The organism is Flavobacterium aurantiibacter, from assembly GCF_002251775.1.
Classification (GTDB): domain Bacteria; phylum Bacteroidota; class Bacteroidia; order Flavobacteriales; family Flavobacteriaceae; genus Flavobacterium; species Flavobacterium aurantiibacter.
This window is the reverse complement of sequence record NZ_NOXX01000199.1, coordinates 1-52448: the sequence shown is the minus strand read 5'-3', so window position 1 is coordinate 52448 and position 52448 is coordinate 1. Positions and strand designations below refer to the sequence as shown.

At 41.4% G+C, this 52448-nt stretch carries 47 protein-coding genes; 18 read left to right on the top strand and 29 right to left on the bottom strand.

Features of this window, described 5'->3' with window-relative positions; all coding sequences use genetic code 11:
- Positions 1-94 precede the first annotated feature (94 nt).
- Positions 95-424, bottom strand: a complete 330-nt coding sequence (locus CHX27_RS09205) for a hypothetical protein (protein WP_094486479.1) — start codon at positions 422-424, stop codon at positions 95-97.
- 61 nt (positions 425-485) lie between these two features.
- Between CHX27_RS09205 and CHX27_RS09200 the strand changes: the two genes are divergently transcribed.
- The 4 genes from CHX27_RS09200 (at position 486) to CHX27_RS09185 (ending at position 5274) form a co-directional block, all read left to right on the top strand.
- Positions 486-671, top strand: coding sequence for a DUF5522 domain-containing protein (locus CHX27_RS09200; protein ID WP_094486478.1), 186 nt, complete (start codon positions 486-488; stop codon positions 669-671).
- A gap of 4 nt (positions 672-675) precedes the next feature.
- Positions 676-2655 (top strand): urocanate hydratase, encoded by a 1980-nt coding sequence (locus CHX27_RS09195; RefSeq protein ID WP_094486477.1) that lies wholly within the window; start codon positions 676-678, stop codon positions 2653-2655.
- Positions 2656-2819: 164 nt separating this feature from the next.
- Positions 2820-3353 (top strand): DUF4136 domain-containing protein, encoded by a 534-nt coding sequence (locus CHX27_RS09190; protein ID WP_094486476.1) that lies wholly within the window; start codon positions 2820-2822, stop codon positions 3351-3353.
- Positions 3354-3519: 166 nt separating this feature from the next.
- Positions 3520-5274: an aromatic amino acid hydroxylase gene (locus CHX27_RS09185; protein ID WP_094486475.1), complete on the top strand. Its 1755-nt coding sequence runs from the start codon at positions 3520-3522 to the stop codon at positions 5272-5274.
- A 79-nt stretch (positions 5275-5353) separates the two neighbouring features.
- Here the strand turns inward: CHX27_RS09185 and CHX27_RS09180 are convergent, their stop codons facing one another.
- The 14 genes from CHX27_RS09180 to alaS all read right to left on the bottom strand — a co-directional run bounded on the left by CHX27_RS09180 (position 5354) and on the right by alaS (position 21378).
- A complete protein-coding gene (locus CHX27_RS09180; RefSeq protein ID WP_094486474.1) occupies positions 5354-5803 on the bottom strand; it encodes a hypothetical protein in 450 nt (149 codons plus the stop codon).
- A gap of 120 nt (positions 5804-5923) precedes the next feature.
- Positions 5924-6574 (bottom strand): response regulator, encoded by a 651-nt coding sequence (locus CHX27_RS09175; protein WP_094486483.1) that lies wholly within the window; start codon positions 6572-6574, stop codon positions 5924-5926.
- Positions 6568-8415 (bottom strand): tetratricopeptide repeat-containing sensor histidine kinase, encoded by a 1848-nt coding sequence (locus CHX27_RS09170; RefSeq protein ID WP_165764480.1) that lies wholly within the window; start codon positions 8413-8415, stop codon positions 6568-6570. The genes CHX27_RS09175 and CHX27_RS09170 overlap by 7 nt, the downstream gene beginning before the upstream one ends.
- 209 nt (positions 8416-8624) lie before the next feature.
- Positions 8625-9107 carry a DUF6252 family protein gene (locus CHX27_RS09165; protein ID WP_133063448.1) on the bottom strand — a complete coding sequence of 161 codons (483 nt, stop codon included), beginning with the start codon at positions 9105-9107 and terminating at the stop codon, positions 8625-8627.
- Positions 9108-9333: 226 nt separating this feature from the next.
- On the bottom strand, positions 9334-9984 hold the full coding sequence (locus CHX27_RS09160) for a response regulator (protein WP_094486471.1): 651 nt from the start codon (positions 9982-9984) through the stop codon (positions 9334-9336).
- Positions 9985-9986: 2 nt separating this feature from the next.
- A complete protein-coding gene (locus CHX27_RS09155; RefSeq protein WP_094486470.1) occupies positions 9987-11798 on the bottom strand; it encodes a tetratricopeptide repeat-containing sensor histidine kinase in 1812 nt (603 codons plus the stop codon).
- A 168-nt stretch (positions 11799-11966) separates the two neighbouring features.
- The gene (locus tag CHX27_RS09150) at positions 11967-12251 is read right to left on the bottom strand and encodes a hypothetical protein (RefSeq protein WP_094486469.1); all 285 of its coding nucleotides are present in this window, start codon (positions 12249-12251) and stop codon (positions 11967-11969) included.
- A 163-nt stretch (positions 12252-12414) separates the two neighbouring features.
- On the bottom strand, positions 12415-13815 hold the full coding sequence (locus CHX27_RS09145; protein WP_165764479.1) for a PD40 domain-containing protein: 1401 nt from the start codon (positions 13813-13815) through the stop codon (positions 12415-12417).
- A gap of 70 nt (positions 13816-13885) precedes the next feature.
- Positions 13886-15721, bottom strand: coding sequence for an outer membrane protein assembly factor BamB family protein (locus tag CHX27_RS09140; protein ID WP_094486467.1), 1836 nt, complete (start codon positions 15719-15721; stop codon positions 13886-13888).
- Positions 15722-15749: 28 nt separating this feature from the next.
- On the bottom strand, positions 15750-16004 hold the full coding sequence (locus CHX27_RS09135; RefSeq protein WP_094486466.1) for a hypothetical protein: 255 nt from the start codon (positions 16002-16004) through the stop codon (positions 15750-15752).
- A gap of 259 nt (positions 16005-16263) precedes the next feature.
- Entirely contained in the window at positions 16264-16779 is a 516-nt protein-coding gene (locus CHX27_RS09130) for a DUF6252 family protein (RefSeq protein ID WP_094486465.1), read from the bottom strand.
- A 283-nt stretch (positions 16780-17062) separates the two neighbouring features.
- Positions 17063-17575, bottom strand: a complete 513-nt coding sequence (locus CHX27_RS09125; protein WP_094486464.1) for a DUF6252 family protein — start codon at positions 17573-17575, stop codon at positions 17063-17065.
- A 238-nt stretch (positions 17576-17813) separates the two neighbouring features.
- A complete protein-coding gene (locus CHX27_RS09120) occupies positions 17814-18749 on the bottom strand; it encodes a GSCFA domain-containing protein (RefSeq protein ID WP_094486463.1) in 936 nt (311 codons plus the stop codon).
- A gap of 1 nt (position 18750) precedes the next feature.
- Positions 18751-21378, bottom strand: coding sequence for an alanine--tRNA ligase (gene alaS, locus CHX27_RS09115; protein ID WP_094486462.1), 2628 nt, complete (start codon positions 21376-21378; stop codon positions 18751-18753).
- 313 nt (positions 21379-21691) lie between these two features.
- Here alaS and CHX27_RS09110 point away from each other — a divergent pair, with 313 nt between their 5' ends.
- The 4 genes from CHX27_RS09110 to CHX27_RS09095 are packed head-to-tail and all read left to right on the top strand — an operon-like array spanning position 21692 to position 23839.
- Complete coding sequence (locus CHX27_RS09110; RefSeq protein ID WP_094486482.1) at positions 21692-22024, top strand: MerR family transcriptional regulator; 333 nt, start codon at positions 21692-21694, stop codon at positions 22022-22024.
- Positions 22025-22033: 9 nt separating this feature from the next.
- Positions 22034-22615 carry a LemA family protein gene (locus CHX27_RS09105; protein WP_094486461.1) on the top strand — a complete coding sequence of 194 codons (582 nt, stop codon included), beginning with the start codon at positions 22034-22036 and terminating at the stop codon, positions 22613-22615.
- A 4-nt stretch (positions 22616-22619) separates the two neighbouring features.
- The gene (locus CHX27_RS09100) at positions 22620-23057 is read left to right on the top strand and encodes a TPM domain-containing protein (RefSeq protein WP_094486460.1); all 438 of its coding nucleotides are present in this window, start codon (positions 22620-22622) and stop codon (positions 23055-23057) included.
- Positions 23057-23839 (top strand): TPM domain-containing protein, encoded by a 783-nt coding sequence (locus tag CHX27_RS09095; protein WP_094486459.1) that lies wholly within the window; start codon positions 23057-23059, stop codon positions 23837-23839. Before CHX27_RS09100 ends, CHX27_RS09095 begins: the two co-directional genes overlap by 1 nt.
- Positions 23840-24422: 583 nt before the next feature.
- On the opposite strand, the gene CHX27_RS09090 is transcribed toward CHX27_RS09095, so the two are convergent.
- From CHX27_RS09090 to CHX27_RS09055, 8 genes are all read right to left on the bottom strand, one after another.
- On the bottom strand, positions 24423-25268 hold the full coding sequence (locus tag CHX27_RS09090) for a hypothetical protein (RefSeq protein ID WP_133063447.1): 846 nt from the start codon (positions 25266-25268) through the stop codon (positions 24423-24425).
- Between the two features lie 162 nt (positions 25269-25430).
- Positions 25431-26255 (bottom strand): thymidylate synthase, encoded by an 825-nt coding sequence (locus CHX27_RS09085; protein ID WP_094486457.1) that lies wholly within the window; start codon positions 26253-26255, stop codon positions 25431-25433.
- 89 nt (positions 26256-26344) lie between these two features.
- Positions 26345-26575, bottom strand: a complete 231-nt coding sequence (locus tag CHX27_RS09080) for a hypothetical protein (RefSeq protein WP_094486456.1) — start codon at positions 26573-26575, stop codon at positions 26345-26347.
- A gap of 544 nt (positions 26576-27119) precedes the next feature.
- On the bottom strand, positions 27120-27566 hold the full coding sequence (locus CHX27_RS09075) for a hypothetical protein (RefSeq protein ID WP_094486455.1): 447 nt from the start codon (positions 27564-27566) through the stop codon (positions 27120-27122).
- 1 nt (position 27567) lies between these two features.
- Positions 27568-28038, bottom strand: a complete 471-nt coding sequence (locus CHX27_RS09070; protein WP_133063446.1) for a hypothetical protein — start codon at positions 28036-28038, stop codon at positions 27568-27570.
- 21 nt (positions 28039-28059) lie between these two features.
- On the bottom strand, positions 28060-28683 hold the full coding sequence (locus tag CHX27_RS09065) for a bifunctional nuclease family protein (RefSeq protein WP_094486453.1): 624 nt from the start codon (positions 28681-28683) through the stop codon (positions 28060-28062).
- Positions 28684-28789: 106 nt separating this feature from the next.
- A complete protein-coding gene (locus tag CHX27_RS09060) occupies positions 28790-29755 on the bottom strand; it encodes an electron transfer flavoprotein subunit alpha/FixB family protein (RefSeq protein ID WP_094486452.1) in 966 nt (321 codons plus the stop codon).
- Between the two features lie 162 nt (positions 29756-29917).
- On the bottom strand, positions 29918-30664 hold the full coding sequence (locus tag CHX27_RS09055) for an electron transfer flavoprotein subunit beta/FixA family protein (RefSeq protein ID WP_094486451.1): 747 nt from the start codon (positions 30662-30664) through the stop codon (positions 29918-29920).
- Positions 30665-30826: 162 nt separating this feature from the next.
- Here CHX27_RS09055 and era point away from each other — a divergent pair, with 162 nt between their 5' ends.
- Both era and der read left to right on the top strand, forming a co-directional pair.
- On the top strand, positions 30827-31705 hold the full coding sequence (gene era, locus CHX27_RS09050; protein WP_094486450.1) for a GTPase Era: 879 nt from the start codon (positions 30827-30829) through the stop codon (positions 31703-31705).
- Positions 31706-31780: 75 nt separating this feature from the next.
- Entirely contained in the window at positions 31781-33091 is a 1311-nt protein-coding gene (gene der / locus CHX27_RS09045) for a ribosome biogenesis GTPase Der (RefSeq protein ID WP_094486449.1), read from the top strand.
- Positions 33092-33349: 258 nt separating this feature from the next.
- On the opposite strand, the gene CHX27_RS09035 is transcribed toward der, so the two are convergent.
- From CHX27_RS09035 to CHX27_RS09020, 4 genes are all read right to left on the bottom strand, one after another.
- Positions 33350-33889 (bottom strand): tail fiber domain-containing protein, encoded by a 540-nt coding sequence (locus tag CHX27_RS09035; RefSeq protein WP_165764478.1) that lies wholly within the window; start codon positions 33887-33889, stop codon positions 33350-33352.
- Positions 33865-37506, bottom strand: coding sequence for a beta strand repeat-containing protein (locus tag CHX27_RS15345; RefSeq protein WP_133063445.1), 3642 nt, complete (start codon positions 37504-37506; stop codon positions 33865-33867). The genes CHX27_RS09035 and CHX27_RS15345 overlap by 25 nt, the downstream gene beginning before the upstream one ends.
- Before the next feature lie 393 nt (positions 37507-37899).
- Positions 37900-38670, bottom strand: coding sequence for a response regulator transcription factor (locus tag CHX27_RS09030; RefSeq protein ID WP_094486446.1), 771 nt, complete (start codon positions 38668-38670; stop codon positions 37900-37902).
- Between the two features lie 704 nt (positions 38671-39374).
- The gene (locus CHX27_RS09020; protein ID WP_094486444.1) at positions 39375-42347 is read right to left on the bottom strand and encodes a sensor histidine kinase; all 2973 of its coding nucleotides are present in this window, start codon (positions 42345-42347) and stop codon (positions 39375-39377) included.
- Positions 42348-42837: 490 nt separating this feature from the next.
- On the opposite strand from CHX27_RS09020, the gene CHX27_RS09015 reads away from it, so the two are divergent.
- The 3 genes from CHX27_RS09015 (at position 42838) to CHX27_RS09005 (ending at position 46100) form a co-directional block, all read left to right on the top strand.
- Positions 42838-44265 (top strand): SDR family oxidoreductase, encoded by a 1428-nt coding sequence (locus CHX27_RS09015; RefSeq protein WP_094486443.1) that lies wholly within the window; start codon positions 42838-42840, stop codon positions 44263-44265.
- A 15-nt stretch (positions 44266-44280) separates the two neighbouring features.
- Complete coding sequence (locus CHX27_RS09010) at positions 44281-45651, top strand: alpha/beta hydrolase-fold protein (RefSeq protein WP_094486442.1); 1371 nt, start codon at positions 44281-44283, stop codon at positions 45649-45651.
- 125 nt (positions 45652-45776) lie between these two features.
- The gene (locus CHX27_RS09005; RefSeq protein ID WP_094486441.1) at positions 45777-46100 is read left to right on the top strand and encodes a hypothetical protein; all 324 of its coding nucleotides are present in this window, start codon (positions 45777-45779) and stop codon (positions 46098-46100) included.
- A 41-nt stretch (positions 46101-46141) separates the two neighbouring features.
- On the opposite strand, the gene CHX27_RS09000 is transcribed toward CHX27_RS09005, so the two are convergent.
- A complete protein-coding gene (locus CHX27_RS09000) occupies positions 46142-46438 on the bottom strand; it encodes an isoamylase early set domain-containing protein (RefSeq protein WP_094486440.1) in 297 nt (98 codons plus the stop codon).
- 239 nt (positions 46439-46677) lie between these two features.
- Here CHX27_RS09000 and CHX27_RS08995 point away from each other — a divergent pair, with 239 nt between their 5' ends.
- From CHX27_RS08995 to porT, 4 genes are read left to right on the top strand one after another with little or no spacing between them, the layout of a single operon-like run.
- A complete protein-coding gene (locus CHX27_RS08995; protein ID WP_094486481.1) occupies positions 46678-47007 on the top strand; it encodes a 2TM domain-containing protein in 330 nt (109 codons plus the stop codon).
- A complete protein-coding gene (locus CHX27_RS08990) occupies positions 47007-47501 on the top strand; it encodes a dihydrofolate reductase (RefSeq protein ID WP_094486439.1) in 495 nt (164 codons plus the stop codon). Before CHX27_RS08995 ends, CHX27_RS08990 begins: the two co-directional genes overlap by 1 nt.
- Before the next feature lie 51 nt (positions 47502-47552).
- Complete coding sequence (gene ubiE / locus CHX27_RS08985; protein WP_094486438.1) at positions 47553-48284, top strand: bifunctional demethylmenaquinone methyltransferase/2-methoxy-6-polyprenyl-1,4-benzoquinol methylase UbiE; 732 nt, start codon at positions 47553-47555, stop codon at positions 48282-48284.
- Between the two features lies 1 nt (position 48285).
- A complete protein-coding gene (gene porT, locus CHX27_RS08980; protein ID WP_094486437.1) occupies positions 48286-48984 on the top strand; it encodes a type IX secretion/gliding motility protein PorT/SprT in 699 nt (232 codons plus the stop codon).
- Here porT and CHX27_RS08975 read toward each other — a convergent pair.
- Positions 48971-49702 carry a TrmH family RNA methyltransferase gene (locus tag CHX27_RS08975; protein ID WP_094486436.1) on the bottom strand — a complete coding sequence of 244 codons (732 nt, stop codon included), beginning with the start codon at positions 49700-49702 and terminating at the stop codon, positions 48971-48973. The two genes, porT and CHX27_RS08975, sit on opposite strands and share 14 nt — an antisense overlap.
- Before the next feature lie 36 nt (positions 49703-49738).
- Between CHX27_RS08975 and tamL the strand changes: the two genes are divergently transcribed.
- Positions 49739-52291: a translocation and assembly module lipoprotein TamL gene (gene tamL / locus CHX27_RS08970; protein WP_094486480.1), complete on the top strand. Its 2553-nt coding sequence runs from the start codon at positions 49739-49741 to the stop codon at positions 52289-52291.
- Positions 52292-52448: the final 157 nt, after the last annotated feature.

Genomic DNA, 52448 nt, shown 5'->3' with positions numbered 1-52448 from the left:
TCCACTAAATTCGGCGGCAGGATGGGCACGGAAAATAGAAAGAATAGAAAAAAATGAAAAAGGAAAAAAAGTGTTAGATGTTAACAGCTAACAGCTATCCCAAAAATTTCCACCAAGCAAATAGCTTGCGCGCACTGAGGTAATTAGCGTCGTGTTCGAAAGTGTAGGCTTCTTGTTCAAAACAAATGTAGCGGTACGCTTTATGGGCATTTCCGAGATAAACGAACATATTTCGCAGGAAATCGAGGGCGTAAAACAGATAGAAAAATACGAAGAGTAGCTCTTTTTGTTGCCTAAAATGAATGCGCTCGTGCTGCACCAAAACCGCATCGCGCGCATCGGCAGCCGTTGCCACAAAAATAAACGGATACACCGCCAGCGCGCGAAAACGTTTCGAAAACAAAAATGGAGCTACAACAATCATTTGCTAAATGTTAAATCGGTTTACAAAGATGAGATTAAACGCGTAATTTTGTTAAGTCGTTATGCAACCAAATAAATTCCAAGAAGAAAAGCCCAAAGAAGGAGATGATTACTATCTGACTCCCGAAGGCTATCGTTGTTTTACCGAAAAGTGGCACTTAAAGCGCGGTTATTGCTGCAAGAGCGGCTGTCGCCACTGCCCGTACGGATTCGACAAAAAAACAAACACCATCAGAAAAAAGAAATAAAAGCATGACTTTTAAAGAAGAAATTCTAGCGGGCATTCCCGATTATTTACCCGAGTTAAAAGCTTACGATCCGAAAGTAAATCACGCACCGAAACGAAAGGCTATTTTGAGCGAGGCTGAAACTAAATTAGCTTTACAAAATGCCTTGCGCTATTTTAAAACGGAACTGCACGCTGCTTTACTTCCCGAATTTAAAGCGGAACTCGAAACCTACGGACGTATTTACATGTATCGTTACCGACCCGATTACGCCATTTACGCCCGACCTATTTCCGAGTATCCCGGACAATCCGAGCAAGCCAAAGCCATTATGTTAATGATTCAAAACAATTTGGATCATGCTGTGGCGCAACATCCGCACGAGCTAATTACGTATGGCGGAAACGGCGGCGTGTTTAGCAATTGGGCGCAATACCGCCTTACCATGCAGTATTTGGCAACCATGACCGATGAACAAACTTTAGTGATGTACAGCGGACATCCGATGGGTTTATTTCCGTCGCATAAAAACGCACCTCGTGTGGTTGTGACCAACGGCATGATGATACCAAACTACTCAGAACCCGACGATTGGGAACGATTCAACGCATTAGGAGTTACGCAATACGGACAAATGACCGCCGGATCGTATATGTATATCGGTCCGCAAGGTATAGTTCACGGAACCACGATTACCGTTTTAAACGCCTTTCGAAAAATTGGCAAGAATCCGAGCGGCGGCTTGTTTGTTACCTCGGGCTTAGGCGGCATGAGCGGCGCACAACCTAAAGCTGGTAACATTGCGGGTTGCGTAACGGTTTGTGCGGAAGTAAATCCGAAAATCACGCAGATCAGACACGAACAAAAATGGGTAGACGAAATTTACAGCGATCTAAATGCACTCGTTGCACGCGTTAAAGATGCAAAAGCGGCCAAAGAAGCAGTATCGCTTGCCTTCTTAGGAAATGTTGTTGAAGTTTGGGAACGTTTCGATGCGGAAGGCATTATGATCGATATTGGTTCCGACCAAACTTCGTTGCACAATCCGTGGGCAGGTGGCTATTATCCCGTAGGTTTAAGTTTTGAAGCTGCAAACGATTTGATGGCTAATGATCCGGAAACATTTAAGGATCAGGTGCGCCAAAGTTTGAAGCGACACGCAGCGGCCATAAACAAACACACAGCACACGGCACGTACTTTTTTGATTACGGAAACGCATTTTTACTGGAAGCCAGTAGAAGCGGCGCCGATATTATGGCAGAAAACGGCATCGATTTTAAGTATCCGAGTTACGTGCAAGATATCATGGGTCCGATGTGCTTTGATTTTGGATTCGGTCCGTTTCGTTGGGTTTGTGCCAGCGGAAAAATGGAAGATCTCGACACCACCGACCAAATAGCCTTGGATGTTTTACAGCGCTTAGCGAAGAAAGCTCCGGTAGAAATTGCACAGCAAATGATGGATAACATCAAATGGATTGAAAGTGCTAAAGCAAATAATTTGGTAGTAGGATCGAAAGCCCGCATTTTATATGCTGATTCGGAAGGCCGTGTTGAAATAGCCGCAGCGTTTAACCAAGCTATTGCCGAAGGAAAACTCGGACCAGTTATTTTGGGTCGCGATCATCACGACGTTTCCGGCACCGATTCGCCGTACCGCGAAACTTCAAACATATACGACGGTTCCCGATTTACGGCCGATATGGCGATTCATAACGTAATAGGCGACAGTTTTAGAGGTGCCACTTGGGTATCAATACACAACGGCGGCGGTGTTGGCTGGGGCGAGGTGATAAACGGCGGCTTCGGTATGGTTCTTGATGGTACAGAAGAAGCAGCTAAACGATTGGAATCGATGCTGTTTTGGGACGTTAACAACGGTATTGCACGACGAAACTGGGCGCGAAATGAAAACGCTGTTTTTGCTATAAAACGCGCCATGGAAGCGCAACCCTTACTAAAAGTTACCATCCCAAATCTGGTAGATGAGCAGTTGCTAAAGTAAACAGTGGAAAAAGTTGGAAGCTTAAAAATCTTTCTATTCGCAAATGTACTTCTGGCTTTAGGTTGGCTAATCGATAGTCTGTACATTAAATACAGTTTACTGTTTACTTCGATATTGCTTAATGTAGTTGCCGCGTACACGAGTATTAAAGAAAAGAGAAGAAAATGAAAAAGGCTGTTTTTTTACTGATGGTGCTGATGCTTACGGTGGGATGCCGTAGCGTGCACGTTTCGGCAGATTTCGACAATAAAGTTGATTTTACTGCCTACAAAACCTACAATTTAATGACTGCTGAGATTGCTAAAGTTGCTATTTCAGACTTAGACAAACGACGCATAACATCCGCTATTGAAGAATCGTTGCAAAGCAAAGGTTTTACAAAATCGGATAATCCGGATGTATTGGTAAACATTTTCACCAAAGAGCGCAAAGAAGTGAACGTCAACAACTGGAACGCCGGCTGGGGCTGGGGTTGGGGCTGGGGCTGGGGAGGTCCTTGGGGTTGGAATAATTATTCTGTAACTACAGACACCTACGGCACACTCTACATCGATGTGGTTGACGCTCGCAAACAAGAACTCGTTTGGCAAGGACAGGGCGACGGGCTGCTCGACTTGCACCCAAAACGAAAAGAAGCGAAAATCCGCGAATTTGTATCCGAAATCCTGGCGCAATATCCGCCACAACCAAAAAAATAAAAACATCTTTCTCTGAAATTGTAGAAGAATTCGTTTGTTCCACGGACGTATATTAACTTTTTAAAGCGCTATTTTAATTTCAGTTTAACGCAATCAACGACGCATTTACAACGTTTTCGCTGTGGTGCGTCGTTGTACTTTTTGTACTTTAGCTAAAAAATTACCTATGTCTGAGCATTTTGTTAGCAATCCGTTGATCGACCGCTTACCGCAACATCTCAAACAATTCATTAAGCCACAGAATTACGACGACTACACACCTATAAACCAAGCAGTTTGGCGCTACGTAATGCGTAAAAACGTGGATTACCTCTCGAAAGTTGCGCATCATTCGTATGTCGATGGATTAACGAAAACCGGTCTCAGTGTTGATGAAATTCCAAATATGTATGGGATGAATCGGATTCTGAAAGAAATCGGTTGGGCAGCCGTTGCTGTCGACGGTTTTATTCCGCCAAATGCTTTTATGGAATTTCAGGCATACAATGTTTTGGTAATTGCCTCCGACATCCGACAATTAGAACACATCGAATATACTCCGGCACCCGATATCATTCACGAAGGCGCTGGTCATGCACCGATCATTGCAAATCCGGAATATGCTGAGTATTTGCGCCGATTTGGCGAAATTGGTTGTAAAGCCATTTCATCGCACAAGGATTACGAAATGTACGAGGCGATACGTTTGCTATCGATTTTGAAAGAAGCTGAAGATGCCTCGCCGGAAGATATCGCTGCCGCGGAAAAACGTGTCGATGAACTTCAAAACAATATGGGCGAACTTTCGGAAATGGCTCAAATTCGTAACTTACATTGGTGGACTGTGGAATACGGATTGATTGGCAGCTTAGACGATCCGAAGATTTACGGTGCGGGATTATTGTCGTCGATTGGCGAAAGTAGTTGGTGCATGACCGATGCCGTACAAAAGCTCCCCTACTCCATTGCCGCTGCACAACAAAGTTTCGACATCACTAAACCACAACCTCAGCTTTTTGTAACACCCGATTTTGCACATTTGAGTTTAGTTTTAGAAGAATTTGCTAATAGCATGTCGCTTCGAACAGGTGGTTTAAGCGGTGTTAAAAAATTAGTAAGCAGCAAAGCCTTGGGAACAGTTGAATTATCTACCGGACTTCAAGTTTCGGGCGTTTTCACTAATGTAATCTCTCACGAAGGCAAGCCAATTTATATTCAAACAACGGGTAAAACCGCTTTAGCATACCGCGAGAAAGAATTAGTAGGTCACGGAACCGAAACGCACAAAGACGGCTTTGGTAGTCCGATTGGAAAACTAAAAGGCATCAATTTAGCCATCGAAGATATGTCGCCACGGGATTTACGTGCCTACGACATTTACGAAGGCGAGCGCGTGGAATTGGTTTTTGAAGGCGATTTAACTGTGGAAGGTGAAATAATCACAGGCAGCAGGAATTTACAAGGTGAAATCATAATCATAAGCTTCCGCGATTGTACAGTAAAGCACGGAGATACCGTATTGTTCCGACCAGAATGGGGCGTTTACGATATGGCGGTGGGCAAAAAAATTGTTTCGACATTCTCAGGACCAGCCGACGTACGTAGCTTCGATTTAATTACGCACGTTCCATCTTCCACAACTATAAAAGCTAAAAAATCAGACGAGCGTTCGGCTTTAGAAGCACTGTATGCGGCAGTTCGCAAACATCGAAACGGCACTGAAACAGCTAATTTGTCTGAGATTTTACAAACCTTAGAAACACGTTTTCCCGAAGATTGGCTTTTGGCAGTCGAAATTCTTGAATTAGCACATGCAGACGAAAACGAAGCACTACAAAATGCTGCACTACAATTACTTGAAACTCGGAAGGAAAGTCGTAAAGAAATTGCGCACTTGATCCAAAATGGTATTGAGTTAGTCTTAAAATTAGAACAGGTATAATTTAATATACATGCAAGTAAAGAGCGGACCAAAAATCCGCTCTTTTCATGCTGTTTGTATACGGGAACTACTCTAATTTCTAATTCACGGGAACATCTGTAAAAGTTCCGTAAAGGCGTGTCAAGCCATTTCCGGTTCGAAACGCCTCATATGTTCCTGTGATTTTATTGTTGGAGTTCGAAGTAATCGTAACTGTTCCGCCTTCAGCAACAAAAAACGGATTTTCGCCGGTGTAGGTAAACATGTTTGCACCTGAACTCGACAAAGTATATGCGGCCGCAGCACTCCCCGATAAATTGATTTCAAATAAAGTTGTTCCGTCGGCCGCAGTGGCAATTAGTGTATTGAATTGCGTGTTAAATGTTGCAGCAGCTGCTTGATTAACCGCGCCATTCGGATCGTTTTCGCGCCAAGTAAAACCAGCAGTATTATTGTTCCCTCCGCCGTTGTTTGAATTGTCGTCGTCGCTACAGGAGCTCGTTGAAATGAAGCTGATAACAGCCATGCATAATAAAAGTACTTTCTTCATGATGTTTGATTTTTTACATCACGAAGTTGTAAAACTATTGACTAGTAGACCATCCGAAAAAAATCGTATTTGGCGATTGCTTTCAATCAGTGCGGAGCTCGAACAAAAAACTAGTAGGTTTCAAATCAAGTTATTTCTCCTTGCTTTTTCAACGGCTTCTAGCTTACTGTGCACACGTAGTTTTCCGTAGATGTTTTCGATATGTTTGCGAACGGTACTGGGCGATAAAAACAAATTTTCGGCTATATTGATGTAATTCAGACCTTTGCTGATTTGCTCCAAAACCTCGGTTTCTCGAGCGCTTAACGCAATTTCTTCTCTTGATTCAAAACTGTCGGCAACGGTCGGATTTCGGAGTAATTTCAACGTTTTAAAGGCAATCGATGGATGCATAGCAGCGCCACCGTTACAAGTTTCCAGAATTTTCTTGTGCAACTCTTCCGGATCAATTTCCTTCAACAAATATCCGTCGGCACCGGCTTTAATTGCGTTAAAAATATTTTCGTCGTTATCAAAAACGGTCAGCATAATGATTTTAATTTGTGGAAACCCTTGTTTAATGGCGTGAGCGGCTTCAATACCGTCGGTTCCCGGCATTTCAATGTCCATTAAAATGACATCAATATTCGGATTATCGGCAACTTTCTTTACAATTTCGAGGCCGTCTTTCGCGGTAAATTTTACCGTAAAATCTTCGAAAAATTGCAACTTCTCAACTGTCGATTTTACCAAAAATACATTGTCGTCGGCTATAGCGATTCGTATCATAATAACTGAGCTTTGGGAAAGCGAACACAAAGTTGCGTTCCGAGATTTTTGTTGGAAATTTCAAATGTGCCCGACAATTCTCTTGCACGTTTTTCCATGTTTAACAAACCATTTCCGAGTATAATTTCTTCCATATCAAAACCTCTACCATCGTCGGAAATACAAATTGTGAGCTGTGTTTCGTCCTGATAAACCAAAACGGCAATGGATTTTGCCTCGGCATATTTCAAACTATTATTTACTGCTTCCTGAATAATTCGATACAGATTCATTCCTTGGATGGCGGTAAAAGTTCGTGCGTTCAAATCTTCGTCGATCGAAAACGTAAATGCTACTTGCGACATTTCGCTGGCTTTTTCCACAAAATTCAAAATCCGCAATTTGAGTTGATCGAATGAGATATGGCTTTCGTTCATCGCCCAAATGGTGTCGCGCAATTCTACAATTGTACTTTTAGTGAAATCGGCCACCGACTTTAGCTTTCGCAGAATTTTATCGTCGCTGTTTTTAAATGCAAAACCGATGTTGTTTACAGAAGAAATGATAAATGTGAGTTGAGCGCCGATATTATCGTGCAAATTTCTGGAAATACTCTCGCGCTGTTCCTGAAGTCGCTTTTGAGTTTCTATTTGCTGCAATGCTGTTTGAAGTTCAAAACTTTGCAATTGTTGTCGGTTTTTTATCTTTTGCTGTCTGTAAAATAAAAATCCGAGTGCAACAGAAAGTGCGGCGATTGCGCTCAAAGCAACTATTGTAATGTTTCGACGTTCTGTTTTTGCCTGCTGTGCCAGCAATTCGCGTTCTTTCTTTGCGGTTTCGTATACGGTTTCTAATTCAAAACTGGCTTTGGTTTTCTCGTATTCAAATAAATGATCGCGTCCGGAAGCGTACTTTTCTGCGTAAAGCGACGCATTTTTATAATCGGCACTTTTTCGATAAGCTTTGGCAAGTATTTCATAAGCTCTAACAACTAATAAAAACTGTTCGGCTTCGGTGGCAACTTGCTCGGCACGCTTGGCCCAAAAAACGGCTTCGGTTAATTTGTTTTGTTTGTACAAGCAATTAGCAAAAGCGCAGCTAATGTTGGCAATTTCAAACGTATTCTCGAACTTCTGATGCAATTTTATGCTATTGCGGTAAGCTTTTTCTGCTTCTTCAAAAACGTGTAAACTATCGTAAACCACGGCAATATTCGACAGCGGATATGCCGTATACGTTTCATAACCAAGTTTTTGATAGCCCGCAAAAGCTTGTTTTGAGTATGAAAGCGATTCTTTATATCGATTAAAATTTATCAGGATCGATCCCATATTTCCTGCCGAAACAGTTTTGCCAAAATCATCGGTAGTTTTTTGATAAAGCAAATACGCTTTGTTGTAGTACTTCAAAGCTTTTGTATAGTCTTTCATTTCCTTATACACAATTCCAATATTGGTACAGGTCATCGCTACTTGCGGTGTGGCTGCTAAATCTTCAAAAATTTTTAATGCCGCAAAATAGTAACTCAGCGCTTGTCGGTATTTGCCAGAAGTATCGTAAGCTACGCCTAAGTTGTTGTACGAGTCGGCTATTTCCTTCTTTGCACCAATGGCTTTTCTTGCTTCCAGCGATTTTTGATGATAAATCAATGCCGAATCGAGTTTTCCATGAAACTGAAAACCGTTGGCCAATACGTTATACGCTTCTCCTTCAAAATTTTTGTCGCTCACTTTCTGCGCGTACTCAACGGCAGCTCGTGCGTACTGAATGCTTTTATTATAGTCGGTTTGCGTGTATGCATCGCTTATTTTTACTAGGTTCTTGAAGCGTTCTTTGACCGTTCCGGTGTTTAACTTCCGCAACATACTATCGATCTGTCGATTTTGAGCGAAACTACAGAGCGCGACAAGACTGAAAAGCAGACTACAAAATAGGCGCTTGTTCATGAGTGGGTTTGGTTGGTTAATCTCTGTAAGATACTAAATTTTAGGAAATAAACTATCGTATTGAAGTAGAAAACCCCCGACACAATAACTGACGCCGAGGGAAATCAAACAAACGCTACTACTACATTTTATTGTAACTCGGCTCTAAAGCTGCCTTCAGTAATAGAAACTTGGTTTGTGGCACCTGGCACGTTCTCTGGCGCTGTCGCAGAAAAAGTTCCGGATATCGAAGTTTCGGTAACTTCGGTTATTTCCACTGTTCCTGTTCCACGAACCGACGTAAAAGTTTGAAAACTCGTTGGCGTATCGCCTAAAAGGAGATAGTTGATGTATCCGGCTGTTAAGTCGTTGTTGCCCGATGTGTAGGTACCAACGCCGTCATAATTCGCAATTTGAATTTGAATGGAATTTCCTGAACTCGCACTACTTTGAATCATCAGCATTCCTGCAACCGATACTGCTGTCGGGGAAACGAAACTGCTGTAATTTTGTCCGTTGACTTTCGCCCGTAAGAAAAACCCCGAATTTGATCCCGAACCATTGTCGTCGTTACTGCAGGAAAATATTCCGAACAGTATTACCAAAAAGAAAAATTTAGAAACTGATTTCATAACTTGAAGAATTAGAATTTGAACTGAATCAAAATTCGTCTTCCCGTATTGGTGTTGCAATAAGGCAGTTGCCCTATTTTTTTTATAAGTCAGATGTAAAATCAAATAGGGAAATCACTGAAAAAGTTGATAACAAAAACGATACATGACCCTTTCGATAAGATTATAAGCGAGTAGCATTCTAAAAAATATAGCTCCCATTTTACCTTGACCAGAGGTTGTTTCATTACAGCAAAAAATTGTCTTTTGCCTTCTGAATGGCTTCGAGTTTATTGTGAACTTGCAATTTGGTATAAATATTCTCGACGTGTTTTCGGATAGTACCTAAGCTAAGAAACAAGTTTTCGGCGATGACCTGATACTTCAAACCTTTGCTGAGTTGTTCCAAAACTTCGATTTCTCGCGGCGTAAGCGACACTTCCTCACGGCTTACTTGGGTATCTTCAAATGCTATCGGATTGCGAAATAACTTCAGCGTTTTAAGAGCAATAGAAGGTGTCATGGTGGCTCCGCCCTGCATGGTATCGCAAATACCTTGGTACAAATCTTCCGGATTCACTTCTTTCAATAAATAGCCGTCGGCGCCAGCTTTAATCGATTTAAAAATGTTCTCGTCGTTATCAAAAACAGTTAACATAATGATCTTAATCTGCGGAAACCTATTTTTTACCGCTTCAGTAGCTTGAATTCCGTTCATTACTGGCATCTCTATATCCATAAGAATCAAATCTACATGGCGATCTTTTTCTAATTTGGCGATTAGTTCTGCTCCGTTCTTCGCAGTGAATCTGCAAGTTGTGTCTGGAAATAAGGCTAATTTCTCTATTATTGCTTTTTGAAGAAAAATATTATCGTCGACAATGGCAAACCTAATCATAGCTATGTATTTAAAAGATTCTTATAAAGGCGGAATTGCACGCGTGTGCCGTTTTCCGATTGAGAAATAATTTGAAAACTTCCGCCAATTTCTTCGATGCGTTTTTCCATATTGTAGAGTCCGGAACCAAAGTTTTGTACCTCTTGATTAAAACCAATTCCATTATCAGAAACAATCACTTTTATAGCCGCATCATCACTGTTTACCAGTACGTTTACTTCCGAAGCTTTGGCGTGTTTGATGGCATTATTCACCGCTTCTTGTATGGTTCGATACACATTCATCCCAACTACTGAACTCAGCGTTAGCGCTTTCAACTCATTATCGACTTCAAAGCCAAACGAAACGTCGCTGACATTCGATTGTGCTTTTTCGATAAAATTCAACAAACGAACGCGTAAATCTTCGAACTTAATAACATTGGAATTCATCGCCCAAATCGTATCGCGCAATTCCAAGATCGTCGACTTTGTAAAGGCACTTATATCTTGTAATTTGGTATCTAACGAAGTGTCGTTTATTTCGAAACTACTTCGGGTAGTATCGACGGATGAAATAATAAAGGTAAGTTGTGCACCGATGTTATCGTGTAAATCGCGAGAAATCTCCAAGCGTTGTTCTTGCAGTTTATTTTGCGTTTCTACCACGGCAAGAGCTTCTTTAAGTTGAAATTCTTTCTCTTTTTGAAGCACTTTTAAGCGTTGTTGTTTATAGAAGAGAAAACCAATGATTGCCATTAGCGCGGCAACTAAAAGCAAGATAACAATTACTGCCGTTTTCCGATTTGAGGCCGCTTTACTTTCAGCTAATTGCAATCGTTGTTTGGAAAGTGCATCTTCTTTTTTTCCGGTTTCGTAAAGAATATGATAGGCTGCAAGCGCATCTTCTTTGCGTTCGTTAATCATTTCTCGATACGACTTATCATAGACCTCAGTAACTTCCAAAGCTTTTTTGAAATCGCCTTCGGCTTTATGAATTTCAATAAGAATTTGTAGCGACTTAGCCACATTAAACTTATTGCTTGCCGATTGCAATAAGTTCATACTGCTATCGATGTATTTTTTTGCTTGTGAAAGCTCTTTTTTATACAAAGCTACAACGGCCAAATTGCTATATGAATCGGCTATTTGCTTCTGATTTCCGACTTGAAAATCCACTTTTAAACATTCCCTAAAGTAATGCGCAGCACTGTCGAGTTTGCCGGTGTACAACATACAATTGGCTTTGTTATCGAGAAAAGTAACTTTTAGATGCGGAATATCTTCTGCAAGCTGCAAGCCTTCTCGGTCGAGAGCAAGCGCCTTATCGATTTTTCCTTGCATACCGTAAAAATTTGCCAAATGATGTGTAGTGAAAAGATAGCGCTCTAGGGGCTTTTTATCTTTTAAAACAGCTTTTGCCTTAAGTAAGTATTTTTCGGCCGAAAGTAAATCTTCTTTCTGTAAATAAATTTGACCTAAGGTTCCGTAAACGCGCGCAATTCCTTGTGAAAAGCCCATTTTTTCATACTTTTTTAGGGCTTGAAAAACATAGCGAAACGCCAAGGAATAATCGCCGCGACTTTTATGACAAATTGCCGTCCACATTAACCAATCGGTTTGCAACGTGTCGTTATCAATACGTTTCAAATTTTCTTTTGCAGATTCTAACTGCTGTAATGCCTCGGAATACGCGCCCTTTGTAGATTTGTGAATTCCGAAGGAAACTGCATACTTAAACGAATCGACTGCGGTACTTTTTGCGTTGAGCCCTTTCTTGAGCAGATCCAAAGCTTTAGCATTCGAATCGGCGCCTGCCCCGTTGCTTTTGAGCATTTGTTCGTAGTATTTCGCAATAGCTTTGTTGTTTTTCGCAGTCGTTTCTGGACGAGCTGTGCGTTGATCTTGGCAAGCGACAAGGGCAAAAAGAAAAAAATCAGGTAATATTTTTGCATGCGTTAGTGCGAGTTGGAATCCTCTAATTTAACAAAATTTGGTTTTCGCTTATTTTTCTTGACAGTTGACAATTTTTGAAACGAGTTCGTTTGTAAGTTCAAATCGCTTTTGTTCTAGTGAAGTAGCTGCTGAAAAATACGACTTTTGAAATTCCTTTGCTAAATGCACCTTCGTTTGTAATTGCTCGTTTCGCTGTTGCTGAAGTTGCATTTGATCTTCGAGTAACTTAATTGCGCTATCATTAGCTTTACGGCTGCTCAGACGCTTTTGTTTCCAAAAACGAACAGCCAACATCGCGCCGAAAACAAATAAAAACAGAATTGACCAAATCATAAAATCTTCAAATTATCATTACACGTCGAATAATGGCTGAATCAAAAACGAATTTTATTTAGATTACCGAAATTCTTAACTGCTTCGACTAAAATCTTGAATTTTGTTGTTCTAATACATACGATGATTTTCGTATCTCGTGTACGATTCAAAAACAGCGATTTTACTTGTCTTCAAAATCGCTATTTTTGAGTTTAAGACGGAAAATAGCCGAGCCATCTTCGGTTTGTTTGTTAACCAAAAGCTGATTTTTTGCCGTAATCGCAGCACCCACTTCATTTGCATCTGAGTTAACAAGGTTTCCCAGATTTTTGGGTTCACTCCAATTTAGAAAAGTATCATCGAGTCGCTTGGAAACAAAAATGTCCATACCGCCGTATCCTGAAAAACCATTAGAAGCAAAAAGCAGGGTTTTATTATCGGCGCAGAGAAATGGCGCAAGCTCATCAGCAGCAGTATTGAGTTGTTTTCCTAAATTTTCTAAATACGTATAAGTTCCGTCGTCTTTTCGGCGCGCCAGGTATAAATCGGAACCACCTTGAGTTAGATCGCTTTCCACAGCCAAAATCACGATTTTTCCATCGCTCGTAATCGTGGCATCCGCCGTTTCTCCGTAATTACTGTAAGCAGCGATTCGAAGTTTTCCCAGGTTTTGGAAATTGCCGTTTTTATATTCCAGCAAATTCCAGCCGGTTTCTCCTTGGCTCGCCGAATACGTTGCTCCTCCGTGTAAAAATAGGTTCCCGTTGCCTCCTTGAAGGTAATTGTAGGAGAGATTGGCGCTACAGACGTTTACTTGCGACACCTCGGACAGTTTTGTAAAATTACTACTGTACACAACTTGTTTACCCTCAAGATCGCGCGTGAAAAACAACTGATTTCCGTCTTCGGTACACGTAAACGAATAGCAGTTGTTTACTAAAAGTTCGGGAGCGCTCTCAATTAAATTGTTAGAAATGCTATTTATTTCGGCTTCAATCGGAATATTGCTGTCTGAAATTCCGATGGCATCGATTTGTTTTTGCCCGGGAAGTATCGAGAAGTCAAATTTGATTCGAACGCTCTTGACGTTAGCAACCGGTTCGACTAATAGCACACGGTGAATTCCTGGAAAACCGTCGACAGGTGGTGCGGGCTCTACTTTTCGACGTTTGCGGTTGAAATAGTAAGAGCGATCAGTCTTCAGATTACGCTTAAAAGGCTGATTACGCCAATCGGTGGTCCAGCGCCAAACTTCTTTGTATTTATTATCGGATCCAGCAACCGAAATTACTTTCACACAACCCGAATTTAGGTTTTCAAAAATGGCAATTTGCTGCACAGTCTGTTCTTTCTCAAACGCCACTTCAAGTACTTGTGCGCCGCTTAAAGCCGACTTAGGCATCCATGCGGTGGGAGAACTTTCGCATTGTGGAAACGCATTTGGCTTCCCTAAAATTTGCTTAATTCCGAACTGCTTTCCTCCTAAATCAGAACTGTAACTAACTACTTTAGATGCCCATTGCACTTGTTGTGCCTGCAACTGCATGGCAAGTAGTATCCAAAAAAACGTTCCTAGTTTCATAACTTTAATCATTAAAAAACCGGCAAACGAGAATACGTAAACCGGTTTCTATCGCAAAACTCAAGTAACTCTAATTGTTGACTTTAATTTTCTCCACTTTTTTTCCTTTGAAGGCAAAAATATACTCGCCATCGGCAGTGATATCAATACCATCACCGTATTGCGGACTTCCGCCTTTTCCTTTAGATTGTACCGAGCCTTTCGTTTCGCCGTTTGTCATATCAATTCCGTAGATAATGTTTTTATTATTGCGCTGATCGCGAAGGAAGTAGTTATCGCCAACCAGATAAAAATAATCGACACCTTTGATTTTCTCCGAGGCGTAAGCACGTGTTCCGTCGGCTTTTCGGTAAGCGGCAAGTCCTTTTTCTGAAAGTACGACTACTTTATCGTCAAAATCAATTACATCAGTAGCTTTCCCGACCTTCGCATCGTTGTGCTTTACATCAAACAGTTGTTTTCCGGAAGGAATATCGTAGCTGTAAAATTCGTCGCCATCTCCAACAAAGACCGTTTTGTCTTCGTTTACGATAAAATCGGTAATTCGTTTATCAAATCGCTCTGAACGCCAAGCTGTTTGCCCTGTTTTGTCGTCGATTGCCAAAAGTCCGTTCTTTTGATTTCTGTATTCCCAGTAAATGTAGGGCACCCAACTTTTCATCGAGCCACCACCAAATCCGCTCAGACCGCCGCCAAGACCACTGCTCACTTCTTCTAAACGCAATTCCTGAACTTGAACTTTTCCTCCAATTTGAAGAATAACGCGATCACCAGCTTTATAAATATTTGGCATAGAAAGCGCTCCCATAATTTTCTCCGAAGCCCAAATAAGCTTTCCCGTGTTCAGATCGTGCTTTTCAATGTATTTCGTTCTGTCGCGGTTGCCAAAAACAACGAGGTAAACGGCATCTTCGGTAAAAATCGGATCGGCGGTGGTTCGATAGATTTTTTTCCTGCTCTTATTTCCTAGAAGTCCGCCGGAAGTACCTTTATCCATGTCGTTTTCATAAATTACCTCCCAGAGTTTCTGACCGTTATTGTAATCGTAAACGCGGATGCCGTCGAGATACATGAAAATTTTATCGTCTTTAATCCACAAATCAATGATGGCGCGTCGGGTTACCAATTCTTTTTCGATAGTTCCAACGAAAGTAGCATCCCATAAAACCTCACCATTTGCTGCATTAATTCGAACCATTTGATTCTTGAAACCGGTTAGTAAGGCTCCTAAACCCGTAGGTTTGAAGTTTACCATAATGATTTCGTTCTTCTGTTTGTTGTACACATACTTTCCAACTCCACCTTTAAAGCGATTGGTTTCCCAAATCTTTTCACCTGTACTTGCATTGACTAAAATTACTGAAGCTTTTTGCGAGATTAAAAAGGCGTCGAGTTCGTCTAAATATTTCACGGTATCGAGTTCACCTTGATCGGCACCGTCTTCAGATTTAGTTCCTTTTGGAAGCAGATTCTGGTATTCTTCTGAACTCCAAAGCTCTTTACCGGAATAGAGATCCAAGACTGCAACGCGATCGGTACCCATTTTTCGTTCGTCGAAAAGGAATAAGTAACCTCCACCGCCGTTTTTCCATTGTACGTATTGGTATTCTGATTTGTTGGTTTTGTTGGTAGTCATTTTTTTGTAATCGCCGCTCCAGATTGGTTTTCCGTCTTTATCTAGCGCCGAAGCTGAATTATCATCGGTTCCAAGAATAATATCTCCATTGGAACTCGACACGGCTAAACGTGTTGCTTTGTTATCGAATGTGCCTTCCCAAACGGTTGCAAATTGTCCGGATTTTTTGCCGGCACCGCCTTTACTTTTAAGAAGTTTTCCGAATTGTGCATGGGCTGCAACCCCAAAAATAAGCGCAAGAAAAAGCGCGCAAGACTTATTGGTTTTCATAATAGTTGGTTTTTAGTTTATAGAATTTTTAATTGAAAACGATGCGGCAACGAACTTTATAGCGTTGTTGTTTTTCTAATTTGAAGAAGAATTTCTCGTCGATCAGGTACGTAGAGATAAAATTGATGAACAGCGGATTTTTGATATCAGAATCCACCTTAAAGCACGTGGATACTTTACCGTTTCCGACAATCGATAAATCGTAAACGATAAAACCTTTAACATCAGGAAACTTCTTCTTTTTGACTTTTAGGAACTTTTCAGATTCAAATAAGGCTACCACTTCGGTGTTTACAGCTTATTGTACTTCTTCTTCGGTGGTAAGCAGTTGTCGGTTTTGAGCTGCACACGGAAGCTGCAGAAATAATACCACAACCAGTAAGCATAATGCTTTCATAATGAATAATTTGTTGGGTAAAGTTCCCGTTTGATTGTTTGTGAATCAATACGTAATTTGCCTTATTCTGCTGTGTTTTTTCTCTTTCAGAAATGGCAAAAAAAAATCGCTCACTAGGAGCGATTTGCGAAAAAGTCTACTTGATTTAGAAAGTCCCACGAAATTGACCTTCGGTAACAACTCTTTGTTGGCTGCAATTGTCGTCGTTCTTTCCGGTAAATGAAAAAGTCCCTTCAATCTTTGTATCGTTGATAGTCGTTACGGTTATGGTTCCCGTTGCGCCTGCACAAACATTGGTGCTAAAAGCACTAAAAGAAGCTCCTTCAACATACGAAATCGAATTATCGCTATTTGGACCTACTTGGTAAGTACCTGGTGCTGTAACTCCAAACAAGGATATAGCAAGTGTTTTCGTATCGGTAGCTGTTGCACTTACCATAGACGTTGCCGTTACTTGAATCAGATCGGCTGAACGAATCGCTGTTGAAGCGGCAACTCCACCAGCAGAGAAAGTGGTAAAGGTTTGCCCATCGACTTTGGCACTGATGTATGTATCTAAATTGCTGCCTCCGCCCGACCCGCCGTCGTCTGAACTACATGAGGTTGCAATAAAACTGGCTGTTGCTAATACCGCCGCAAATGTCATTCTAATTTTCTTCATAATTACGTTGATTTAAGTTGTTAGTGATTACGAAGCAAAAATGCACAGTAGTACCTTTTGAGAAAATACGTATAAAAACGTATTCGACAGTATAAAGAAATTGAATGCCTTTTAAACAAATCAACGCCGCACAGACTTAATTACAAAAAGACTAATTTTTGAAAATGAAAATTTCATTATTTACATAGTAATATCTTCGATATCGTAATGCTACACACGTGCGCTACTATAAAAAAAAGCATCCCGTTTAGGATGCTTGTAAGATGCGAATAAAAAACTTTTATTAGAAAGTACCTTTAAACATTCCGCTAGTTACCACTTTCTGTTCTGAACATTCAAAAGATTCTTTACCTGTAAAAGTAAAGGTACCTTCAATTTTTTGATCATTCAATAACGTTACAGTAATGGTACCTGTAGATCCCTCGCAATCATCAGTCGAAAAAATCTTTTGTGAAGCGCCGTCCACATAGGCAAGGTAGCTATCTGATGTAGAATTAAGCTGGTATGTACCTGTAGCAGTTATTCCAGATAAATTGATAACTATAGTGTTGGCATTTTGAAAAGTTGTGCCTTCCACTGAAGTAGCTGATATATTGATTTCGCCTCCGAATCTTGTCGCTATTCCGGTTGATTCACCAGCAAGGCTATAAGTTCTGAAATTCTGACCTGCAACGCTGGCACTGATGTAAGTATCCAAATTGCTAGCTCCCGAATTGTTATCATCCGAACTACAAGATGAAAATAAAACAGACAATGATAAAATTAACGCAGTCCCCAATAATTTAATTGATTTCATAAAAAATGTTTTAGTTGGTTTTTTAACTGAGGCAAATCTAAAAAAAAACTTAAAATATAAAAATTTAACACAATATTTTTAGTGAATAAATTATCACATGTTAGCCATTTAATATATTCTATAGTTTACAATTAAGAATTTACTTACAACTGTTGTGGTAAATTTCTTGAGAAGTGAAAATCAGGAACTAAAATCCAGTGGAATACGATCTGCCTTATCTTTGATTTGAAGCTTTAGACTAGCTGATAGTTATGAAAGGAAAATCCAGCAACAAGGCCGTTTTTATTTCTTCTGCTTTTAAATTTTGTTTGTCTGTATTTCGATTAGACTTATGCAATGAGAACGAACGATACTTCCCTATGCGATCACAAATTTTTTGTGTCTCTAATGAAAAAAATGATTTAACTAAGATATTCCAGATATATTCGACTGCAATTTGGTTGGGATGAATTAAATCACTTTCGTAGAAGCGATAATCGCGTAACTCGTCGGTCATGATTTCGTAGGACGGAAAGTACACAACCGTTTCCTTATTCGATAGTTTATCCGTTGCAAGCAACAACTGTGCTTTGCTGCGCTGGTTTTCGATGAGTCCGTCGCGGGTATGACGAACCGGCGAAACCGTTAAAACGATTTTTATCTTCGGATTGTACTGGCGAAGCAAATCGAAACTCGCTTGCAAGTCGTTCGTTATTTCATCGGCGGTAAGCAGCACTTTTTCAAACTGATTTGCAGGCACTTTCTGACAATTAGCCACAAACTCGCCTGTACGCAAATACCGATAAACAAAAGCCGTTCCTAAGGTTAAAAACAAAACATCCGCTTCGAGTAAAGCTGTTCTAAGCTTTTGGCTTGCGTCGTCTAAACGTTTTTGCAAGGCTGCTGTGGTCGATCCGAATATTTCAGAATGTGCGTCGAGACTAAAAAAGTGGTCGTCTCGTTTTACAAAGTGCTTTTCTGACAGCGGTTTTTCCGACAGCGCGCTAGAAATAAGATTCGCACAGGCAATTGGTGAAAAAAGTACACCAAACGGATTGTACACTTGGTTGAAACCGAAATAGGAAAACTTACTCGAAATATGTGTCGCGAAGCACGAACCCAAAAACACCTGCTTCTGACGGTGATTGACGTCGAACGTGTATTTGGGTACGTTAACTTCGGTGACCCATTTCATCCTAGAATTGCGCTTTAAACGCGTCTATGGCTTGTTGAATTCCCTGCGGATTTTTCCCTCCGGCTGTCGCAAAAAACGGTTGCCCACCGCCGCCGCCTTGAATGAATTTTCCTAATTCGCGCACCATGGTCGAAGCATTTAATTGCTTTTCGGCTACGAGCTCTTTGGAGATGTAGATCGACAAGCCCGGCTTCCCATCGGTATTAGTAGCCAGTAAAATCGCTGCATGATTGTGGTTGGCACCGATAGCAAAAGCAACGTCTTTAGCTTGATTTGCATCGGCGTCGATTTCGAACGCAAATACTTCGATACCGTTTTGAAGCGAACCTTGTGTGCGCAGTTGCGTTGCTAGTGCCTCGAACTTAGCTTTATTGAGTTTTTCAAGCTGGTCTTGCGCTTTTTGTAAATCGTCTTGCAACTGCTTGATTGATTTTTGAATGTCTTGCGGATTTTTCAAAATTGCTTTGATTTCCTTCAATTCGGTTTCTTGCTCTGCAAAATAATTTGCAACGGCTTCGCCGGTAATGGCTTCGATTCGGCGAATTCCGGCTGCTACAGCCGATTCGCTGCTGATTTTGAAATGCCAAATAGCGGCAGTGGATGGTACGTGAATACCGCCACACAATTCAACGCTATCGCCAAATTTAATGGCGCGAACTTTATCGCCGTATTTTTCACCGAATAAAGCCATAGCACCTTCGGCTACTGCGTCGGCAAAGGCAATGGCACGGCGTTCTACCAAAGGTAAATTTTCGTTGATACGCGCGTTTACAAACGATTCAACTTGTTGTAATTCTTCGGCGGTTACTTTTGAAAAATGCGAAAAGTCGAAACGCAAATAACCCGGCGCTACTAACGAACCTTTTTGCTCGACATGCGTACCTAAAATATGGCGTAATGCTTGATGCAATAAGTGCGTAGCCGAGTGGTTTGCCGAAATATGTTTGCGCCAAACGGCATCTACTGTTGCTTGAACGCGGGAAGTAAGTTGCTCGGGAAGTTTGGCAACGATGTGCATGATTAAGTTGTTCTCTTTCTTTGTGTCGAGAACTTCGATTACTTCATTTCCGAAGGTAAGCGTTCCGCGATCGCCTAATTGGCCTCCTCCTTCTGGGTAGAATGGCGTACTTTCTAAGACCAATTGATAACGAATTCCGTCCTTTTTGGAATCGATTTTACGGTAGCGAACCAAAGTAGTTTCGTTGGTAAGCGAATCGTAGCCTACAAACGGATTATCGAGCTCGCGATCGTTTACTTGCACCCAATCGGCGGTGGTAACTTCGCCTGCGGCACGCGAACGTGTTTTTTGTTCCAGCATGGCGGCTTCGAAACCGGCTTCGTCGAGTTTGAGGTTGCGTTCACGAAGAATTAGTGCTGTTAAATCGATTGGAAAACCGAATGTATCGTACAGTTCAAAGGCTTTTTGTCCGCTTACTGTATCGCCTTTGGTTTGAGCAATAACTTGGTCGAGCAATTGTAAACCTTGGTCGAGTGTGCGCAAAAACGCTTGTTCTTCTTCGCGAATTACGTTGGTAACCAATTGTTGTTGCGCAACGATTTCGGGAAACGATTCGCCCATTTGCGCAGCAAGCGTAGCCACTAACTCGCACACAAAAGGTTTTTTCGCATCGAGAAAAGTAAATCCGTAGCGAACGGCGCGACGCAAAATACGACGGATCACGTAACCTGCTCCTGTATTTGACGGCAACTGACCGTCGGCGATGGCAAAAGCAACGGCACGAACGTGATCGGCTATTACACGAATGGCGATATTGATTTTTTCTTGCTCGACATTCGGATTGTTTTTTGTGTACGAAGCGCCCGTAATTGTTTCAACTTTTTGAATCAATGGTGTAAAAACGTCGGTGTCGTAGTTGGATTTTACACCTTGCATGGCCATAGACAAACGTTCGAAGCCCATACCGGTATCGACGTGCTTTTCGGGAAGTTTTTCCAAAGAACCGTCGGCTTTTCGGTTAAATTCCATGAAAACGAGGTTCCAAATTTCGACAACGTGCGGATGATCGGCGTTAACGAGTTCGCGTCCGGGTGTTTGTGCACGCTCTTCGGCAGAACGCAAATCGACGTGAATTTCGGAGCACGGACCACACGGACCTTGATCGCCCATTTCCCAGAAATTGTCTTTTTTGTTTCCGAGGATAATTCGGTCTTCGGCTACGTAGCGTTTCCATAGATCGAAGGCTTCTTGATCGAAAGGTACGTTTTCGGCTGCATTGCCTTCGAATACCGATACGTATAAAAGTGATTTATCGAGTTTCAATTCTTCGGTTAAGAATTCCCATGCCCAATCGATGGCATCTTTTTTAAAGTAATCGCCAAACGACCAGTTTCCGAGCATTTCGAACATGGTGTGGTGGTAAGTATCGATACCTACTTCTTCGAGATCGTTGTGTTTTCCAGAAACGCGGAGGCATTTTTGGGTATCGGCGATTCGTTTTGAAGGAGGCGTTCCGTTGCCGAGGAAGAATTCTTTGAACTGTGCCATCCCCGAGTTGTTGAACATCAGCGTTGGATCGTCTTTAAGAACGATTGGTGCTGAGGGAACAATCAGGTGTTGTTTGGATTGGAAGAAGTTGAGAAACTTTTTACGGATGAGTTCGGATTTCATAATCGACAAAGGTTAGTATCGTATTTTGGGTCTGACAGCCCTGCCCCGGATGGCACGGAAAGCCTGAACGTGCAGTGGCGTGTGCGTGTGGGCGGCGAGCGGCGACCGAAGGAAGCCCGCACGCTGCACTACACAAACCGCCGATGCAGGTTTAGCTTGCAGTAACAGCCGGAAATGGCAGCCAAAACAAAGTTTTAAAAAATTGACTGCAAAAGTAAAATTTTTAAAGACTTAATGAGATTTAAAAATACGTTTTCGCAGCATGACAGAAAGTCGAATTTTGCTACCTTGGCAGATGAAATTCATTTTTGGTATGCAAATTGATTTAGTTCCGGGGAAATTGTATTACTCGATTGGCGAAGTGGCGAAGGCATTTGACGTAAACGCTTCATTGATACGTTTTTGGGATAAAGAATTTGAAATTCTGAAACCTAAGAAGAATGCGAAAGGCAATCGGATGTTTACGCCAGACGACGTTAAAAATTTACAATTGATTTATCATTTGGTGAAAGAGCGCGGTTTTACGTTGGAAGGAGCGAAAACGCATTTGAAGGAAGGGAAGAAAAAATCGCTCGACACCTTTGAAATTATTGCAAAGCTTGAAACAATTAAACAACAATTGATACAAATTAAACAACAATTATAAACAAACATCATGAGAAAGTTCATACCGATTGCGGTTATTGTAGGGATTATTTTAATAGGAATTTTTTGGGTTGTAGGCATGCAAAACACTGCCTTAGGCTACGACCAGGCCGTTAAGAAAGAATGGGGAAATGTGGAAACGGCGTATCAGCGCAGAAACGACTTGATTGGCAATTTGGTAAATACCGTTAAAGGTGCCGCCGACTTTGAGAAATCGACTTTAACAGCGGTTATTGAGGCGCGTGCGAAAGCTACTTCGGTAACGATCGACCCGAGCAACGTAACACCGGAGCAGTTGCAAGCTTTTAACGCGGCACAAAGCGGTGTTAGCAGCAGTTTATCGCGATTATTGGTGAGTGTGGAGCAGTATCCGACTTTGAAAGCCAACGAAAATTTCTTGAAATTACAAGATGAATTGGCTAGTACCGAGAACCAGATTTTAACGGCGCGCACGCGTTTTAACGAGCAGGCACAGATTTACAACGGTTATGTCTTGAAAATTCCACAGAAATGGTTTTTGAGCGGTTACCCGGAAAAACCGTATTTCAAATCGGTTGAAGGTGCTGACAAGCCTGTAGAAGTTAAATTTTAATCGGATGTCGGCCGTAGAAAGTTTTTTAACTCCCGCTGAAGAATCGGCGATAGTAGCTGCTATCGCTTCGGCAGAGCGCGCGACGTCGGGCGAGATACGTTTACATATTGAACGTTTGTGTTCGGGCGACCCTTTGGAACGTGCGAAACAGGTTTTTGAATTGCTTGAAATGCATAAAACCGAGCAGAAGAACGGCGTGCTGTTTTACTTGGCGGTCGACGATCATAAATTTGCTATTTGCGGGGACCGTGGTATTGATGCCGTGGTTCCCGCTGATTTTTGGAACTCGACCAAAGATTTGCTGGCATCGCATTTTAAGCGAGCTGAATTTGCAGCCGGTTTGATTGCTGGAATTGAGCTTGCTGGCGAGCAACTGAAAAAATATTTTCCGTACGCGAAAGACGATCAAAACGAATTATCTAACGAAATATCGAAAGGCTAATGCGGCAACGTATCCTACTTTTCTTGTGGCTTTTACTTGCCGGAACGGCTTTTGGGCAACTAAAAATTCCGGAAATTCCGAACCCACCGCGTTTGGTGAACGATTATGCCAACTTGCTTTCGGCTAACGACAAAGCGTTGTTGGAACAAAAGTTAGTTAACTATGCCGACAGTACCTCGACACAAATAGCGGTAGTAATTATCGAATCGCTTCAAGGCGAGGATATCGGTTTACTTACGCCCCGCTGGGGACAAGAATGGGGAATTGGCGGAACAAAAGACAAAGACAACGGTGTTCTAATGCTGATGGCGGTTAAGGAGCGTAAAATTCGGATCTCGGCAGGCTACGGATTGGAAGACGTACTTACCGCAGGTATTGGTGGTACAATAACCCGAAACGACATTGTTCCTTACTTCAAAAAAGGAGATTATGTAGGCGGTTTGAATTCGGGCGTTGATGCCATGATTAAGCTGTTTGCTGGTAAATACGATGCGGAACCCAAGGAAAAGTCGGGCGGTTTTCCATTGCCACTATTGTTTGTTATCGTAGTTGTGGTGCTGGTGTTGGTTAGCAAATTTGGCAAAGGCGGTGGTGGCAAAGGAAGTGGTAATCATCGCGGTGGCGGTTTCGATTTAGCAGATATCATCATTTTAAGCAGTCTAGGCAGAAGCGGCGGAGGCGGTAGTTTCGGCGGTGGAGGCAGCTTTGGTGGTGGCGGAGGCGGCTTTGGTGGCTTTGGCGGCGGTGGTTTCTCTGGCGGCGGCAGCGGCGGAAGCTGGTAGTGGAAGGTTGGTTCTGATAGCTATCGAGGTCGCGACGTTCACTATGTAACGTATCGTTTTAGGGGAAGCTAGACCCGATAGCTATTGGGTTAGAAGCTAGAGGCTAGACTTCGATTAATTCACCATTTTACGTTTCATATCCCCAACCTGACCTACAATTTGTTGGTGCCTGAGCTTGTCGAAGGCAACCGCAAAGAAGGCAAAGATTTACGCAGAGTGCGCAAAGAGATTTTTTGTAGTATTGAGATGGGAGTATTAAGTATTAAGACTTCTTGACGTTCACCATTTTGCGTGTCGTTTTAGGGGAAGCTAGTCCCGATAGCTGTCGGGGTCGCGACGTTCACCACTCAACGTATCGTTTTCCCCGACCAAACCAAGTATCGTCGGTGCCTGAGCCTGTCGAAGGCGGATTTTTTTAGAAGTTAGAAAATAGAAGCGAGTCTCGATGGCTATCGGGAGAGAAACGAGAGACTTCGTGTTGGCTTTAATTAAAATAATTTCTGGGAGAGGTTTGGTTTTTCCATCTCAAAAAGTTGAAATCTTACATTTGATTAAACAATCGTAACGCTTCAACGGCTTAGCGTCAGAAAGGGATAATCGTAGCACCTATTCTGAGGTTGTGGTGATTTCCTTTTGAATCGGTGAAAAATCCGTTTGTGAATGAGTGAATAAAAACTGACTTTCTTGGAGTGACTATTGTTCTATTTGGCTGATTTTCTCGAGATTTAACAGTGACAGTTAAGCTGTAGTTTTTTTGGTTATTGACTTCTTCAAGAAGAACAAGTACTTGATTTTTTTCGACAATTATTCGATTTTCGGAAACGTCAATCACATAAGCTTTCTTCTTTTGATTCCATACTCCTACTGCTTCGATTTCAGCAACTTGAGAATCCATTTTTTGAGAGAACTCGTCAATCGTCCAAATACTGGCTTTGAATTTTAAGTAATTAGCTTGTTTGGGAGTTCCGAAAAACATTTTTTTAAATAGAAACTTACTGCCTGTTGGAATATCTAATATGACTCCTGCTCGGGCCGTTTCAGCTACCTGCATTGTCGCTAGCCTTCTTCTGCTTTTTAATGAGATGTAGCCGATTTCAATCTCGGCTGCGGCTGCAACTGGATCTATAAAGACTTCTCGGAGTTTTACAGGTTCAGGGACAAGATAAATGGTACTTGCTGAAGACGTGTTTAGATATTCAAACTCTTGAAAACCTTCTGTCTTGAATGAAAGCGGACCGCTTGGTAACTCCTTTACGGCTAATTCGCCCTCATTGCTGGTATATCGCTTAATAGTATCGTTTACCAGAATTAGGCGATTGGCCAAAACTTCGCCGTTAACTTTGTCTTTAAATGAAACCTGACTAAAAGTACTTGTTGAAATTACACTAAAAACTAAACCGTAAAATACATATTTGTTGCTCCCAAACATATACCAAAGAATTTGCATTTTAATGAAGGGCATGCAAAACTAATAACAACTAGGCGCTTTGTAAAAAAAGCCTATATTAAATTCTTCCCAATTTTTTAGCTGAATTTTCTTTCTACTTTTTTGAATTTATCTCATTGATAACCCTCATTTTAGAAGATTTCATCACACTGCAACGGCACCTTTAATTGCCGGATGTGGGTCGTAACCTTCCAAGACAAAATCATCGTAGGTAAACTCGAAGATGTTTTTTACTTCGGGATTGAGTTTCATGACTGGCAACGGCCGTGGCTCGCGACTGAGTTGTAATGCAATTTGTTCGCGGTGGTTGTGATAAATGTGTGCATCACCGAAGGTATGAACGAAGTCGCCGTAACCTAAACCACAAACTTGTGCAATCATCATGGTTAGTAAGGCATAACTGGCAATATTGAACGGCACGCCAAGAAATACATCGGCGCTGCGTTGATAGAGTTGGCAAGAGAGTTTACCGTTGGCCACGTAAAATTGAAAAAAGGCGTGACAAGGCGGAAGTGCTACTTTTCCGTTGGCGACATTTTCGGAGAAAGAGACAGAAGTATCGGGTAACACTGAAGGATTCCAGGCAGAGACTAGGAGTCGGCGGCTGTCGGGTGATTTTTTTATGAGTTCAATAACTTCCGAGATTTGGTCGATTTGTTCGTTGTTCCAGTTTCGCCATTGAAAACCGTACACCGGACCCAGATCGCCGTTTTCATCGGCCCATTCATCCCATATTTTTACGCCATTCTCTTTGAGATAACCAATATTTGTTTCGCCTTTCAAAAACCAAAGCAATTCATAGATGATCGATTTGAGATGCACTTTTTTGGTGGTCACTAACGGAAATCCTTCGTTTAAATCGAAACGCATTTGATAGCCAAAAACGCTGGTGGTTCCGGTTCCGGTGCGGTCGCCCTTTTCTACGCCGTGTTCCAAAATGTGGTTTAGTAAATCGTGATATTGCTTCATGTTTTGTCCTAAATTCTATGGCTAAAAGTAAAGAAATAGTGAAAACGAAAAAGCAGTTGTTAATGACTTTTGATAAGTTGCTAGTTGCTTTATCGAAGTCGTTTAATAACGATACTCGATGTTTGATTGGCATCGAAAGTTATCGTTGCATTTGAACCATCGCGAACGCAATTAATTCGCAAAACGTCGCTTGCATTTAGAATAATATACTGCGTAAAGTTTACAGAAAAGGAGTTGTTGCTGCTGCCGCCATCTTCGGGCGCCATGGCCTTAACTGGCTCGTTTACATCGGTTCCGTTTACATTTAAGCGTATATTCATGTAGCGCTCTACAGTATTGCAACGCAAATAAAAATTACAGGTGATTTCGTACAAACTATACTGTTATACGCAGTTGAAAAAAAATGTAATAAATTTGAAAATAACTACCTAAGAACAGACTCAAAAAGTAGCTTACATTCCTCACAACTACATCGTATTTAAAAACACCTAGAGTTAACGGCACAAAATTATTACTTTACCTCACGACATTATTTTGCATTAGAAAATTTACTATAATTTAAGTAGGCTGAGCGCAACAAAGAGAATAAGTCGTAAATTGTTAGAATTACTCAGTGGTAACTTACTGTTTTCATTTTGTTTAATGAAATGTGCTTTACATCTTGAAATTTTTAAAACAACAGGTAAAATTATATCTTTGTAGACCATGTTGATTGCATGATTCATTTAAACTGAAATGAGTAAAAAAAGTCTCATTCGGAAAAGATTAGACAAACTCTTCTCAAGCCTAATCCCTCAAAAACAAATGGAAAAGCCGTTTCTCAATTCCCCGAGAAACGGCTAATTTTTTTGGTTAAAGCCCGTTTTAGATTTTTTGAAAAGTAAGGTAGCGAACAACTCCCGAAGAAACATCTTTACGATAAAGGGTGAATTGTTCCTCTAAAAAAATATCGATACTCCAATCTCCATTCAAGCGCTCCAAAAGCGCATCGTTACCAAAATTCATTTGAAACGTAAAGGCCGAATCAGCATCCAAATAAAATAACCACGGAGCTTCATTGGAAAAAGACAAAGCGGTAACTGTCACCTTATCATCTACAGAATCGAAACTAAATACGAAATTAGTATACGAATCGGTTAGATCTAATTCATTTTCGGTAAAATCGACGATTCGAAAGGAAGACTGACCTATCTGCTCCGTGTATTGTTGCAAATATTCTTCGTTCGACTTCGTTTCATAATCATCGATGGAGCAAGATAAACATGAAAGTACAGTTAAGAACAGCAGAAGTCTTCGTTGAAAAGAACGCATCTTACGGAATTCTCGTAAAAGTTAGTAAATCAGTACCGCCGTTTCCACCGCTCACATCGATCAAATTTACTTCGTTATTATTGTAAGATAAGATGTCCCAATCATCAGACAATTCTATTAAGGATGCAGGAGCAGGTAGAGAAAAATTCAAATTAAAATCAGCATCTAGTGAAATAGAATCATCGTTGCTAGCCGAGTCAACTACTGAAAAAGTTCCCGATGCAGTAATATTACCGCCTGTTACACTTACTGAATTAACTGCAGGATTGAATCTAAAAACAAAATTCTGATAATTTGATGTCTCGTTCACATCATCGAAATAGTTACTAACCCGCCAATTTCCCGACGCCATTAAGGTTTTCACTTCATTTACTAACTGCGAGTTGGAGCCGCTTGAGTTATCATCCGATTCAGAACAACTCATAACAGAAAATGCTGCCACAAAGGGCAAAATTAAACGACCTAATTTCATAATATATGGTTTTGGTTATAGCTACGACTCGCGGCGCGAAATCTCATCTCGAATTTTTGCAGCACGTTCGTAATCTTCATTTTGAACGGCGTTTTCGAGCATTTCGTGCAATTCGCTCAAACTTTTTTGTGTGTAGGTAGCATCGCCCGACTTAGGATTCGAACTCAAACCAAACGAATCGGTTGTAGCTAGTGGCTGCTCAGGTTCGGCAGGTTCTGGATCGAGCGGATTCCCTTTCAGATAAATTCCCGCCTTGTCGAGTATGTTTTTGTAGGTAAATATCGGCGCACTAAATCGCAGCGCCAGTGCTATCGCGTCTGAAGTGCGCGCATCGATGATCTCCTCAATCTTATCGCGCTCACAAATTATCGAACTGTAAAATACGCCGTCAACCAATTTGTGAATAATCACTTGCTTAACCACGATATCAAAACGATCGGCAAAATTCTTAAACAAATCGTGTGTTAACGGGCGTGGTGGCTTGATTTCCTTCTCTAAAGCAATCGCAATCGACTGCGCCTCAAACGCTCCAATAACTATCGGAAGCTTTCGGTCGCCGTCAACCTCATTCAAAATCAACGCATAAGCGCCGTTTTGGGTCTGACTGTACGAAATTCCTTTGATGGTTAACTTTACAAGACTCATAGCTGCAAAAGTAGAAACTTAAGCGAAATATTAAAATGCAATAGGTACAAAAAAGAAATCGGACCCAAAAGTCGTTACTCCGAGTCCGATTTATCTATTTTATGAATTAATTATTGGCCTTAAACGCTTTTAATTTTTCATTCAATTTTGGTAAGATTTCAAAAGCATCGCCAACAACTCCGTAATCGGCCACTTTAAAAAACGGCGCTTCCGGATCGCTGTTGATAACCACTTTTACTTTCGAGGAGTTAATTCCCGCAATGTGCTGAATAGCTCCCGAAATGCCTACCGCGATATACAAATTCGTGGCAACAGGCTTTCCTGTCTGACCCACGTGCTCGCTATGCGGACGCCAGCCCAAATCCGAAACCGGCTTCGAACAAGCGGTAGCTGCTCCCAAAGTTGTTGCCAAATCTTCCAACATACCCCAGTTTTCTGGTCCTTTTAACCCACGACCACCCGAAACAACAATATCAGCATCGGCAATAGAAACTTTTCCATTTCCTGCTTCGATCGACTCAATTTTCACTGAAAAATCGCCGTCGTGTAAAGTTGGTGCAAACGCTTCAGCATTGCCGCTAACGCTATTGGCTTTCAATCCAAACGAATTTTTAGCAATCGACAATACTTTCACGTCCTGAGAAATTTCAGTAATCGAAAATGCTTTGTTCGAAAATGCCGTACGCTTTACCTGAAAGGGTGCGTAACTCGCGGGCAATGCCACTACATTCGAAGCAAATCCGCCTTGTAGATGAACCGTAACCAACGGCGCTAAATACAAACTATCTGTGGTCGACGACAAGACAACTACCGAAGCCGATTCTTGTTTTGCCGCTTGTACAACCACATCTGCATACGCTTTTGCGTTAAAATCGTTCAAACGCGCATCGCTCACTTGCAACACTTTGTGCACGCCGTAGTTGTATAATTCAGAAACATCGCCAGCATTAACAGTAACAGCCGTAACCGATGTACCTGTTGCTGCAGCTACTTCCGAAGCGTACGACGCCAATTCAAAAGCCACTTTCTTAAACTTTCCGTCCGATGACTCGGCATAAATTAAAACTGCCATATTTTTTTCTTTTTATTTATTATTTGGGCGTGCCGGCGCAACGTTCTTTGCCCCCAGATGGAAGTGCAGCGCCGTCGGGCTTTCCGCTGTACTCCTCGCCCCGCTTTTCAACGGGCCTGCGGGGTGCCGCTGCAATCCCTCACGCAGAAAATCGTTACCGTATTAAATTACCTTCGCTTCGTTGTGCAACAAATTGATTAACTCATCCAAATTGTCGGCACTAACCAACTTTACTGCTTGCTTCGCGGCCGGCTTCTCAAATTTCACCGATTTCGATGCCTGATCTGCAGCTACCGGTTCTAAAACAGTAAGCGTTTTGGTACGAGCTGTCATGATACCGCGCATGTTCGGAATACGTAAATCTTTCTCTTCAACTAAACCTTTTTGTCCGCCAATTACTAAAGGCAATTGTGCCGACATCGTTTCTTTTCCACCGTCCATTTCGCGAACCGCTTTGGCTGTTGTGCCTTCCACAGTTAAGCCAATACACGAATTCACAAAATTGATGTTCAGCAAAGCCGCCAACATACCCGGAACCATTCCGCCGTTGTAATCCAACGATTCTTTTCCAGCGATAATTAAATCGTAATTGCCCGCTTTGGCAACCTCAGCCAATTGTTTCGCTACAAAAAAACCATCGGTTGGCTCAGCATTTACGCGAATGGCGTCGTTTGCACCAATCGCCAAAGCCTTACGCAAGGTTGGCTCACTGTCTGCTCCACCCACATTTACCACCGTTACACTTGCACCTTGTTGTTCCTGAAACCAAATCGCACGCGTTAATCCAAACTCATCATTCGGGTTAATCACAAACTGAACACCATTCGTGTCGAACTTCGTGTCGCCATCTGTAAAATTAATCTTCGACGTCGTATCCGGAACATGACTGATACAAACCAATATTTTCATTTCTCTATGATTAAGATTTATTGTGTGCGAAGTTAAGAAAAATTACCTTTAAAAAACTATGCGTGCATAATAAATTTCCCATTTATATCGTTTTCGTAAGCAATTGTAAGGCAATTCTTGCTTCGAGAAAAATCGGCTTATCTTTGCAGAAATTTTTCACGAATGACACATAAAGCCGGATTTGTAAACATTATCGGAAATCCAAACGTTGGCAAATCCACGCTCATGAATGCGTTTGTTGGCGAACGCCTTTCCATCATCACATCGAAAGCGCAAACTACCAGACACCGCATTTTGGGTATTGTAAACGGCGACGATTTTCAGGTAGTTTTATCCGACACGCCTGGAATCATTAAACCGGCATACGAAATGCAGGAGTCGATGATGCAATTCGTGAAATCGGCTTTTGAAGACGCCGACGTGCTTATTTACATGGTCGAAATTGGTGAAAAAGAACTCAAAGACGAGGCATTTTTCAATCGGATTATTCATTCTAAAATTCCGGTTTTATTGCTTTTAAATAAAATCGATAAGTCGTCGCAAGAAGAGCTTGAAGCACAAGTACAATTGTGGAAAACGCAAGTTCCAAACGCCGAGATTTATCCCATTTCAGCACTCAACAACTTTCAAGTAACCGAAGTTTTTAATCGGATTTTAGAGTTACTGCCCGAATGTCCGCCCTATTATCCAAAAGATGCTTTAACCGACAAGCCCGAACGTTTTTTTGTAAACGAGATTATCCGCGAGAAAATTCTCCTGAATTACGACAAGGAAATTCCGTACGCCGTAGAGGTTGAAACCGAGGAATTTCTGGAAGACGACAACATTATCCGAATTCGAGCGGTAATTATGGTAGAGCGTGACACCCAAAAAGGAATTATCATTGGCCATAAAGGCGCAGCGTTGAAAAAAGTGGGTATAGAAGCGCGTGCCACGATGGAACAATTCTTCGGCAAGCAAATTCATATTGAATTATTTGTGAAAGTCAACAAAGACTGGCGCCGAAACATCCGACAGCTGAAGCGTTTTGGCTATCAGTAAATCAAAATAACGGCACAATTTACGCCGGTTTTCCATTCGTTTTTGATTGCTTACCTTTGCGCCAAATTTTAGGCCATGAACCAGATTGTTGCAATAGTAGGAAGACCAAACGTTGGCAAATCAACCTTATTTAACCGACTGATACAGCGCAGAGAAGCGATTGTAGATTCGGTTGCCGGCGTAACGCGCGACCGCAATTACGGCAAGAGTGAATGGAACGGCCGAACTTTTTCGGTGATCGATACCGGCGGTTACATTAAAGGTTCCGACGATATTTTTGAAGGCGAAATTCGCAAGCAAGTAGAACTAGCCATCGACGAAGCCGACGCCATCATCTTTGTTACCGATGTGGAAGAAGGCATTACACCAATGGACGAAACAGTAGCGAGTTTATTGCGAAAAGTTCAGAAGCCGGTTTTATTGGCTGTGAATAAAGTAGATAATTCGATGCGCGAAAAAGACGCGATTGAATTTTACAATCTCGGTTTGGGCGAATACTACACCTTGTCGAGTACGTCGGGTAGCGGAACGGGCGATTTACTCGACGCCTTAATGCAAGCACTTCCTGAACCCGAAGTAGAAACTGCAACCGAAGACGAACTACCGCGCTTTGCCGTAGTGGGCCGACCAAACGCTGGAAAATCGAGCTTTATCAATGCGCTTATCGGCGAAGATCGCTACATTGTAACCGACATTGCTGGAACCACGCGCGATTCGATTGATACGCGTTTTGAAAAATTTGGTTTCAAGTTCAATTTGGTCGATACGGCTGGAATTCGCCGTAAAGCAAAAGTCAAGGAAGATCTCGAATTTTACTCGGTGATGCGCTCGGTGCGTGCCATTGAACATTCGGATATTTGTATATTAGTTATCGATGCAACACGCGGATTCGAAGGTCAAGATCAAAGCATTTTTTGGTTGGCAGAGAAAAACCGAAAAGGCGTTGTGATTTTGGTAAACAAATGGGATTTGGTGGAAAAAGACACCATGTCGTCTAAACAATACGCCGATCGAATTCGCGAAGAAATTAGTCCGTTTACCGATGTACCTATTTTGTTTGTGTCGGCTTTAAACAAACAACGCTTACTCAAGGCGCTTGAAACGGCTGTAAAAGTGTACGAGAACAAAACGCAGCGCATACCCACTTCGAAATTCAACGACCATATGTTGAAGTTGATCGAAGCATTTCCACCACCGGCTTTAAAAGGCAAGTACGTAAAGATTAAATATTGCATGCAATTGCCAACGCCAACGCCTCAGTTTGTATTTTTTGCGAATTTGCCGCAATATGTAAAAGATCCGTACAAGCGTTTTCTGGAAAATAAAATCCGCGAGCAATGGGATTTTGAAGGCGTTCCGATTGATATTTACATTCGAGAGAAGTAATTTTTGGAACGATTTTTTTCAGCCCCGATTGCAGCAAAATAGCTGCCGCAGAAAAAAAGCATACAAAACCAAAAGTTTGGTTGGCGACCCAAGAAGCCGACGAAACTTTTAGGTTTTGTTGCGTTTTGAGGCGGCACTATTGCGGAAAGCGGGAATAGCTGCATCAGAAAAGAGAAAACAGTGTGCTGGGCAGTAAATACACGTCTTCACAAAATCAGAATTCACAGAAACACGCCAGCACGCAGCTTAGTTCAGGTACTATTTGTTTTCTAAATTGCTCAAACGTTGCAGGATGGTATCGATTTGTTTTTGTTGCTGATCGAGTTTTGCTTTGAGGTTGGCGTTTTCAGATTCGAGCGCTTTAGCTTTGTTTTCAAGATCTATCTTACTGTTATTTAACTCCTTAAGAGCATTAACGGATGCGATTAGAATGCTGTGAATGTTAAAATTAAGGAACCCATCGCGATCGGTTCCGACCGTTTCTGGGAAAATGGTTTGAACTTCTTGTGCTAAAAATCCGGCGTATTCGGTTTGAAGGACTTCGGGATCGAACGTACGTTTGCCGTTATTTTTGTAGCGATAAGTCACTGGATTAAGCTTTACGATATCGCTTAAGCCTTTGCTATAAGTTCCTGTAACGTTTTTTAATCGTTGGTCGGAAGTAACGGTCCAAGTACTGGTACCTGGTTTTCTACCTTCATCTACGCCGAGTTCAAATCGGCCGTTAGGTGTTGTGGTTCCGATACCTACATTTACGTTTGCTGTTGCACCGTTTACTCCGTTGATGCTGCCGAGCACGATGGTGTTATTGGCGCCTGCAAGAGCGCGCGTTCCAATTGCCGTAGCGTTTGATAAATTACTAGCAGCAACATTAGGGCATAACCTAATGCTACATTTCCTGAACCCGTGACGTTATTATTCAACGTCCTAGCCCCTACAGCTACATTAAACGTGCCGGTAGTTGTTTCATACAAACTGTTGAATCCGCACGCGGTATTTTCAAAACCTGTTGAATTTTTATACATGGAGTTTACACCAGCGGCCGCGTTATAATAACCTGTTGTATTTGAGTATAAAGATGCTACGCCTACAGCAAGATTTTCCGAACCAGTAGTGTTTGATACCAACGATTGGCTCCCAACGGCAGTATTAGCGGTTGCCGCCGTACTATTTAGCAGAGCTCCATTGCCAACAGCTGTATTGTCACTTCCAGTTGTGTTGTTGTATAATGCGAAAACTCCTCCAGCAAAATTAAAACTCCCCACTGTATTTCTTTCCAAAGCAGCAATTCCCACAGCAACGTTTCTGTAACCCGTGGTATTCGTTAAGAGCGAATTTGTGCCAACGGCTGTATTTTCATAGCCAGTGGTGTTGTTTAATAAGGTGCTGGTTCCGAAAGCCGAATTGTTAAACCCAGTGGTATTGTTGCGCAACGACTGAGCTCCTACCGCCGTTACTCCTGCACCGGTTGTATTATTCAAAAGCGATTCGCGACCTAATGAGAGATTAGAAAAACCTAATCGGCCTGATATGAGCGAATTTCTTCTGAAAACCACATCCTGATTATCTGAAGTACCGATAAAATTCGTTGCGGGATTCGTTCCACTATTTCCCAGTAGCCCCCAAGCGCTGGCAGTAACATTTTGCCAAGAGGCTGTCCCGTTAGCATTACTGGTTAGTACGCGACCTGCAGCTTGGTTGCCATCGACCATTCGGATGTTACCCACCACGTGCAGGCGATCAAGAGGTGCTATAGTACCTATACCTACATTTACGCTTGCTGTTGCGCCGTTAATTCCGTTGATGCTACCGAGAACCATAGCGTTGCTAGCTCCGACTTGGGCTCGCGCTCCAATGGCTGTAGCATTCGTTAAATTAGTGGAATTCACATTAGTTAGAAAACCAATAGCCGAATTTTCTGTTCCCGTCTCATTTGACAATAAGGAAAAAGTACCTATCCCCGTGTTTGAATTCCCTGTATTTGAAAAAAGTGCGCCAGACCCGACAGCTATATTATCGGTCGCAGATACATTAGAAAGTAAGCTACTCGATCCGATACTTACATTGCGGCTGCCTGAATTATTAGATCTGGAAGCTTCTGTACCAATTGCCACATTACTCTGACCAATTGTGTTTTGTTGTAAAGCCCAACACCCAAGCGCTGTATTATTAGTGCCAGAGGAGTTAAATAGCAATGCTTCAGTTCCAAAAGCCGAATTTTGATTTCCATCAGTATTATATAAGAGAGCACTATTGCCAAATGCTGCATTCCTAGAACCAATCGTATTAGATGACAATGTATTGACGCCAATCGACGTGTTATTTTCTGCAATTCTGCCCGAAACAATGCCATTTCGCTTAAAAAGCACATCTTGATTGTCGGATGTTCCGATAAAATTTACCGAAGGATCGGTCCCCGCGTTGCCTGTTAACCCCCAGCCGCTGCCGGCAGGTATTTGCCAAGTGGCGGTTCCATTGGCATCACTGGTAAGTACGCGACCTGCGGCTTGGTTGCCATCGACCATACGGATGTTACCAACCACGTGCAGGCGATCTAGGGGTGAAGTAGTTCCAATACCTACATTGACATTGGTACTTGCACCATTGACGCCCGAAACGCTTCCAAGAACGATACTGTTGCTGGTGTCTACCTGTGCATTGGCTCCAATTGCAGTTGCGTTTGTAAGGTTATTGGCCCCTACATTTGCCTGAATTCCCAAGGCACTGTTGTTGCTTCCTGTAGTGTTGCTTGAGAGTGAATTATGCCCTACAGTAGTATTACCTGAACCGGTAGTAGTATTTTGCAAGGCGTAGGCTCCGGCGGCAGTATTGTTAGAAGCTGTGGTATTTCGCAGCGCTGCGGTACCCATTGCCGTGTTTTGCTCGCCAGTTGTATTGTTTTCCATGGCATAAAAGCCTGTTGCCGTATTCTGGTTGCCGTTGTTGTTGCGAAGCGCTACTGCACCTTGCGCAGTGTTTCCAGAACCTGTAGTGTTATTAAGTAATGCAAAGGCTCCTTGGGCTACGTTTAAGCTACCGGTAGTATTGGCCTGTAACGAGACGAAACCTTGAGCCGTGTTTTCGTTTCCTGTGGTATTATCTCTGAGTGCCTCGTTACCTATTGCAGTATTTGCTACACCTTGGTTAAATTGAAGTGCTGCGACACCTACGCCTGTATTTAAGTTGCCTGAGTTAAACTGTAGCGCCACTTGTCCGACGGCAGTATTGCTATTGCCGTTGCTTGTTTGCATAGCTGCATTTCCTACCGCTGTGTTTGCGTTACCTGTGGTGTTATTTTGAAGTGCTTCAGCGCCAACTGCTGTATTGTTGTTTCCTGTAGTATTTCCTTGAAATGCGAGTGTACCGAATGCTGTATTGAGCGGTGCAAGTCGGCCAGCAAATGTATTTTGTCGTCTAAAAACAACATCTTGATTGTCTGTTGTACCGATGAAATTGGTAGCAGCATCGGTTCCGGCATTTCCTGTTAAATTCCAGCTGTTGCTTGCTGCGGGAGCTTGCCAAGTAGCGGTACCATTGGCATCGCTGGTAAGCACTTTGCCAGCCGCCTGATTACCGTCGACCATGCGGATATTGCCAACGACATGGAAGCGGTCTTGGGGAGCTGTGGTTCCAATACCCACGTTTACGTTTGCTGTTGCGCCGTTAATGCCATTGATGCTACCGAGCACGAGAGCGTTATCCGCAGTTGCAATTGCTCTAGATCCGATGGCAGTTGTATTATTCAAGCTTGCTCCACCTGAGCCTGATCTAAATCCAAGACTCGTATTTTCATTTCCCACCGAATTAATTTGCATTGCATTTGCACCGACTACCGTATTGCTAGATCCTGTGGTTGTATTTAGCAAAGCATTATATCCAACTACCGTGTTTAGATTCCCAGTGCTTAATTCTCTTAAAGATTCGCTCCCAAACGCAGAGTTACCAACACCAGTACTACTGAAAAAGGTTCTCACTCCAAATGATGTATTTGAAGTGCCAATGACTCCTGCCATTTGATTGAATCTTCTAAATGCTACATTTTGATTATCAGTAGTTCCAATAAAATTGGTAGCAGCATCGGTCCCTGCATTTCCTGTTAAATTCCAGCTGTTGACCGTTGCTGTCGACACACTTGTCCAGGTTGCCGTTGCGTTTCGCCAAAAATAAAATCCGGGCTGGTTACCTCCCGAGGCGGTAGTTAGGTATACCATCATGCCATCTTGCGCCGCCGTGGGGTTTGTAGCAGGAAAGGCATCAATTTTAGGTATGAGTAAGCCGTCGGTATTTGAAGGAGCCGACTGATTCGACGAACGTATGTCTAATTGTGCATTCGGACTAGTGGTATTGATTCCGACTTGACCGTAAAGGATGTTAGTCAGTAAAAAAGCAACTGCCAATAAAAATACTTGTTTCATAAATTTTAAGGACGTCTGAATTGAACTCCACGTTGGAGATACGCATCAAACAAAATCGATTTCCAGAAAGTAACGAGGCACTGAAACGCCACTGTAAATCAATAATTATTTGATTATGAGATACTTATTTTTCTTGTTTTATTTAAGAGCTGTGTGACAGTCGTCAAAACCATACTTCCATTTCTTAGTTGTCAGATAGTTTCCTACCAGAAAGTTAGAGAAACGAGCAACTCCAGCGCACGAAATTATAGCAAGCAAAAGCACTCGATATGCTTATTTATGTCGACGTATTCTTAATTTAGATATTTTTTGTGCTTGAACTTGCGCCAACTAGGTAACTAAAGAATTATCTCCGAAGCGCTGGCTGCATGAAACCGATCGAAGTTTCGCTTTTTAATTCGAACTACCTAAGTACTTATTGTTCACCAAAGCAGATTTTCTGTACGCTTCGGGTGTTTTCCCAGTTGCTTTTTTAAAGACGTTACAAAAATTACTGTGACTTTTTATTCCCAGTTCATACGAAACCTCGGTAATAGGAATACTGGTTTCGGTTAGTAAAGCTTTGGCTTTTTCGATTTTTCGATCGAGAATGTATTTATAGGGTGTAACTCCAACATATTTTGAGAACATTCGATTGAAGTGCTGCGATTCCCACAGCGTTTGTTTTGCGAGATCGGAAACCTTGATTTTTTCAGTGATATTGTTGTTTATGTAACTAATCACTTGTTTTAAGATGAATGGGATATCGGTTTCAACCGCATCCTGATGGCGCGCCACATCGATATTCCGGTGCTTGTAATTATTTAGAGCCATGGAAACTGCGGCTTTTATATCAGCAGGTTTAAACGGTTTGACGATATAACCGTACGGTCGCGTTTCGCCTGCTTTATCTAAAGTGCTTTTGTCGGAATAAGAAGTTATATAAATAAACGGAATTCTGTCGTTTTTAAGTAAATATGTCCCTAAATCGATTCCGTTCTTTTCGTTTTTTAAATTGATATCTATTAAAACCAGCGACGGCTTGTGCTCCTCTATGGCGGTAATTGCAGCTTCAACACTAACAATGTTGATCATCGCTTCATAGCCTTCTTCGTTTAAGATTTCTTTTAAATCTAAAGCAATTATTAGTTCGTCTTCGACAATCAAAACTAACGGCTTCGTCATAAAAACTCAATTTATAAAACTATTCTTCAGTTGCTATTCGCGTCCAACTATCGGTACATCTCAAAAGAGAAAATCAGTTTATTGCTGCTTTCCCTTTAAAATCCGAGCGTCAGTTCATGAACGACTAAAGTTGCAATTCGTTGCTAAAATATTAAATTCTAGTTCATTTCACCTATTTAAAAAAACACCATTTCTAATGCCGCTTTAGGTGAGTCTTTTTGATTTTTGATTTGATCTTTCCTTAGTTTTAATCCAAAAATCTGCTGCAAGTAAAGAAAAGTACTGCCGAACGCTATTCGTTTAAGTGGATATTTATTGAAATGATGAATGGCTCCAGCTGTTCTAGTCGCGGAAAGACGGCACAACTTCTGAAGATACTTGTTTTGCAAGGAAATTAAACGACTGATGATTTAAATCAACTTTCGAAACTGAAAGGTAAAGGCTACCGCAAACGAATCAAAGGATAAAAAAAATTTAAAATCTTAAACCTAGAGAAGAGTTTCTTGATTTATTGATTAACTAAATGTTTGCGGTGTGCCGTTACAAAGCTACTAACTAATTATTCTTGCAAGTTTAGTGTCATTTTTTCAAGGTCATGTGCTAGATTATACTGCGATATGCCTAAAAACGACTTTTCCTTCTTCTACAAAAAAAATATGCTACCTAACCTACAGGTAATCTCTAGTTCATCTGTAAAAAAACGATTAATGCACTTCTTCAAAAATAACAGCGAATTGCGTTTTTGAGTTGGAAGAATACTGCATGCTCCCGTTTAATTGACCCGCCAAAACGGTGATCAGTTCGATACCGAACGATTTGCTGTGCGTTCTGCTTGTATCAAAACCTACTCCGTTATCTTCTACAATTAACTCGTAGCGGCTGTTGCCTATGCTGCCAACACGTATCTGAATAACTCCCGACCGGCCATCTGGAAACGCATATTTTAAGGCATTTGTGATAAGTTCATTGAGAATTAAACCCAAAGGAATGGCTGTCGATAAATTAATAACGACCGTATTAGGTTCAATTTTAATTTGAATTTTATCTAAATCGGTATTGAATGAGTTGTTGATCGAATCTACTAAATCTTTAAAATACACTTCGAGGTTAATTTTATGGATCGCGCCATCGTCTTGATATAACCGCTGATGAATCAACGACATAGCTTCGATTCTAGCGCCTCCAGTTTTTAAGAAATCAAAGATGTTGCTGTAATTTTTTCGACGAGCTTGAATATTAAAAATACTCATAATCAACTGTAAATTATTTTTTACACGATGATGCACTTCCTTCAACAACAATTCCTTTTCCAAAAGCGACTCGCGAATCATTTCTTTAGACTCCGACAATTCGAGTATCGTGTCTTGTAATTGTTTGGTTTTGAGATTAATCTTATTGTTAAGTTCTTCTTCTCGCTTGCGCTGAATTTTCTTTACGACGAGATACGTGGTAGCAATCGAAATAAATAATGCACAGACCACGAGAATAACCATCCAAACAGACTCGGTGAAACGCTCTTCAAAATGTAGCGTAAGCGACTTTACCACGTCGCTTTTTTCTGGAAAACCGTGGGTTCTAATTTTAATCAACAACTTATGTGTTCCTTTTTTATAGCGGGGAAGCACTATGGTGTTTTCTTTCACCGTCATCCAAGTAGACTGATCTTCGAATTTGTACGAAATCGTTAAATTCTCACTATTTCCCGGATAGCCGTAGCTGTACTTAATTCGAATGATTTCTGCATCTTTTGGAATGGAATAGGAAAAATCGGTAGCCGGTTTAATTTTGTTTCGATTTGCTTGCACCTCATCGATAAGAATGCTGCCTGAAAAGGGAATTTTTTTTACTTTTCTGCTGTCAAACCAAACAAATCCTTTCATAGAGGGAAAACCAATAATATCATTTTCTCTCAAAGAAGGAAAAGTACTTCCGCCATTAAACTCGTTGGTTGGCAATCCGTTATAAGTCAAGAAAATATAGCCTTCAATCAACTGTTTCTTTAAAGTCTTTGAAATTACTTCCTTCTTATTAGCTACAATAAGTCCGTTATTTGTCGATATCCATAAGTTACCAGATGCATCTTCCTCAACGGCATGCGCGGCATTGATTTCGATGTTTTTATCAACTACATGATAGGCAACACCATGATCTACTAAAAAAAGTCCGTCGCCATAACTGCCGGCCCAAAACCGCTTTTTATCAATTGGTTTGATGTAACGAACATTCTTTTTTTCTAAGCCTTTAATAGCATACGTGTTTTTAGAAAACGGCTCGTGTACAAAAACTCCAAGAGAAGTTGCAATAATTAAACGATGGTTAAACGATGCAATAGAATTAATGATTTGTTTTGGCAGCAGCCGCTTGTTAAAAATCGAATCAAATACCGGTTTATTTTTCTCAACACGCGCAATTTTATGTTCGTTAGAAAGCCATAATTTTCCGTCGAGATAAGAAAAAGCCGTAAATCGGTTAAATTCATCGCTAAGTTTTATCGGAAATCGGGTCTTAAAGTCGAGTAATGAAACTAAACTTGAACGCAATTCTAAAAAGTAATTGTCTTGATGTTTCAGTAAAAATCTGAAGTTATAGTTCCACGAATCAAACTCTTCTCTCTTTATTCGGTTAGACTTTGCATCGTAAATCCAGCCGCGCTGCCCATACCAATAATTATCTTTACTTACCACAGAGTAATCACTTACAAAACTGTTAGGCTTAACAAATACCGTATTAAACACTTTTGGTTTTATTATGGCCATACCTCGAGTGTAAGAGGGAAAAAGAAAAAGATCGTGCTTTGAAGAATACGAAAAATTATTATCTTCATAATCTGGCAATGGGGAGTCAACTTTAAACTCCGCTGTTAACCTCCCATCGCGGTAAACAATTTTATAAATTTTCTTTTTGTAGGTAATGTAGTAGTCATCCTCAATTTTAAGTACCTCGTTGAACTTACAAAAGAACCTTTTTACCTTAAAAAAGTTAGTGATTGTCTGATCAGCTTCAACTTTACCAAACTCAATTTCACCACCAGTTATAAGCCCAATTTTCTCTTCATCCACAAAGAAAATTAACTTCCCATATTGAATAAACGTCGAATTATCTCCTGCTTTTATTGGAAGTGATTTCGTTTTGCCCTGCTTATCTAAAATTACAACAGCGTCTCGAAAAATCATGTAAAAATAATCGTCTGTGAGAACTACTCGCTTATTGATGTAAAAGTGGTCACCAAAATCATGTTTCTTCCGGTAATTTATAACGGCTCTATACATAGGATGTGTCGCTGGCAGATAGAAAAAGTTGTCTATAAATTCACCCTCGCTCTTTTTTAAACGCCGTATTTTACCGTTATTTATGCAATATCCTACATCATCCGGAACAGTGTAAAAATAAATCTGCTCGGTTTGTAAATCGCTGAGTAAAAACTGTATCCGCTTCTTTTCAATATCCGGATATTCCGGAATTTGAACTTTAACTACACGCTTCCAATCGTAACGAAACAAGCCGAGTTGCGTGGCTATCCAAACAAAACCATTATTATCAACCTGACAAGCAGTGGTGTACAGCTGCGAGAGTCCGTCGTCTTCATTAACCCATTTTACCACAGAATAATCTGTTTTGGATTGCGCGCTTAAAACACTTGTTTGAAGAAAGAAAAAAAGTAAAAGCAGTTTTTTCATCTTAAGAATGAATCAATACAGTTGTAAAATAATTGCTCACTTATCACGCCACAATTTAGAGTAGAAACTACCTTTAAGCTACAAGTATTCAATTATTTCGAAAATTAAATTTACTCTGTACAACTTAAAATACGCTTAAAAATAGGTCTGCGAATTTATACTTTTTTACAATTAGCAGATTTATTCCGAAGTGCGTGGCCACGAAACATCTGACAAGTGTTTGCATAATTAAGTGACACGTTGTGCACGATGCCCGCAAAAGCGATTGCAGCGAAAACCCCACAGCTGCCGAGTGGTTTCCACCGGTGGCGAGGAGTTGTAGCGAAAAGCGCGACGCTGCGGATCACGGAATTTCCACTACTGCCGCAGCGGTTTGCCCAAAAAATTAGTCCGGCATTAACAATCGTTTTTCGAGAATCTGTTACCTTTAGAAGAATTTCTGCGAAAACTCCTTAAATCAAGGCGTTTGTGTGCGATAAAAAAGTGAACCGTGAGAATTCTATTAACAGGTGCAAATGGGTATGTGGGTCGGCGGTTGCTTCCGGAATTGCTGGCAGCCGGACACGAAGTTATTTGCTGCGTGCGCGACCGAAGTCGGATTGGCTTAGACCTCGAAACGCTCGATAAAGTGAGTATTTGGGAAGTCGATTTTCTGGAAAACGTTACCGACAGCCCACAAGTTCCCCAGGCCGATGTGGCGTATTATCTGATACATTCCATGTCGAATTCTACCAACGATTTTGATGCGTTGGAATTGAAATCGGCGCAAAATTTCAACCGATATATGCGTTTTAGCGGGATTAAACAAGTGGTGTATTTGAGCGGCATTGTTAACGACAGCGTTTTATCGAAACACCTGCAATCGCGTAAAAGTGTGGAAGACGAGCTGTATCGCGGAGCAGCAGCTGTTACCGTTCTTCGCGCAGGAATTATAGTGGGATCGGGCAGCTCGTCGTTTGAGATTATTCGCGACTTGTGCGAGAAATTGCCCGTAATGATTACACCCAAATGGGTTTTAACCAAAACGCAGCCCATTGCCATTCGCGACGTGATAAAGTACCTACTCGGAGTATTGCTGCGCGAAGATTGCATGGGACAATCGTTCGACATTGGCGGCCCTAACATCCTCACGTACAAACAAATGTTGCAGCTATACGCCAAGACGCGTGGTTTTAGAGTGTGGATTTTCACCGTTCCGGTAATGACGCCGAAACTGTCGAGTTATTGGCTGCATTTTGTAACCTCAACCACATATAAATTGGCGGCAAATTTAGTGGATAGCATGACCGTGGAGGTGGTAGCAAAAGACACCAAATTGCAGCGTTTACTGGGAATAAAACCCATTTCGTACACCGATGCCATAAAACTGGCCTTTGTGAAAATTGAACAAAATTTGGTGATTTCGAGCTGGAAAGACAGTCGCGTGAGTGGCCGATTACAAGGAAGTTTAAAGGAATTTGTCCAGGTTCCGCGGTACGGCTGTTTGAAAGATCACCAGAAAATAGAAATTTCCGATGAGGAAGCAGTTTTGAAAAATATTTGGTCGATTGGCGGCATGCGCGGTTGGTACTACGGCAATTGGTTGTGGAAAACGCGCGGACACATCGATAAGTTGGTTGGCGGCGTTGGTTTGCGACGCGGGCGAACACATCCGACGCATTTAGACAACGGCGATGCGCTGGATTTTTGGCGCGTACTCTTAGCGGATAAAGAGCAAAAACGCTTGTTGCTTTTCGCTGAAATGAAGCTTCCGGGCGAGGCTTGGCTGGAGTTTTCGATCGACGAAAATCGGGTTTTGCATCAAATAGCCACATTTCGCCCGCGCGGATTGTGGGGAAGATTGTACTGGTACGCTATGTTGCCCTTTCATTTCTTTATTTTTGACGGCATGATAAAGCGCATTGCTGGTAAAAGCTAACCTTTAGGATTATCTATGATAAAAAATTACACGACCCTTTTTTTGCTTTTCGTTGCACTTCCATTCTGGGCACAAGTCACGATTAAAGTAACGGCAACGCCCGCAAACACACCTGCGGGAGCAACAATTTATGTGGCAGGAAATTTTAACGGTTGGAATCCGGCGGATCCGAATTACATACTAACACCCGATAATTTGGGGAATCTACAAATAACGATTCCGCAAGGAACCGGAACTGCGGCTTTTAAGTTTACGCGCGGTTCGTGGGCAACGGTTGAAGGCAATGCAACGGGCAATTTTTTACCCGACCGCACCTTTTCTTGGGCTATGGTGGGCAGTACACTTAATTTAACGATACTGTCTTGGGAAGATTTAGGTGCTGGCGGCAACAACAGTACGGCAGCTGCGAATGTGAGTATTTTGAGTACGAACTTTTTCATGCCGCAACTCAATCGCAACCGACGCATTTGGTTGTATTTGCCGCCCGATTACCAAACTTCAACGAAAGAATATCCGGTATTGTACATGCAAGACGGGCAAAATTTGTTTGACGCGGCAACGTCGTTTTCTGGCGAATGGCAAATAGATGAAACCTTGAATTCGCTTTTTGCCGGCGGAGATTACGGAGCTATAGTTGTGGGAATTGACAACGGCGGTTCGGAACGATTGAACGAATATTCGCCGTGGAACAATCCGCAGTACGGCGGAGGTCAGGGTGCTTTGTATATCGATTTTATTGCAGAAACACTGAAACCGTATATCGATGCGAATTACCGTACGCTTGAGAGTCCAGAAACCACCGCGATTATTGGCAGTTCGATGGGTGCGCTAATTTCGACGTACGGTGCATTGGCGCATCCGGAATCGTTCGGAAAAGTAGGTGCTTTGAGTCCGGCGTATTGGTTTTCGTACAGCAATTTTACTTCGTATATCGATGATTTAGCAACTGCTACAAACGATTTAAAATTGTATTTCGTGGCGGGAAATAACGAATATGGCAATATGGTCACACACGTGACAACGGTTCGAAATAAGATTGTGGAATCGGGAACGGCGCAAAGCAACACGCTGCTTAAATTCGATAGTTATGGAACACATACGGAAAGCTATTGGCGTGGCGAATTTGGTGCTTTATACACTTGGTTGTTTGCCAATGAAAATTTAGGTATTACCGATTTAGATACTAAGCAAGTACGGATTCAATATTCTGCTGATGGCGCCTTACTAGTTAGTAACTTGCCTTCGCCGCAAGAAGCGGTTTTGTATGATTTGGCGGGCCGAAAAGTGGCGACATTTACATTAGAGAATGGTTTACATCGCAAATCGGTTGCAACGGGAATTTATGTCCTGATTTGTGGAGGAAAATCTTACAAAGTAAAATTTTAACTACATTTTGTAGTTTTTATTCTACAAAATTATTGATACGATACTTTTTTTGTTAAAATTTTACTCAAATTCGTAAAACGAAGTACTTTTTTCTGCTCCTTTGCGTTGAGATAAAAAAGATGCGGATGGAAACGGAGAACAAATTACGAGGAACTGCTGTTTGTACGTTTGGCGTTATTGGTGCGGCAATTGGTCTTAGCATCATTGCGGCGTTTTTATACACCGTTCGTCAGCCTAATCCGCACTGGGGATCCTATTGGGCTTTGAAGCCTGTAATAACTTGTGGAACTTCTGGTTTTGTAGCCGGCGCAATTTTATATATTTTGTTAGCCTATCCGTACAAAACTTTAGCGTGGAGTATTGTAGGAAAATTAGCCGGACTAGTTACATTTTTTAGTCTGCTTTGGGTAGGAATGGTCGCCGGACTAGCAGGCACTTTCTGGAATTAAGATATAGATAAAGTAAAAAAGCCTCCAATTGGAGGCTTTTTTTATACTGCTAAAACGCTGTTTTCGGCGTTAGCAAACGCATTCCATTGAAAAGCATCTGCTTCTGGTTCGTTTTGATACGTACCGTCTACGAAGTATTTGAATTCGTAGTTAGCGTCTTTTGCTACTTCAAATGTAGCTTTAAAGGTACCGTTTTTTTGTTTTGCAAGAGCGCCTGCTTCAGGATTCCAGCTATTGAAATCGCCTACTACTGCAACAGTTTGCGCCTCTTTTGCATCTACAGTAAAAGTTACTTTACAAACTGGTTTACTCTTTATAAATTGTTTCTTGATTGCCATAACTTATTAATAGTTAATATTATACGGCAAAGAAAATAAATACCAAGCACAAAAAAACACGAACTTGCATTTTTGAGACTCTGCTATAAAAACTGTTATAAAAAAACGAATGTCGTATTTCTCAAACGTTTTCCTATTCCGACTTTCTGTAGAAAACGTTTTCAAATTATCGTTTTGGCAAATTGTATTTGTTGGATATTTTAAAAAATTCTATATTTCTGACTGAAAATCTGCTGAAAATGAACACTGAACAACAAGAATTGTATGAAAATGCACGCAAGCGACTTCGCCAAAAGCGGTTACTTTACTATCATTTTGTTTTTTTCTGTATCGGAAATCTTTTTTCCTTTGTTGCCAATTCGTTTTTCGAAGTAGGTGCACCTACAAAGTGGTGGACCTGGGTTTTAGCCGCTTGGGTGTTTCTGTTTGTTCTCCATTTTGTGGATGTATATATCACGAAGCGATTTCTCAACAAAAACTGGGAACGCCAACAAATTGAGCGACTCGTAAAAAAACAAGAACAGCGAATTGAACAATTAAAAAACAAAATCGATTTAGATAAACAATAATGAAGCAAATCACACTCATTGCAGCAATTGGCGAAAACAGAGAACTCGGAAAAAATAATGATTTGCTTTGGCACTTACCCGACGATTTCAAGCGTTTTAAAGCTTTAACGCAAGAACACGACATGATTATGGGTTACAAAACATTTCGAAGTTTACCTAAATTACTTCCCAATCGGAAGCATATTGTGATTAGCACTAAAAAATTAACATCTGATACAGATCAATTGATTTATTGCGGCAGTTTGGAAGAAGCGGTAAACTACTCGAAAACCAATCCGACTTTTGTAATTGGCGGCGGGCAGATTTATAATTTAAGTCTTGCTATAGCCGATAAACTAGAGCTGACGCGCGTTCACGGTAGTTTTGATGCAGAGGTGTTCTTTCCCGAAATTCCAAAAAATGAGTTCGAACTCGTAAAAAGTGAGTTTCATCCCAAAGATGATAAGCATGCCTATTCCTTCACTTACGAAACATATATCAGAACTTCCCGTTAAACCAACCTACAAAAAGCCTTTGGTTTTGTAACTTTGACGCAAATTTTATAAATGGCAGCATCAATTAAGCCTTACAAGAATTCTGAACAGTCTAAGAAAGACCAAATCAGAAGAATGTTTGACAACATCTCTTGCGATTACGATCAATTGAATCGAGTGATTTCTTTCGGTATCGACAACGCGTGGAGAAAAAAAGTAATTGAATGGGTCAGTAGAACAAATCCGAAATCCATTCTCGATGTGGCAACCGGAACAGGCGATCTGGCGCTGATGTTCAAAAATTCGGGCGCAGAGAAAATCGTTGGTCTCGATCTTTCGCCAGGCATGCTAGAAATTGGTCGAAAAAAAGTTATTTCGGAAGGACTTACTAGTTTGATTGATATGGTTGTGGGGGACTCGGAGCAACTTCCGTTTGAAGACAACACTTTTGACGCGATAACCGTTTCTTTCGGAATTCGAAACTTCGAAGATTTGGAACTCGGACTTAGCGAGATTCGCCGGGTATTAAGACCGGGCGGCATTTTCGTCATCTTAGAAACATCAGTTCCGACAAAGTTTCCATACAAACAAGGCTACAAGATTTACACACAAACCCTCCTCCCTACCATCGGACGTATCTTTTCAAAAGACAAAGTAGCGTATCAATATTTATCCGATTCGGCTGCGGTTTTTCCTTACGGAGAAGCTCTAAACAATATTTTGCGAAAAGTTGGGTTTACTAATGTGGTTGCACATCCGCAGACGTTTGGAGTAGCCACTATTTATACAGCAGGGAAATCTTAACATGCGAAAAAGCCTTCTCATTATCGTCTTATTTATGCCGCTTCTCGCGAAAGCGCAATTCCACATGTTTAGTAAAGATCCAATTATCAATTTGGAGAACTTTGACAATCAACGTGTGCATTGGGGCTATTTTCTTGGATTTAATTCATACGATTTTAAATTCGAATACAAGAATGTAGGTCCGGATGTCTTGGTAAATTCAACAATCGGATTTAACGTTGGTCTGGTCGGAAATTTGCGCCTGCACAAACATATAGATTTGCGTTTTGAACCCGGTTTATACTTCAACCAACGAAATCTGACTTTCCCAGGGATTGCCAATCCTGTCGATGCTTTACGCGAAGTAAAATCGACTTATCTTCACTTTCCATTGTTGGTGAAGTTATCGTCGGTTCGAACCGGAAACATCAAACCATACGTTGTGGCCGGCGTGGGAACTGCACTGAATTTAGCTTCGAACGCAGATGCAAAAGACGACAATGCCAACAATCGTTTTCGAATGATAAAAAACACCAATTTTTATGAATTGGGTTTTGGAATCGATTTATACCTTCAATATTTTAAATTCTCTCCTTCGATTCGAGGCGTCTTTAGCTTTAACGATGAATTAATTCGCGATAACGACCCGAATAGTCCGTGGACATCAAATATCCAATCGATGTCTACACGAGCCATTTTTATCAACTTCACCTTCCACTAGAAGTTCTTCGCATTTCAGCTAAAATAATCGCTGCTGCTGTAGTAACATTTAAACTCTCGGTTTGTTGCAATTTGCCGTAGCGCGGAATCGATATTTTTTTTGTGATACTTTCTTCCGTTTCCGAACGAATGCCGTTTGCTTCATTCCCTAAAATGAGGTAGCAGGGCGTTTCCAAAACTTGGTTGTAAACAGACTCGCCTTCCATAAACGCGCCGTAAACCGGAGCGGGTTGTGTGCGAATTGTGTTTGAAATATCTTGATAGGTGACACGAACACGCGCCATAGAGCCCATTGATGCTTGAACAACTTTCGGATTGTATAAGTCGACGGTGTCGGGCGCACAAAGTAATTGAGAAACGCCAAACCAATCGCACAAACGAATCAAAGCACCAAAATTTCCCGGATCCCGAATGCCGTCGGCAACAACCGTAATTTCATCTAATTTGAAACTAGTTGCTTTTGGAATCCGAAAAACCGCTAAAACAGGCGATGCATCTGCCAAGGCACTAATACGCTTCATTTCCGCTTCGTCGATAAGCGTTGCTGCCGAAAACTGCTGCTTGGTACCGGCTGTGGTAAACAAGTATTCCGCAAAATAACCGGCGGCAATCAATTCAGAAACCACCTTAACTCCCTCAGCAATAAATAATTGCTCCTGCTGTCTAAATTTTTTCAGATGTAAAGACGTGATTCGCTTGGTTATTGTTTTGCTTAACATTGAAATAATGTACTTTTGGTTAGTTAATTGGCACTTTTGAAAGCAGGCATCGCAAAAATAACGGTATTTCTCTTAGCGCTTGCAATCTTTAGCGGTTGCAAAAGCACGAAACGCGTAAAAGAAGGCGAACTTCTACTGACTAAAAATACTATTCTAGTCGATGGTAAGAAATCAAATGACGAGCTACTCGAAGATTTGCTATACCAGAAACCCAATAGCAAATTTTTGGGTTACAAGCTGCGATTACAATTATTTAATATTGCAAAAAAAAATCCAGATTCGTCCTACAAGGCAAGGTATCTGAAAAATCCTACGAAATTCAAACGACAGTCAATGATTTTTTCTGCCAAACAAGTTAGGCGCCGCGGCAAATCATTTTTGTACAGCGGTCTGGATAAATTTCTAAAGAAAACCGGTGAAGCTCCTGTAGTTATAAAGAAAGAGCGCGTCGAAAAATCAAAACAAAGATTGCAAGTTTACCTGAGTAATAAAGGATATTTTAGAAATCAGGTTACTGCAAGAATTGATACTGCTGGAAAGAAGAAAGGTACTGTTACTTATACGATTACTCGCGGCAAACGTGCTACCATCGACAGTTTGACACATAAAATAGCTACACCGGCTCTCGATTCGCTGTATCGTCAAATATCTAATAAGGCGCTGCTGAAAATTGGAGAACCCTTCGAAGCCGAGATTTTTGAAGCCGAGCGAAACCGTATTACAAGTTATTTCCGCAATCATGGCGCACTCGAATTTCAGCAAAGTAGTATCGTATACGACATTGATACCATTAAAACCGGAGGAAAAACGTATGTAAAACTAATCATCAACGACCAATCGGTTCGAGAAGGTGATTCCACAGCTACGCGTCCGTTCAAACTTTATACCATCAGCAAGGTCAATATCTATACTGACCAGCCCAAGGATAAAAAATCTGCTCAAGTAAAAGACAGCATAAATTACAAAGGCTTTGATGTCTTTAGTTTTCAAAAATTAAAATACCGTCCCAAAGCAATTACCGACGCTATTTTCCTTAATCCAGGCAATGAGTATGCCGATTTTAGAGCCAACCTGACTACCCGATCGCTCAATAACCTTAAAATTTTCAATCAGCCGACGCTTCAATTTAAGCCAGACCCTTCCAACGAAAATAAGTTAATTGCCAATATTTACCTTTCGCCCAAAGAAAAATACTATTTCTTGACATCACTCGACGTTACTCACTCTAACGTGCAAGATTTTGGAATAGCTGCATCGGCTTCGGTAACAATCCGAAATGTATTTAATGGCGCGGAAACTTTACTAGTTGCTATGCGTGGCAACATTGGCTCTTCAACCGATTTGGCCAATCCAGACAATACATTTTTTAATATCTCGGAATACGGTATCGACAGCCGACTCTCTTTTCCGAGAATTTTATTTCCGTTTAAAACCGACAAAATCATTCCAAAAAGTATGCTGCCTTCAACGAGCATAAATTTAGGTTTCGCAACACAGCGCAATATTGGATTAGATAAGGAAAATTTTACGGGAGCCATGACTTATAATTGGATGCCTGATCGAAACAAAACAGCACGCTTTGACTTGTTTAATATCCAATATGTGAACAACGTAAACGTAAGTAATTATTTCAATGTGTATCGGTCGAGCTATGCCGCTCTGAATGAAATTGCACAAAATGTTAGTACAAACGACAGTTATTTCTCGCCTACAAATGGTAATTTACTTGTTCCTGAAGGAGCCAGTGGATTCACCAGCGATGTCCTCAACAACCTTACATCGCTAGTACCCACAGATCCCAATTACCGTGAAGTGCGAAGCATTGAGGAACGTCGGCGCCGACTTACCGAGAACAACCTGATTCTAGCTTCGAGCTACAGCTATAGTCGTACTACTAAAGCTAACTTGGTTGACAACAACTTTTTCACGATACGTTTCAAGGCTGAATCTGCTGGAAATGTGCTTTCGCTATTTGCTGGAACTGCCAACAGTTTGAATGCACAATCAACTGGCAAGCAGATTTTTGGTGTAGAATTTTCCCAGTACGCGAAAGGCGAATTCGAATTTATAAAACATTGGGATTTACGACGCGAAAAGGTGCTTGCCATCCGTACCTTCTTTGGAATGGCAGTGCCGTATGGAAATTCGACTAATATTCCGTTTTCGCGAAGCTACTTTGCTGGAGGTTCGAACGACATCCGTGCTTGGCAGCCGTACCGCTTAGGACCGGGCAGCAGCGGCGCACGAAATGACTTTAACGAAGCGAACATGAAACTACTGGCCAATGCCGAACTTCGGTTTAAAATCGTGAATAAGTTTAAAGGAGCCGTTTTTGTGGATGCAGGAAACATTTGGAACGTTTTAGACGACGCTACTTTAGCTGAAAGCAAATTCGAAGGCATTCAATCGTTAAAAGACATTGCTGTTGGCTCTGGCTTTGGCTTACGCTACGACTTTAGCTTTTTTGTTTTGCGAAGCGACTTCGGTTTTAAAACCTACAATCCAGCAGAAACGTACAATAAACGTTGGTTCCGCGACTATAACCTTGCCAATATGGTGGTGAACATTGGTATTAATTATCCTTTTTAACGAAAACAAAACTTTCCGAAACCCAAGATTTTCTGAAAAGAAATTGTTTTTGTCTTTGGCCATTTTTAAAGTAAATAAGACAAACCTAGACTAACTACACGTTATTAAATTGTGGCTTAATGGACATTTTTTAGGCTGATAATCGTGTGAAGCGTTG

What these genes read in the sequence shown, in the direction of transcription:
- CHX27_RS09125 (WP_094486464.1), bottom strand. Translation starts at nt 17,575, where the DNA reads ATGAAATCAATTAAATTATTGGGGACTGCGTTAATTTTATCATTGTCT.
- CHX27_RS08995 (WP_094486481.1), top strand. Translation starts at nt 46,678, where the DNA reads ATGAACACTGAACAACAAGAATTGTATGAAAATGCACGCAAGCGACTT.
- CHX27_RS09070 (WP_133063446.1), bottom strand. Translation starts at nt 28,038, where the DNA reads ATGAAATTAGGTCGTTTAATTTTGCCCTTTGTGGCAGCATTTTCTGTT.
- CHX27_RS09065 (WP_094486453.1), bottom strand. Translation starts at nt 28,683, where the DNA reads ATGAGTCTTGTAAAGTTAACCATCAAAGGAATTTCGTACAGTCAGACC.
- CHX27_RS09085 (WP_094486457.1), bottom strand. Translation starts at nt 26,255, where the DNA reads ATGAAGCAATATCACGATTTACTAAACCACATTTTGGAACACGGCGTA.
- CHX27_RS09030 (WP_094486446.1), bottom strand. Translation starts at nt 38,670, where the DNA reads ATGACGAAGCCGTTAGTTTTGATTGTCGAAGACGAACTAATAATTGCT.
- CHX27_RS09145 (WP_165764479.1), bottom strand. Translation starts at nt 13,815, where the DNA reads ATGAAACTAGGAACGTTTTTTTGGATACTACTTGCCATGCAGTTGCAG.
- CHX27_RS09160 (WP_094486471.1), bottom strand. Translation starts at nt 9,984, where the DNA reads ATGATTAGGTTTGCCATTGTCGACGATAATATTTTTCTTCAAAAAGCA.
- CHX27_RS15345 (WP_133063445.1), bottom strand. Translation starts at nt 37,506, where the DNA reads ATGAAACAAGTATTTTTATTGGCAGTTGCTTTTTTACTGACTAACATC.
- CHX27_RS09095 (WP_094486459.1), top strand. Translation starts at nt 23,057, where the DNA reads ATGCGGCAACGTATCCTACTTTTCTTGTGGCTTTTACTTGCCGGAACG.
- ubiE (WP_094486438.1), top strand. Translation starts at nt 47,553, where the DNA reads ATGGCAGCATCAATTAAGCCTTACAAGAATTCTGAACAGTCTAAGAAA.
- CHX27_RS09165 (WP_133063448.1), bottom strand. Translation starts at nt 9,107, where the DNA reads ATGAAATCAGTTTCTAAATTTTTCTTTTTGGTAATACTGTTCGGAATA.
- der (WP_094486449.1), top strand. Translation starts at nt 31,781, where the DNA reads ATGAACCAGATTGTTGCAATAGTAGGAAGACCAAACGTTGGCAAATCA.
- CHX27_RS09080 (WP_094486456.1), bottom strand. Translation starts at nt 26,575, where the DNA reads ATGAATATACGCTTAAATGTAAACGGAACCGATGTAAACGAGCCAGTT.
- CHX27_RS09200 (WP_094486478.1), top strand. Translation starts at nt 486, where the DNA reads ATGCAACCAAATAAATTCCAAGAAGAAAAGCCCAAAGAAGGAGATGAT.
- CHX27_RS09010 (WP_094486442.1), top strand. Translation starts at nt 44,281, where the DNA reads ATGATAAAAAATTACACGACCCTTTTTTTGCTTTTCGTTGCACTTCCA.
- CHX27_RS09180 (WP_094486474.1), bottom strand. Translation starts at nt 5,803, where the DNA reads ATGAAGAAAGTACTTTTATTATGCATGGCTGTTATCAGCTTCATTTCA.
- CHX27_RS08990 (WP_094486439.1), top strand. Translation starts at nt 47,007, where the DNA reads ATGAAGCAAATCACACTCATTGCAGCAATTGGCGAAAACAGAGAACTC.
- alaS (WP_094486462.1), bottom strand. Translation starts at nt 21,378, where the DNA reads ATGAAATCCGAACTCATCCGTAAAAAGTTTCTCAACTTCTTCCAATCC.
- CHX27_RS09205 (WP_094486479.1), bottom strand. Translation starts at nt 424, where the DNA reads ATGATTGTTGTAGCTCCATTTTTGTTTTCGAAACGTTTTCGCGCGCTG.
- porT (WP_094486437.1), top strand. Translation starts at nt 48,286, where the DNA reads ATGCGAAAAAGCCTTCTCATTATCGTCTTATTTATGCCGCTTCTCGCG.
- CHX27_RS09140 (WP_094486467.1), bottom strand. Translation starts at nt 15,721, where the DNA reads ATGAAAACCAATAAGTCTTGCGCGCTTTTTCTTGCGCTTATTTTTGGG.
- CHX27_RS09005 (WP_094486441.1), top strand. Translation starts at nt 45,777, where the DNA reads ATGGAAACGGAGAACAAATTACGAGGAACTGCTGTTTGTACGTTTGGC.
- era (WP_094486450.1), top strand. Translation starts at nt 30,827, where the DNA reads ATGACACATAAAGCCGGATTTGTAAACATTATCGGAAATCCAAACGTT.
- CHX27_RS09000 (WP_094486440.1), bottom strand. Translation starts at nt 46,438, where the DNA reads ATGGCAATCAAGAAACAATTTATAAAGAGTAAACCAGTTTGTAAAGTA.
- CHX27_RS09110 (WP_094486482.1), top strand. Translation starts at nt 21,692, where the DNA reads ATGCAAATTGATTTAGTTCCGGGGAAATTGTATTACTCGATTGGCGAA.
- CHX27_RS09090 (WP_133063447.1), bottom strand. Translation starts at nt 25,268, where the DNA reads ATGTTTGGGAGCAACAAATATGTATTTTACGGTTTAGTTTTTAGTGTA.
- CHX27_RS09155 (WP_094486470.1), bottom strand. Translation starts at nt 11,798, where the DNA reads ATGCTCAAAAGCAACGGGGCAGGCGCCGATTCGAATGCTAAAGCTTTG.
- CHX27_RS09185 (WP_094486475.1), top strand. Translation starts at nt 3,520, where the DNA reads ATGTCTGAGCATTTTGTTAGCAATCCGTTGATCGACCGCTTACCGCAA.
- CHX27_RS09170 (WP_165764480.1), bottom strand. Translation starts at nt 8,415, where the DNA reads ATGTTGCGGAAGTTAAACACCGGAACGGTCAAAGAACGCTTCAAGAAC.
- CHX27_RS09020 (WP_094486444.1), bottom strand. Translation starts at nt 42,347, where the DNA reads ATGAAAAAACTGCTTTTACTTTTTTTCTTTCTTCAAACAAGTGTTTTA.
- CHX27_RS09075 (WP_094486455.1), bottom strand. Translation starts at nt 27,566, where the DNA reads ATGCGTTCTTTTCAACGAAGACTTCTGCTGTTCTTAACTGTACTTTCA.
- CHX27_RS09105 (WP_094486461.1), top strand. Translation starts at nt 22,034, where the DNA reads ATGAGAAAGTTCATACCGATTGCGGTTATTGTAGGGATTATTTTAATA.
- CHX27_RS09130 (WP_094486465.1), bottom strand. Translation starts at nt 16,779, where the DNA reads ATGAAGAAAATTAGAATGACATTTGCGGCGGTATTAGCAACAGCCAGT.
- CHX27_RS09060 (WP_094486452.1), bottom strand. Translation starts at nt 29,755, where the DNA reads ATGGCAGTTTTAATTTATGCCGAGTCATCGGACGGAAAGTTTAAGAAA.
- CHX27_RS09120 (WP_094486463.1), bottom strand. Translation starts at nt 18,749, where the DNA reads ATGAAATGGGTCACCGAAGTTAACGTACCCAAATACACGTTCGACGTC.
- CHX27_RS09190 (WP_094486476.1), top strand. Translation starts at nt 2,820, where the DNA reads ATGAAAAAGGCTGTTTTTTTACTGATGGTGCTGATGCTTACGGTGGGA.
- CHX27_RS08975 (WP_094486436.1), bottom strand. Translation starts at nt 49,702, where the DNA reads ATGTTAAGCAAAACAATAACCAAGCGAATCACGTCTTTACATCTGAAA.
- CHX27_RS09150 (WP_094486469.1), bottom strand. Translation starts at nt 12,251, where the DNA reads ATGATTTGGTCAATTCTGTTTTTATTTGTTTTCGGCGCGATGTTGGCT.
- CHX27_RS09195 (WP_094486477.1), top strand. Translation starts at nt 676, where the DNA reads ATGACTTTTAAAGAAGAAATTCTAGCGGGCATTCCCGATTATTTACCC.
- CHX27_RS09100 (WP_094486460.1), top strand. Translation starts at nt 22,620, where the DNA reads ATGTCGGCCGTAGAAAGTTTTTTAACTCCCGCTGAAGAATCGGCGATA.
- CHX27_RS09055 (WP_094486451.1), bottom strand. Translation starts at nt 30,664, where the DNA reads ATGAAAATATTGGTTTGTATCAGTCATGTTCCGGATACGACGTCGAAG.